This window comes from Janthinobacterium sp. Bl 1, from assembly GCF_058215535.1.
Window position 1 is genome coordinate 3,475,905 of record NZ_CM177086.1, and the last position, 55,086, is coordinate 3,530,990.

The 55,086-nt window shown below is 62.8% G+C and carries 57 protein-coding genes (2 of these 57 running past the window's edge); 24 read left to right on the forward strand and 33 right to left on the reverse strand.

Annotation, left to right across the window (positions count from 1 at the left end; genetic code table 11):
• From AC4BCN_RS15425 to AC4BCN_RS15435, 3 genes are all read right to left on the reverse strand, one after another.
• Positions 1-920, reverse strand: partial view of a sensor histidine kinase gene (locus AC4BCN_RS15425; RefSeq protein WP_490491135.1) — the 5' portion only. The gene continues 208 nt to the left of window position 1, outside the view; 920 of the gene's 1,128 nt are visible here — the first part of the coding sequence; it begins with the start codon at positions 918-920; its stop codon lies off the left edge, out of view.
• Positions 921-1,004: 84 nt separating this feature from the next.
• The gene (locus AC4BCN_RS15430; RefSeq protein WP_490491136.1) at positions 1,005-1,880 is read right to left on the reverse strand and encodes a hypothetical protein; all 876 of its coding nucleotides are present in this window, start codon (positions 1,878-1,880) and stop codon (positions 1,005-1,007) included.
• A gap of 99 nt (positions 1,881-1,979) precedes the next feature.
• Complete coding sequence (locus AC4BCN_RS15435) at positions 1,980-4,190, reverse strand: TonB-dependent receptor (protein ID WP_490491137.1); 2,211 nt, start codon at positions 4,188-4,190, stop codon at positions 1,980-1,982.
• 233 nt (positions 4,191-4,423) lie between these two features.
• Here AC4BCN_RS15435 and AC4BCN_RS15440 point away from each other — a divergent pair, with 233 nt between their 5' ends.
• From AC4BCN_RS15440 to AC4BCN_RS15450, 3 genes are all read left to right on the forward strand, one after another.
• Positions 4,424-5,110 (forward strand): hypothetical protein, encoded by a 687-nt coding sequence (locus tag AC4BCN_RS15440; RefSeq protein WP_490491138.1) that lies wholly within the window; start codon positions 4,424-4,426, stop codon positions 5,108-5,110.
• Between the two features lie 258 nt (positions 5,111-5,368).
• A complete protein-coding gene (locus AC4BCN_RS15445; protein ID WP_338678678.1) occupies positions 5,369-6,322 on the forward strand; it encodes a 2-hydroxyacid dehydrogenase in 954 nt (317 codons plus the stop codon).
• A 52-nt stretch (positions 6,323-6,374) separates the two neighbouring features.
• On the forward strand, positions 6,375-7,559 hold the full coding sequence (locus tag AC4BCN_RS15450; protein WP_490493606.1) for a low temperature requirement protein A: 1,185 nt from the start codon (positions 6,375-6,377) through the stop codon (positions 7,557-7,559).
• A gap of 7 nt (positions 7,560-7,566) precedes the next feature.
• On the opposite strand, the gene AC4BCN_RS15455 is transcribed toward AC4BCN_RS15450, so the two are convergent.
• On the reverse strand, positions 7,567-8,097 hold the full coding sequence (locus tag AC4BCN_RS15455) for a GNAT family N-acetyltransferase (protein ID WP_490491139.1): 531 nt from the start codon (positions 8,095-8,097) through the stop codon (positions 7,567-7,569).
• Between the two features lie 91 nt (positions 8,098-8,188).
• On the opposite strand from AC4BCN_RS15455, the gene AC4BCN_RS15460 reads away from it, so the two are divergent.
• Entirely contained in the window at positions 8,189-8,761 is a 573-nt protein-coding gene (locus tag AC4BCN_RS15460; RefSeq protein WP_490491140.1) for a helix-turn-helix domain-containing protein, read from the forward strand.
• Here the strand turns inward: AC4BCN_RS15460 and AC4BCN_RS15465 are convergent.
• Positions 8,758-9,654 (reverse strand): LysR family transcriptional regulator, encoded by an 897-nt coding sequence (locus AC4BCN_RS15465; protein ID WP_490491141.1) that lies wholly within the window; start codon positions 9,652-9,654, stop codon positions 8,758-8,760. The genes AC4BCN_RS15460 and AC4BCN_RS15465 overlap by 4 nt on opposite strands.
• Positions 9,655-9,717: 63 nt before the next feature.
• Here AC4BCN_RS15465 and AC4BCN_RS15470 point away from each other — a divergent pair, with 63 nt between their 5' ends.
• The 3 genes from AC4BCN_RS15470 (at position 9,718) to AC4BCN_RS15480 (ending at position 13,240) form a co-directional block, all read left to right on the forward strand.
• Entirely contained in the window at positions 9,718-11,214 is a 1,497-nt protein-coding gene (locus AC4BCN_RS15470) for an MFS transporter (RefSeq protein ID WP_490491142.1), read from the forward strand.
• 92 nt (positions 11,215-11,306) lie between these two features.
• Positions 11,307-12,890, forward strand: coding sequence for an EAL domain-containing protein (locus AC4BCN_RS15475; RefSeq protein ID WP_490491143.1), 1,584 nt, complete (start codon positions 11,307-11,309; stop codon positions 12,888-12,890).
• The gene (locus AC4BCN_RS15480; RefSeq protein WP_490491144.1) at positions 12,887-13,240 is read left to right on the forward strand and encodes a hypothetical protein; all 354 of its coding nucleotides are present in this window, start codon (positions 12,887-12,889) and stop codon (positions 13,238-13,240) included. The genes AC4BCN_RS15475 and AC4BCN_RS15480 overlap by 4 nt, the downstream gene beginning before the upstream one ends.
• Before the next feature lie 3 nt (positions 13,241-13,243).
• Here AC4BCN_RS15480 and AC4BCN_RS15485 read toward each other — a convergent pair whose 3' ends face one another.
• Positions 13,244-14,596: a serine hydrolase gene (locus AC4BCN_RS15485; RefSeq protein WP_490491145.1), complete on the reverse strand. Its 1,353-nt coding sequence runs from the start codon at positions 14,594-14,596 to the stop codon at positions 13,244-13,246.
• Between the two features lie 141 nt (positions 14,597-14,737).
• The gene (locus AC4BCN_RS15490; protein WP_490491146.1) at positions 14,738-15,646 is read right to left on the reverse strand and encodes a VirK/YbjX family protein; all 909 of its coding nucleotides are present in this window, start codon (positions 15,644-15,646) and stop codon (positions 14,738-14,740) included.
• Positions 15,647-15,834: 188 nt separating this feature from the next.
• Here AC4BCN_RS15490 and AC4BCN_RS15495 point away from each other — a divergent pair, with 188 nt between their 5' ends.
• Genes AC4BCN_RS15495 through AC4BCN_RS15510 form a run of 4 tightly spaced genes read left to right on the forward strand, consistent with a single transcriptional unit; the run spans position 15,835 to position 17,915 of the window.
• The gene (locus tag AC4BCN_RS15495; protein WP_490491147.1) at positions 15,835-16,443 is read left to right on the forward strand and encodes a hypothetical protein; all 609 of its coding nucleotides are present in this window, start codon (positions 15,835-15,837) and stop codon (positions 16,441-16,443) included.
• Between the two features lie 30 nt (positions 16,444-16,473).
• Positions 16,474-16,908 (forward strand): DUF1801 domain-containing protein, encoded by a 435-nt coding sequence (locus tag AC4BCN_RS15500; protein ID WP_490491148.1) that lies wholly within the window; start codon positions 16,474-16,476, stop codon positions 16,906-16,908.
• The gene (locus AC4BCN_RS15505) at positions 16,905-17,456 is read left to right on the forward strand and encodes a hypothetical protein (protein ID WP_490491149.1); all 552 of its coding nucleotides are present in this window, start codon (positions 16,905-16,907) and stop codon (positions 17,454-17,456) included. Before AC4BCN_RS15500 ends, AC4BCN_RS15505 begins: the two co-directional genes overlap by 4 nt.
• A gap of 3 nt (positions 17,457-17,459) precedes the next feature.
• Complete coding sequence (locus AC4BCN_RS15510) at positions 17,460-17,915, forward strand: GNAT family N-acetyltransferase (RefSeq protein ID WP_490491150.1); 456 nt, start codon at positions 17,460-17,462, stop codon at positions 17,913-17,915.
• A gap of 36 nt (positions 17,916-17,951) precedes the next feature.
• Here the strand turns inward: AC4BCN_RS15510 and AC4BCN_RS15515 are convergent, their stop codons facing one another.
• Positions 17,952-18,974, reverse strand: coding sequence for a DNA-binding protein (locus AC4BCN_RS15515; RefSeq protein ID WP_490491151.1), 1,023 nt, complete (start codon positions 18,972-18,974; stop codon positions 17,952-17,954).
• Between the two features lie 221 nt (positions 18,975-19,195).
• On the opposite strand from AC4BCN_RS15515, the gene AC4BCN_RS15520 reads away from it, so the two are divergent.
• Positions 19,196-20,215, forward strand: a complete 1,020-nt coding sequence (locus AC4BCN_RS15520; RefSeq protein ID WP_490491152.1) for a tyrosine-type recombinase/integrase — start codon at positions 19,196-19,198, stop codon at positions 20,213-20,215.
• 39 nt (positions 20,216-20,254) lie between these two features.
• On the opposite strand, the gene AC4BCN_RS15525 is transcribed toward AC4BCN_RS15520, so the two are convergent.
• From AC4BCN_RS15525 to AC4BCN_RS15545, 5 genes are all read right to left on the reverse strand, one after another.
• Positions 20,255-20,794, reverse strand: coding sequence for a hypothetical protein (locus AC4BCN_RS15525; RefSeq protein ID WP_490491153.1), 540 nt, complete (start codon positions 20,792-20,794; stop codon positions 20,255-20,257).
• A gap of 163 nt (positions 20,795-20,957) precedes the next feature.
• Positions 20,958-21,383: a GNAT family N-acetyltransferase gene (locus AC4BCN_RS15530; protein WP_490491154.1), complete on the reverse strand. Its 426-nt coding sequence runs from the start codon at positions 21,381-21,383 to the stop codon at positions 20,958-20,960.
• The gene (locus AC4BCN_RS15535; RefSeq protein ID WP_034748275.1) at positions 21,380-21,832 is read right to left on the reverse strand and encodes a PaaI family thioesterase; all 453 of its coding nucleotides are present in this window, start codon (positions 21,830-21,832) and stop codon (positions 21,380-21,382) included. The genes AC4BCN_RS15530 and AC4BCN_RS15535 overlap by 4 nt, the downstream gene beginning before the upstream one ends.
• Before the next feature lie 33 nt (positions 21,833-21,865).
• The gene (locus tag AC4BCN_RS15540) at positions 21,866-22,357 is read right to left on the reverse strand and encodes a MarR family winged helix-turn-helix transcriptional regulator (protein WP_490491155.1); all 492 of its coding nucleotides are present in this window, start codon (positions 22,355-22,357) and stop codon (positions 21,866-21,868) included.
• Between the two features lie 45 nt (positions 22,358-22,402).
• A complete protein-coding gene (locus tag AC4BCN_RS15545) occupies positions 22,403-23,578 on the reverse strand; it encodes a citrate synthase family protein (protein ID WP_490491156.1) in 1,176 nt (391 codons plus the stop codon).
• 91 nt (positions 23,579-23,669) lie between these two features.
• Between AC4BCN_RS15545 and AC4BCN_RS15550 the strand changes: the two genes are divergently transcribed.
• A complete protein-coding gene (locus AC4BCN_RS15550) occupies positions 23,670-24,212 on the forward strand; it encodes a GNAT family N-acetyltransferase (RefSeq protein WP_490491157.1) in 543 nt (180 codons plus the stop codon).
• A 22-nt stretch (positions 24,213-24,234) separates the two neighbouring features.
• On the forward strand, positions 24,235-25,290 hold the full coding sequence (locus AC4BCN_RS15555; RefSeq protein WP_490491158.1) for an NAD(P)/FAD-dependent oxidoreductase: 1,056 nt from the start codon (positions 24,235-24,237) through the stop codon (positions 25,288-25,290).
• On the opposite strand, the gene AC4BCN_RS15560 is transcribed toward AC4BCN_RS15555, so the two are convergent.
• From AC4BCN_RS15560 to AC4BCN_RS15570, 3 genes are all read right to left on the reverse strand, one after another.
• Entirely contained in the window at positions 25,246-25,764 is a 519-nt protein-coding gene (locus AC4BCN_RS15560; protein WP_490491159.1) for a hypothetical protein, read from the reverse strand. The two genes, AC4BCN_RS15555 and AC4BCN_RS15560, sit on opposite strands and share 45 nt — an antisense overlap.
• A complete protein-coding gene (locus AC4BCN_RS15565; protein WP_490491160.1) occupies positions 25,757-26,374 on the reverse strand; it encodes a hypothetical protein in 618 nt (205 codons plus the stop codon). The genes AC4BCN_RS15560 and AC4BCN_RS15565 overlap by 8 nt, the downstream gene beginning before the upstream one ends.
• A gap of 166 nt (positions 26,375-26,540) precedes the next feature.
• Positions 26,541-27,422: a LysR family transcriptional regulator gene (locus tag AC4BCN_RS15570; RefSeq protein ID WP_034748268.1), complete on the reverse strand. Its 882-nt coding sequence runs from the start codon at positions 27,420-27,422 to the stop codon at positions 26,541-26,543.
• A 97-nt stretch (positions 27,423-27,519) separates the two neighbouring features.
• Between AC4BCN_RS15570 and AC4BCN_RS15575 the strand changes: the two genes are divergently transcribed.
• The gene (locus tag AC4BCN_RS15575) at positions 27,520-28,104 is read left to right on the forward strand and encodes a GNAT family N-acetyltransferase (RefSeq protein ID WP_181877989.1); all 585 of its coding nucleotides are present in this window, start codon (positions 27,520-27,522) and stop codon (positions 28,102-28,104) included.
• Between the two features lie 127 nt (positions 28,105-28,231).
• Positions 28,232-29,710, forward strand: a complete 1,479-nt coding sequence (locus AC4BCN_RS15580) for an MFS transporter (RefSeq protein ID WP_490493607.1) — start codon at positions 28,232-28,234, stop codon at positions 29,708-29,710.
• Positions 29,711-29,878: 168 nt separating this feature from the next.
• Here AC4BCN_RS15580 and AC4BCN_RS15585 read toward each other — a convergent pair whose 3' ends face one another.
• Both AC4BCN_RS15585 and AC4BCN_RS15590 read right to left on the reverse strand, forming a co-directional pair.
• Positions 29,879-30,631 (reverse strand): LytR/AlgR family response regulator transcription factor, encoded by a 753-nt coding sequence (locus tag AC4BCN_RS15585; protein ID WP_219329075.1) that lies wholly within the window; start codon positions 30,629-30,631, stop codon positions 29,879-29,881.
• Positions 30,628-31,716: a sensor histidine kinase gene (locus AC4BCN_RS15590; protein ID WP_219329074.1), complete on the reverse strand. Its 1,089-nt coding sequence runs from the start codon at positions 31,714-31,716 to the stop codon at positions 30,628-30,630. Before AC4BCN_RS15590 ends, AC4BCN_RS15585 begins: the two co-directional genes overlap by 4 nt.
• A 210-nt stretch (positions 31,717-31,926) precedes the next feature.
• Between AC4BCN_RS15590 and AC4BCN_RS15595 the strand changes: the two genes are divergently transcribed.
• Positions 31,927-32,928 carry a formylglycine-generating enzyme family protein gene (locus AC4BCN_RS15595; RefSeq protein WP_219329073.1) on the forward strand — a complete coding sequence of 334 codons (1,002 nt, stop codon included), beginning with the start codon at positions 31,927-31,929 and terminating at the stop codon, positions 32,926-32,928.
• 8 nt (positions 32,929-32,936) lie between these two features.
• On the opposite strand, the gene AC4BCN_RS15600 is transcribed toward AC4BCN_RS15595, so the two are convergent.
• The 3 genes from AC4BCN_RS15600 to AC4BCN_RS15610 form a co-directional block, all read right to left on the reverse strand.
• A complete protein-coding gene (locus AC4BCN_RS15600) occupies positions 32,937-33,986 on the reverse strand; it encodes an alpha/beta fold hydrolase (protein WP_490491161.1) in 1,050 nt (349 codons plus the stop codon).
• 28 nt (positions 33,987-34,014) lie between these two features.
• Positions 34,015-35,454, reverse strand: a complete 1,440-nt coding sequence (locus AC4BCN_RS15605) for an alpha/beta fold hydrolase (RefSeq protein ID WP_490491162.1) — start codon at positions 35,452-35,454, stop codon at positions 34,015-34,017.
• 85 nt (positions 35,455-35,539) lie between these two features.
• Positions 35,540-37,855: a heavy metal translocating P-type ATPase gene (locus AC4BCN_RS15610; protein ID WP_490491163.1), complete on the reverse strand. Its 2,316-nt coding sequence runs from the start codon at positions 37,853-37,855 to the stop codon at positions 35,540-35,542.
• A 97-nt stretch (positions 37,856-37,952) separates the two neighbouring features.
• On the opposite strand from AC4BCN_RS15610, the gene cadR reads away from it, so the two are divergent.
• Positions 37,953-38,384: a Cd(II)/Pb(II)-responsive transcriptional regulator gene (cadR, locus tag AC4BCN_RS15615; protein WP_034748257.1), complete on the forward strand. Its 432-nt coding sequence runs from the start codon at positions 37,953-37,955 to the stop codon at positions 38,382-38,384.
• Between the two features lie 10 nt (positions 38,385-38,394).
• Entirely contained in the window at positions 38,395-39,477 is a 1,083-nt protein-coding gene (locus AC4BCN_RS15620; protein WP_490491164.1) for a hypothetical protein, read from the forward strand.
• Here the strand turns inward: AC4BCN_RS15620 and AC4BCN_RS15625 are convergent.
• From AC4BCN_RS15625 to AC4BCN_RS15655, 7 genes are all read right to left on the reverse strand, one after another.
• Positions 39,471-41,024: a methyl-accepting chemotaxis protein gene (locus tag AC4BCN_RS15625; RefSeq protein ID WP_252867218.1), complete on the reverse strand. Its 1,554-nt coding sequence runs from the start codon at positions 41,022-41,024 to the stop codon at positions 39,471-39,473. The genes AC4BCN_RS15620 and AC4BCN_RS15625 overlap by 7 nt on opposite strands.
• A 72-nt stretch (positions 41,025-41,096) precedes the next feature.
• Positions 41,097-41,564, reverse strand: coding sequence for a cache domain-containing protein (locus AC4BCN_RS15630; RefSeq protein WP_128141489.1), 468 nt, complete (start codon positions 41,562-41,564; stop codon positions 41,097-41,099).
• A gap of 350 nt (positions 41,565-41,914) precedes the next feature.
• On the reverse strand, positions 41,915-42,244 hold the full coding sequence (locus tag AC4BCN_RS15635) for a hypothetical protein (protein WP_490491165.1): 330 nt from the start codon (positions 42,242-42,244) through the stop codon (positions 41,915-41,917).
• 10 nt (positions 42,245-42,254) lie between these two features.
• Entirely contained in the window at positions 42,255-42,641 is a 387-nt protein-coding gene (locus tag AC4BCN_RS15640; RefSeq protein WP_128141487.1) for a hypothetical protein, read from the reverse strand.
• 111 nt (positions 42,642-42,752) lie between these two features.
• Positions 42,753-43,304, reverse strand: coding sequence for a DUF4142 domain-containing protein (locus tag AC4BCN_RS15645; protein ID WP_070301693.1), 552 nt, complete (start codon positions 43,302-43,304; stop codon positions 42,753-42,755).
• A 100-nt stretch (positions 43,305-43,404) separates the two neighbouring features.
• The gene (locus AC4BCN_RS15650; protein ID WP_139088995.1) at positions 43,405-44,058 is read right to left on the reverse strand and encodes an SMI1/KNR4 family protein; all 654 of its coding nucleotides are present in this window, start codon (positions 44,056-44,058) and stop codon (positions 43,405-43,407) included.
• On the reverse strand, positions 44,055-44,459 hold the full coding sequence (locus tag AC4BCN_RS15655) for a MerR family transcriptional regulator (RefSeq protein ID WP_490491166.1): 405 nt from the start codon (positions 44,457-44,459) through the stop codon (positions 44,055-44,057). Before AC4BCN_RS15655 ends, AC4BCN_RS15650 begins: the two co-directional genes overlap by 4 nt.
• A 154-nt stretch (positions 44,460-44,613) precedes the next feature.
• Here AC4BCN_RS15655 and AC4BCN_RS15660 point away from each other — a divergent pair, with 154 nt between their 5' ends.
• Positions 44,614-45,408 (forward strand): SDR family NAD(P)-dependent oxidoreductase, encoded by a 795-nt coding sequence (locus AC4BCN_RS15660; protein WP_490491167.1) that lies wholly within the window; start codon positions 44,614-44,616, stop codon positions 45,406-45,408.
• 3 nt (positions 45,409-45,411) lie between these two features.
• Here AC4BCN_RS15660 and AC4BCN_RS15665 read toward each other — a convergent pair whose 3' ends face one another.
• Entirely contained in the window at positions 45,412-46,320 is a 909-nt protein-coding gene (locus AC4BCN_RS15665) for a LysR family transcriptional regulator (RefSeq protein ID WP_490491168.1), read from the reverse strand.
• A gap of 101 nt (positions 46,321-46,421) precedes the next feature.
• Here AC4BCN_RS15665 and AC4BCN_RS15670 point away from each other — a divergent pair, with 101 nt between their 5' ends.
• Positions 46,422-47,861, forward strand: a complete 1,440-nt coding sequence (locus AC4BCN_RS15670) for an amidase (RefSeq protein ID WP_490491169.1) — start codon at positions 46,422-46,424, stop codon at positions 47,859-47,861.
• A 113-nt stretch (positions 47,862-47,974) separates the two neighbouring features.
• On the opposite strand, the gene AC4BCN_RS15675 is transcribed toward AC4BCN_RS15670, so the two are convergent.
• Complete coding sequence (locus AC4BCN_RS15675; RefSeq protein ID WP_338678708.1) at positions 47,975-48,403, reverse strand: DUF2061 domain-containing protein; 429 nt, start codon at positions 48,401-48,403, stop codon at positions 47,975-47,977.
• A gap of 208 nt (positions 48,404-48,611) precedes the next feature.
• Here AC4BCN_RS15675 and AC4BCN_RS15680 point away from each other — a divergent pair, with 208 nt between their 5' ends.
• Positions 48,612-49,391: a hypothetical protein gene (locus AC4BCN_RS15680; RefSeq protein ID WP_490491170.1), complete on the forward strand. Its 780-nt coding sequence runs from the start codon at positions 48,612-48,614 to the stop codon at positions 49,389-49,391.
• A 64-nt stretch (positions 49,392-49,455) separates the two neighbouring features.
• Here AC4BCN_RS15680 and AC4BCN_RS15685 read toward each other — a convergent pair whose 3' ends face one another.
• Positions 49,456-50,823: a chitinase gene (locus AC4BCN_RS15685; RefSeq protein ID WP_338678710.1), complete on the reverse strand. Its 1,368-nt coding sequence runs from the start codon at positions 50,821-50,823 to the stop codon at positions 49,456-49,458.
• A 390-nt stretch (positions 50,824-51,213) separates the two neighbouring features.
• On the opposite strand from AC4BCN_RS15685, the gene AC4BCN_RS15690 reads away from it, so the two are divergent.
• Both AC4BCN_RS15690 and AC4BCN_RS15695 read left to right on the forward strand, forming a co-directional pair.
• A complete protein-coding gene (locus AC4BCN_RS15690) occupies positions 51,214-52,080 on the forward strand; it encodes a hypothetical protein (protein ID WP_338678711.1) in 867 nt (288 codons plus the stop codon).
• Positions 52,080-53,063, forward strand: a complete 984-nt coding sequence (locus AC4BCN_RS15695; RefSeq protein ID WP_338678712.1) for an OmpA family protein — start codon at positions 52,080-52,082, stop codon at positions 53,061-53,063. The genes AC4BCN_RS15690 and AC4BCN_RS15695 overlap by 1 nt, the downstream gene beginning before the upstream one ends.
• Positions 53,064-53,448: 385 nt before the next feature.
• Here AC4BCN_RS15695 and AC4BCN_RS15700 read toward each other — a convergent pair whose 3' ends face one another.
• Together AC4BCN_RS15700 and AC4BCN_RS15705 are read right to left on the reverse strand one after the other, a co-directional pair.
• Positions 53,449-54,405, reverse strand: a complete 957-nt coding sequence (locus AC4BCN_RS15700; RefSeq protein ID WP_338678713.1) for a toll/interleukin-1 receptor domain-containing protein — start codon at positions 54,403-54,405, stop codon at positions 53,449-53,451.
• Positions 54,406-54,482: 77 nt separating this feature from the next.
• On the reverse strand, positions 54,483-55,086 hold the 3' portion of the coding sequence (locus tag AC4BCN_RS15705; protein ID WP_219329057.1) for a toll/interleukin-1 receptor domain-containing protein. Its footprint extends 170 nt past the window's final position; 604 of the gene's 774 nt are visible here — the last part of the coding sequence; its start codon lies beyond the right edge, outside the window; the stop codon is at positions 54,483-54,485.

Consider the following 55,086-nt stretch of genomic DNA (forward strand, 5'->3'; position numbering starts at 1 on the left):
GCGATGGTGCTGCCCGTGTTGTGCACGGTAAGTATCATGCGTTCGCGCAGGGTGTTGATGTGGATATGGATGGGGCCGTCGTCGCCATACTTGAGGGCATTGCCGACCAGGTTTTCCAGGGCGCGGCGCAGCGAATTTTCGCACCACCAACCGGTGACGGACGCGCCCGTGACCTCGCACTTGCCCGGATGGCCCGTATTCACGCTGTCGGCCACCTGCTGCGCCAGCGGCAGGATATCGAAGCGATGCAAGACCAGCGGCAGTTTCTGCCCCCGGTGGTAGCTGAGCGTATCGAGCAATTCCTGGATCATGTCGTCGAGGCGCTTGCCGTGTTCGATGATTTTCGACGCCAGGGCCGGCACGTCGAGCTGCTGCGCGCGCCGCTGCAGCAGCTGGGCGCTGTTTGTCATGACGGAGAGGGGATTGCGCATGTCGTGCGACAGGCCGGCCGCGATGCGCCGCTGGAAGCTTTCATGCATGGCCGTAAATTCCAGGATGGCTTCGCGGATGCCCGTATCGATCGACGCATTGATCACCTTCCAGTCGCGGCGCCGCAGCGGCACGCCCGCGTCGAGGGCCGCATCGGCGAAACAGTCGCGGAAGATCTGGTATTCCTGGATCACTTGCTCCGGGCCATAGCTGGTCATGCGCGCCCGTTCGTTGCCGTGCACGGCAGGGGCATTGGTATTGCTGGTGGCATTGTCGCGCGGATATCCTGGCGTCAGCGCTTCGGCCAGGTTGTCGAAGAAGGCGGGCAAGGTATTGATCAAGATGGGTGTCAGCAAGGCATCGGCGCCGCGCACCTTGGCGCGCACCTCGTGTTCCCATTGCGTCAGCACGGCATCGCGCATGCTGAAGATGCGCCGCGTGCGCGCGGGCATGTCCAGTACATGCATTTTCTGGTCAGAGGCATAGGTCATCGCAGCTCCCCTTGGACAGCTCGGCATCCGCGCCGTGCAACGGCGGGAGCTAAAGTATCCTCCAAATCGGCGTGCAGGTGGTGTTCAATTTGGCGCGTCGGCGCCTGTCATGACGGCGCTCAAATGACCGAGGGCTGTGTCCCATTGCTCCAGCGAAAAGTTCTGCGGATCGTCATGACCATTCGCAAAGCCCGTATCGAGCACGGCGTGAAAGGCAGGGATCAGCCACGTGCCCTTGCGCACGCTGGCGGCGATGTACAGCAGGGCCAGGCGCTCGTATTGCGCAGGTGTAAAACCGGGATCGGGCGCCAGCCCGTCGTTGCCCTTGCCGCCGCCGGGTACGGAGTTGCGCGGCTGCACCAGTTCCACGTGCAGGAACAGGCCCGTCAGCGACGGCTTGTCTTTTTCCAGCTTGCTGGCGTAGCTGGCCGTGCCGAAGTCGCGCACCTGCAGCGAGCCGCCCAGGCGGTTCACGTACACATGGCCTTTCGGACCGCCGCCCAGCGCCGGATTGCGCAGAGGTAAATCGTTGAAATCCCAGCTGGCGTCGTTGATGTGGCCGGGAATGGGCTCCAGCAGGAAATTCGGGTAGCTGGTGTCGTGGATGACGAAATAGCGGGCCATGGGCGCGGCCAGCCGGCCCACTGCGCGCGACAGCGGTGCATCGACGGCGCCGCCCACGTCCGCTTCGGCGATGCCTTGCTCGGCAAGCCAGGTGCGCAGCCTGGCCGGCGCGATGCCCGTGCGCTGGCCGATGCGGGCGGCAAGAAACTCGGGCAGCGGCGCGCTGTCGCCCAGGCGCGCATATAACTTGACGGGGCGCAGCAAACACGTGGCTTGCGCCCGCGCATCGCCCTTGAAGCCGCTTTTCCAGGCGGCATACGGGCAGGCCGCTTGCTTTTGGGCAGCGGCAGGCAGGGACAGGCAGAGCAAGAGCAGCAGGGCAGGGAGTCGTTTCATGTGGGCATTGTCGCCGAAGCACGGCTTGCGGCACAGGCGTACACGTGAAAAAAAAGCTGCCAGAAGGCAGCTTTCTTGTCGGCAGGGACTGCCAAGTCTTTAGAACGCCACGCTGCCCGACACGACGAAGGTGCGCGGCGCGGCCAGCACCAGGCTGCCGGCGTCGAACGAGGAGACGGCCGACGCCCAGTAGCTGCGGTCGGCCACGTTATCGATGCGCGCGCGCAAGGTCACGTCATGCCCGGCCACCTGCGTCAGGTAGCGTGCACCGATGTCGACGCGGGTCCACGATGGCAGTTGCTTGCTGTTGGCCAGGTCAGCATACTGCGTCGACGTGTAGACGGTACGGGCATTCAGGCTCAAGCCGGGCGCACCGGGTACGTCCCATTCGCCGCCCACGCTGAGCTGTGTCTTTGGCGCGCCGATGGCATGCTTTCCATTGTTGTCCGTCTTGTCCGTCTTGCGCTGTTCCGTATCAAGCCAGGTCAGGCCTCCCAGCAGGCGCACGCCCGCCATCGGCGTGCCGAAGACGGACAGTTCCAGGCCCTGGTTGCGCTGTTCGCCCGACAGGGTGGCGCGCGAACCGACCACGGCAGGCAAAGGCTTGGCCGTGGAAAACAGGGCGGCGCTCATGCCCAGTTTGCCGCCGTCGTACTTGACGCCGATTTCCTTCTGCTTCGACTTGTAGGGCGAGAAGACTTCGCCCTTGTTGCTCAGCGGCACGTCGTTCTGGCCATCAAAATAGGTGCCGCTGGCAACGGGACCCTTGACCAGCGCCTCGATGTAGTTGGCGTACAGCGACACGTTCTTGCTGGCCTTGTAGACGATGCCGGCCACGGGCGTCGTGGCGCTCTTGTCATAGCTGGAATATTGCACGGCCGTGCCGTAGGCATATGCCGCGTCGCGGATCTGCTGGCGGCGCAGGCCCACGGTCAGCAGCAGCCGGTCGTCGAGAAAGGCCATGGTGTCGGCCACGGCGTAGCTGCTGAGGATGGTTTTTTGCGTCAGGCGCGGGTCGCTCATCACGCCGCCCGAGTTGTCGGGCAGGGTGGGCGGCATGGCCACGTCCAGCGGACGGTAGATATTCGTCGGCAAGCCCGCATAGTCGCTGATCGCATACGCATTCTTCGCCTCGTTCCAGTGCCCGGACCAGCTGGCCACCAGGGTGTGCTTGACGGCGCCCGTCGTGAGCTTGCCGCGGATGCCCAGTTCGCCCGTGCGGATTTCCTGCTTGCGGGCATTGTCGAAACGGTACACGCTGGCATCGCCATTGAGCGAGGTCAACCTAGGTTGGGCCAGGCTGTTCGATTCCTTCGTCGAACGGCTGCCGAACGCGGCCCAGGCCACGACATCCTTGGCCAGGTCCACTTCGGCGCGCGCCGTGCCGAACACATCGTGCTCCTTCGAATAGCTCCACGGCTGGGCAAAGTTCTTCGATGCATCGGGCGCGCCAGGCAAGGCCGTCAGGCTGCCCGTGTTGACGGAGGGACGCGGCGCCGTCAAATCGAAATTCTGGTAGCCGGCATCGGCCGACAGGCGGTAGCCGCGGCCGCGGTAGTCGAGACCGACGGAAAACATGCCCACGTCGTGGTCTTCGCGCTTGATGCTGGTCTCGCCCTGGCGCTTGGCGGCGTTCACGCGCACGCCAAATTCCTTGTTCTCGCCAAAGCGGCGCGCCACGTCGATGGCCGCGTAGGCATGGCCGCCCGATTCCACGCCCACCGTCAGTTCTGTCAATGGCGTGTTGCCGGCGCGCTTGGGCATCAGGTTGATGGCGCCGCCGATGCCGCTGCCGCCCGGCGCCGCGCCGTTGAGGAAGGCGCTGGCGCCACGGAACACTTCTACGCGCTCGAGCAATTCCGGCGATACATATTGACGCGGTAGCACGCCATACAGGCCGTTGTACGCCACGTCGTCCGAATCGAGGGCGAAACCGCGGATCACATACACTTCCTGGAAATTGCCATAGCCGCGCGACATGCGCACGGCCGCATCGCTCTGCAGCAAGTCGCCCACGCTGCGCGCCTGCTGGTCGGCAATGAATTGCTGCGTATAACTGGTGCTGCCGAATGGCGAGTCCATCATGTCCACGGACCCCAGGATGCCCATGCGCCCGCCGCGCGCCACCTGGCCGCCCGCATACGCCTTCGACAAGCCTTCCGCCGACGCATCGGCCGAGGCATTGACGACAACGGTCGGCATGGTTTGCGCGTCGCTGTCAGCCGGCGTGGTCTGGGCATGGGCGGCGGCGCTGGCCAGCAGGAAGGCGGCCAGGGCGAACGGAGTAGGGACGAGGTGGAAGGAGCGCATGGTGTTGTCTGGATATTAATGAGAATGATTATCATTATATTCCAGCGTGGCGCACAGCGTGGAAAAGTGTGAGAAAGCGATCAAAAAGTCGTCATTTGTACAACACCCGGCAAGCCAGGCAGCTGGAATCTGGCGAAAAAAGGCGCGCCAGGCGATACCTTGTGGATATATTAATGCCTATGGTCAAGTTTCGCTAGAATGGACCATCGCGCCCGGCGCCCACAGGAAACCGCATGCCATTGCTCCGCCATCTACCGTCCGCTTCCATGCGCCTGCGCATACGGCGGGGCTTGAGCCTGAAAGGCGCGGCCGTCGCGCTGATCCTGGCCATGCATGCGCTGGGCCTGTATTTCCTGCTGTTGCCGGCGCGGCAACTCAAGCAATACACGGAAGTGGCGTTCATGACCCTGCTGCCGCCCCGCCCAGCGCCGCAGGCGCCGCCAATGGCCTTGCCGCTGCCGGCGCCGGTTCCCATGCCGCGCGCGCGTGCCACTGTACCGCCCCTGTCTTCCGCGCCGCCCGCCGTGGCGGCGGAAGTCATCACCGTACCCGCCGAAGAATTGCCTGCCGCATCCGCCGCACCCGCCACGGTGCCGTCCGCCGGAGACTTGCGCACGCGCGCCCGGCTGGCCGCGGGCGCCGCCGACAAGGCCTTGCGCGGCGAAACCAGGCAAGACAAGCCCTGGCTGGCCACGGCCGATCTCAAAAGCGACAGCACCTTCCAGAAGCTGGTCGCTTCCGCCTGGCGCGGCGGCCCCGTCATCCGCGTGGAGGAATACCTGACGGCCGACGGCCGCCCCGCCACGCGCGTCGTCAGCGCCGGCGGCGCCACGTGCTTTGGGCTCGATGCGAACCCGGGCGCGGGCGCCGACCCGTTCAAGACGGGCGGCAAGGTGAAAAGAGTGCCTTGCCCGGGTTGAGTCGGATGGAAGGCTGTGCAGGTCAGATTAGCTGTAGGTCAGATTAGCGCAGCGTAATCTGACATGCTGCGTGGCGGCGCACGTCGGCTTACGCCCGTTGGGCTAAGCCGACCTACGATTCGATGGGGTAGCCCCACGCGGGAAAAGACCGTGCGCCGGGCAGGGTTTTAGGGGTGGTAATAGGGCAGTCACCCCCGGCGTGGCATCAAATATGCTAAGTTGCGTCTGCAAATCCTGCCGATACCGACCCGGACGCCCATGCCACCCGACCTCCTCATCCTCGCTCCCAGCCCTTCGGCTGCCGTCAACGCGCAGCTGGAACAGCAATACACCTGTCATCACGCCTGGCAAGTGCCGGCGGACGAGCGCCACGCCTGGCTGGCCAAGCGCGCGCCGTCTGTCCGCGCCGTCGTCACGACGGGCGCGCTGGGCTTGAACGCCACCGACATGGGCTTGCTGCCGAATCTGGAAATTGTCGCCGTCAATGGCGTGGGTCTCGATGGCGTGGCGCTCGACGTGGCGCGCGAACGGGGCATCGCCGTCACCACCACGCCGAACGTGCTGACGGACGACGTGGCCGACGTGGCGTTGGCCCTGCTGCTGGCCAGCGCGCGGCACATCGTGGCGCTCGACCGCTTCGTGCGCGACGGCGGCTGGGAGCGCCGCGAGGCCATCGCCCCGGCATCGAGCCTGCGCGGCAAGACGGCCGGCATCTTCGGTTTCGGCCAGATCGGCCAGGCCATCGCGCTGCGCCTGGCCGCTTTCGGCGTCCATGTCCGCTACTTCCAGCCGCGCGCCATTGCCGATACTACTGTGCCGCGCGCGGAATCGCTGCTGGCCCTGGCGCAGGAAAGCGATTACCTGATCGTCTGCGCGCCGGGCACGCCCGCCACGCGCAAGATCGTCGACCGCACCATACTCGACGCGCTCGGCCCGCAAGGCACCCTGATCAACATCGCCCGTGGCGCGCTGATCGATGAAGACGCCATGACCGCCGCCTTGCAGGATGGCCACCTGGGCGCGGCCGGTCTCGACGTGTTTGCGGACGAACCGCGCGTACCAAATGCCTTGCGCGTCTTACCCAACGTCGTGCTCACGCCGCACGTGGGCAGCCTGACCGTGGAAACGCGGCACGCCATGGGCCAGCTGGTCGTCGATAACCTGGCCGCGCACTTCGCCGGCTTGCCCTTGCCGACACCCGTAAAGCCATAAAGTCCAGAATCAACCGTTTTAATCAAGCATGAATGAAAGAGTAGCTATGGAATTGACAAAATCCCTGCTGCGCCAGCGCGGCGTGCAGGACAGCGGCAAGGTGGGCATGATCGAGCTGTTCTTCGATCTCGTGTTCGTGTTTGCCGTCACACAACTGTCGCACGGCTTGCTGGCCCACCTGAGCGCCATGGGCTGGCTGCAGACGGGCTTGCTGCTGATGGCCGTCTGGTGGGTGTGGATCTTCACGTCGTGGATCACCAACTGGCTCGACCCCGAGCGCATTCCCGTGCGCATCAGCCTGTTCGCGCTGATGCTGGGCGGCCTGATCATGTCGGCCTCGATCCCCGAAGCGTTCGGCACGCGGGGCCTGGCTTTTGCCGGTGCCTACGTCGCCATGCAGGTGGGCCGGCCCCTGTTTGCCTGGTGGGCCGTGCGCCATGAAGCGCTGTCGCGCCGCCGCAATTTCCAGCGCATCGCCCTGTGGGCCGTGTTGTCCGGCATCTTCTGGATCGCGGGCGGCATCGCGTCGCCCGAACAGCGCATCTTCTGGTGGGTGCTGGCATTGGCGATCGACCTGGCCGGTCCCTGGATGCAGTTCGGCTTGCCCGGCCTGGGCCGCTCGACGACGGCCGACTGGGACGTCGATGGCAGCCACATGGCCGAACGCTGCGGCCTGTTCGTCATCATTGCCCTGGGCGAATCCCTGCTGGTGACGGGCGCCACGTTCGCGGGCCTGGAATGGACGGCCGCCAACTGGCTGGGCTTCCTGTCGGCCCTGATCGGCAGCATCGCCATGTGGTGGATTTATTTCGACACGGGCGCCGAGGCGGGCCACCACCGCATCGCCCACTCGAAAGACCCGGGCCGCATCGCCCGCAAGGCCTACACGTATATCCACGTGCTGATCGTGGGCGGCGTGATCGTCAGCGCCGTGGCCGATGAACTGGCCCTCGTGCATCCGGACGAAGCGAGCTTCGCCGGCATCAGCGCCTTGCTGGGCGGCCCGATCCTGTATTTGCTGGGCAATGCGCTGTTCAAATGGGTTAGCAGCGAGCGCGCCGCGCCGCCGCTGTCGCATCTGCTGGGCATTTTGATCATCCTGGCGTTGATCCCGATGGCCTATGGCCGCCTGTATTCGCCCCTGACCCTGGCCTGCATCACCAGCTGCGTGCTGGTACTGGTGGCCGTGTGGGAACATATGGCGCTGCGCCGCCCGCCGCCGGAGATCGATCCCTGATGCTAACTTAACCGGGCGGCGCGATGCCGTCCGGATCGCTGCGCGTATCGAGTTGCAGCTGCAGGAACGCCAGGTCCAGCCAGGCGCCAAACTTGGTGCCCACCTGGCGCATCAATCCCACTTCCTCGAAGCCCAGCTGCTTGTGCAGGGCGATCGAGCCGGCATTGCCCGCCTCGATGCCTGCCACCATCACGTGCTTGCGCAAGCCGCGCGCCCGCGCTATCAATTCCACCATCAAGGCCTTGCCGACGCCGGCACCCCGGCGATCAGCGCGCACGTATACGGAATGCTCGACCGTATGCCGGAAACCCTCGAACGGGCGCCAGTCGCCGAACGAGGCGTAGCCGGCCACATTCTGCTCGGCATCGATGGCGACGAGCACCGGATAGCCGGCCCGCTGGCGGTCGGCCAGCCAGGCGGCGCGGTTGGCCGCATCGACCGTGCGTTCATTCCAGATGGCCAGGGTGTTGCTGACGGCATCGTTGTAGATGGCCAGTATGGCCTCGATATCGCCCGCATGGGCATCGCGTATCTGCATGTTGCTCTCCTCGTCAATCGTCTACTATAATGGATAAATCATAGATTGCCGCTCACCGCTTGTCCAATAAAATCCGAATGGAAGCCGATACATGTCCACTAAACCAGACGAATTGAATCAGCGCATCGGCGCCAGGGTGCGCCTCGAGCGGGAAAACCTGGGCTGGTCGCTGACGGACCTGGCGGCCCGCTCGGGCGTGTCGCGCGCGATGGTGCACAAGGTGGAGCGGGGCGACTGCAGCCCCACGGCCACCTTGCTGGCGCGGCTGTCGGGCGCCTTCGACCTGAGCATGTCCGAGCTGATCGCCCGCGCCGAGATGCGCGCGGGGCGTTTGCTGCGCAAGGCGGAACAACCGGTGTGGACCGACCCGCAGAGCGGCTATCTGCGGCGGCACGTGTCGCCCGCGTCCGACATGCCGCTCGACCTCGTGCATATTACCTTGCCGCCGGGCGCCGTGGTGGCCATGCCGGCCGCCGCCTATGTGTCGCGGCGACAACTGATATGGTCGCTCAGCGGCAGCCTCGTCTTCATCGAAGGAGACACGCGTCACGTGCTGGACGAGGGCGATTGCCTGGAACTGGGTCCGCCCGCCGACTGCGTGTTCAAGAATGAAACGGCCACAGCGTGCACCTACGCCGTGGCCGTATTGAAGAATAGAAGTTAAACCAGCGTCGCCACGCGCAGCTGGGCAATGAAGGCGCGCGCGGCGGGCGCCTGTTCGTGGCGGCGGAAGGCCACGGCGATTTCCGAGCTGATCTGCGGCCCTGCCAGCTCGCGGAACACCACGCCCGGCAATTGCACGCTGGCCATTACCGAGTGGGGCACGATGGCGCAGCCGACCCCCAGCGACACTTCCGTCAGCACGGCCACCAGGCTGCCCGGGCGCGACACCACCTGCGCCGCAAAGCCGCCGCGCCGGCTCACTTCCAATGTCCCCAATTCCTGTTCCGGCACGATGAAGGACTGCTGCGCCAGCGCGGCCGGCGCCGCCACGTCAGCCAAAGCCAGCGGGCTGTCCGCCTGCACGGCCAGCACGAAGCGGTCGCGCAGCAAGACCACGCTGTCCAGTCCGTCGGGCAAGTGCAGGGGCGGGCGCACGAACGCCAGGTCGACCCGGCCCTGGTCCAGCAAGCCGGGCAGGGTATCCATTGCATACTCGCGCGCGCCGATGTGGATGCCGGGGTGGCTGGCGCGAAAGCGGGCAAACTGGTCCTGCAGCACGCCGGAATACGCGGCCGAAGCCACGTAGCCGATTTCCAGCCGACCCAGTTCGCCCCGCCCGGCACGCCGCGCCACTTCCTGCGCCTGCGCCAGTTGCCCCAGCGCCCGCGACGCCTCCAGCACGAACAGTTCGCCTGCCGCCGTCAGGGACACGGCGCGCTTGCTGCGCTGGAACAGCCGCGTGCCCAGCAGCTGCTCCGTTTCCTGCACCTGCTTGGTCAGCGCGGGCGGAGAAATACCGAGTTCCGCGGCCGCCCGCGCGAAGTGCAGGCTGTGCGCGACGGCCAGCACGCAGCGGAAATGCCGCAGTTCCATGTCTTTGTCTGTATTCACCATGGGTAAATTATAAGGCGCTTGTCTTATAACAGGAAATAATACAAGCGTGCTTACAATCGGGACATGAAAAATACCAACTGGACTTTATATACGTGCTCGGGCGTCTGCGCGCTGATCATGCTCGACACCAACGTCGTGGCCGTCTCCTTGCCGTCGATCGCCCGTTCGCTCAACGCCAGCTTCGTCGACGTGGAATGGGTGGTCAGCGCCTACATGCTGGCGTTCGCCTCGTTCCTGCTGCCGGCCGGAAGCATCGCCGACCGCCTGGGCCGGCGCAGGGTGATGCTGTTTGGCCTGGCCGTGTTCGCGCTGGCGTCGCTGCTGTGCGGCCTGGCGTGGACGCCGTTCGTGCTCAACGTGGCGCGCGCCATCAAGGGACTCGGTGCCGCGCTGCTGCTGACGGCCGCGCTGGCCGTCATCGGCCACACCTTTCATGCGGAAAAGGAGCGGGCGCGCGCCTGGTCCGTGTGGGGCGCGGCCATGGGTGTGGCCATGACGGTGGCGCCCCTCTTGGGCGGCCTGATCACGAGCGCCATCAACTGGCGCTGGATTTTCTATCTGAACCTGCCCGTCGTGGCTATCCTGATGTGGCTGGTAGGCAAGCACGTGGACGAATCGAAGGATGCGTCCAACGCCAGTTTCGACCCGCTCGGCGCGGCATTATTCTCCGCCGGCCTGTTCGCCATCATCTGGGGCTTGATCGACGCCAGCGTGGCGGGCTGGGCCAGCCGCGCCACCGTGCTGCGCTTCGTGGCCGGTGCGGCCCTGCTGGCCGTGTTCGTGCTGGTGGAACGGCGCCAGCGCGCGCCCATGGTCGATCTGTCGCTGTTTGGACGCCGCGTGTTCGTCGGCGCCGTGCTGGGCATGTTCGGCTATGCGATCGCCGCGCAGGTGATGATGACCTTCCTGCCCCTGTACCTGCAGAACGCTTTCGGCTTTTCCGCCGTGCTGGCCGGCTGCGCCATGCTGCCGTTTGCCGTCGCCATGGTGGTGCTGTCCCGTCTGGCGCCGCGCGCCATGCGCCATCTGGACGACCGCGGCATCCTCGTGACGGGGCTGTTGATCGTCGCTATCGGCAACGTGGCCACGGCGCTGGCCGCCGACAGCCTGCAGTATGGCTGGGTGGCGGCGGGCATGATCGTCACGGGCGCGGGAGCGGGATTGCTCAACGGCACCACGCAAAAAGCCATCCTTGCCTGCATCCCGCGCGAGCGCACGGGCATGGGCTCGGGCATCAGCACGACGACGCGCTTTGTCGGCATCGTGCTGGCCGTCGGTGCGCTGGGCGCCGTGCTGGCCATGCGCACGGCGGCTTCGTTCGACAAACTGGCGTGGCTGCACGGCTTGAAGGCCTCACCTGAAATGATAGGGCGCATCGTCGCCGGCAACGCGGCCGACGCTTTCGGCCAGCTACCGCCCGCGATGCAGGCCGTGGCGCAGGAAGCGGCGCGCCACGCCTTCATCGACGGTTTTGCCAGCGTGCTGTACCTGGCTGGCGGACTGGCGGCCGTGGTGGCGGCGCTTGTATTCGTGCTGGCGCGGCCGCTGGAAAAAGTGTAACTGTTCAGCAATATCCGCGTGTGCAGCCTGCACTTGTAATATGATGCCAGCGAGCAATACATAGCAATCATATAACTACCGCAGGTAATCACATGCGCAGAAAACGCATTATTCTAACGAGCGTGCTGGTGGCAGTCATCGGCGTGGCCGCCCCCCTGAGCCTGGCCTTCTATCTGTCGTCCGTGCGCGCCGAGCAGGGCGAGCAGGAACGCCTGCGCCTGCTGGCCGGCTACGCGCTCGAGCGCGCCCACCGTTCGATCGCCTCGGCCAGCATGGCCTTGCGCAGCGCCGATGCGCTGGACCTGGCGCCGTGTTCGGAAGCGCATGTCCAGCAACTGCGCCGCATCACCATCACCACGCGCAGCATCGACGATATCGGTTATGTGGAAAACGGTTTGCTCAAATGCACGTCGAACGGCATGGAGGAAGCGCGCATCGCCGTCACGCCCGCCGACTTTACCCTCGACAATGGCATGGGCCTCGATTTCAACCTGCGTCCCGTCGTCAGCGGCGGCAAGCGCATGGTGGGGCTGTCCTACCGCGCCTATAAGGTGCTGATCGATCCCGTGCGCTTTTCCGACGTCATCGTCGACAACGACATCCAGATGGCCGTGGCCATCGGCAAGGGCGGCGTGCTCGACACCTTGCACCATCCGGACCCGGCCCTGGTCAAGACCCTGCTCGCGGGCAAAGGAGAGACGGGCAAGGGGACGGCGGACACGCTGGCGCGCGAGGACAGCATCCATGCGATGCTGTACCGCGATGGCTTGACGGCCGTCATGATCGAGCCGCGCAGCAAGCTCAGCGAGAGGCTGCGCCGCGAACAGCTGCTGCTCTTGCCGCTGGGCCTGCTGATGGCCGCCTTCATCGTCGGCATCGTCGTGTGGCTGTCGCGCCGCCGGCTGTCGCTGCGCGGCGAACTGGAAACGGCCGTCGAGCGGCGTGAATTCTTTGTCCACTATCAGCCGATCATCGCGCTCGATACGGGCGTGTGCGTGGGCGCCGAGGCGCTGATACGCTGGCGCCGTCCCGACGGCAGCATGATACGGCCCGACCTGTTCATCCCCGTGGCCGAAGAAGCCGAACTGATCCTGCCCATCACGGACCAGGTCATCGCTTGCGTGATCGCCGACATGCGCGCCGCGCTGCTGGCTGACCGCGAGCTGCATATCGCCATCAACCTGTGCGCCAGCGACATCGAAACGGGGCGGGTGCTCGACGTGCTGGAACGCGCGCTGGCCGGCACGGGCATCGAGGCGCAGCAGATCTGGCTGGAAGCAACCGAGCGGGGCTTCATCAACGTGGAAGCGGCCCGCGCCACCATCGAAAAGGCCAGGGCACGGGGCCATGCCGTGGCCATCGACGACTTCGGCACCGGTTATTCCAGCCTGTCGAGCCTGCAAAACCTGCCGCTCGACGCCTTGAAAATCGATAAATCCTTCGTCGACACCATCGGCACGGACGCGGCCACCAGCAGCGTCACGCCGCACATCATCGCCATGGCCCGCACCTTGAACATGCTGATCGTGGCCGAAGGCATCGAAACGCAGCAGCAAGCCGATTATCTGCTGGAACGCAAGGTAGAATTCGGCCAGGGCTGGCTGTTTGCGAAGGCGCTGCCGGCCGCGGAATTCCTCACCTTTTACCGGGCGCGCCGCGCGCCATCGTCCACATGAAACAGTCACGCTTTCCCTATCCCTTGCAGCCGCTGCGCGTCCCCGGCGGCTGGCACATCACCGTCAACACCCTGTTCGAAGTGGAGCCTGGCCCGGATACCATGCAATGGTTCAGCAGCGCATTGCTGCTGTGGGGCAGCTGCCGCGACACCGGTTACTGCTTCAATTCGCATTTTGAACCGGAGGACGATCCGCAGGGCGAATTCGTGCTGGAGATGGGCAAGGTGGCATACGACCGCCATGGCAAGATCGTCCAGGGCAGCGATGCCTTCCTCGGCGAGTTTCGCACGCGCAGCAAGGCGGCGTTTGTCGCCCGGGTCGAGCAATTCATGCAGGACCCGACCGCTTGATTTTTACGGCTTGCGCGGCAAGACGACATCCTGTCCGCCTTGCTTGAGCACGGCGCGGGCGATCTTGCCCGCGGCATCGCGTGTAAATGCCAGTTCCGCCTCGATGGCGCGGAAGAAAAACTGATCCTTGGCGCTGGCAAACAAGGGGGCTGATCCGAGACCCGTACCGGCCGCCTCCAGGCCGTGCTTGCCCAAGGTCACCGTCAACGTGAATTCCTCGCCCAGCGGATACTCGCCCACATACTCGGCCAATGCTGCGCGCGGCAGCTCGATGGCGGCCAGCGGCTTTTTCAGCGGCGGCAACGGTGTGCCGGGCAGCAGGGCGGCCAAGCCCAGCGCATCGACCTCGCGCACCGTGTTGGTCAGCACTATCACACCCCGCTTGCCGTCCGTCGTGAACGCCGCATAGCTGGCGTAGCCGCCGGTCTGGCCGTTGTGCCAGGCGTAGGTCTGACCCTGTTGCTGTTCCAGCAGCCAGGCCAGGCCGATTTTCGAGCCGCTGTCGGGCGCCAGCGGACGCTGCGGCTGGGTCGCCAGCGCGTACGGGCGCAGCGGCTTGAACATATACGCCTGCAGGTAGGCGATCATGTCGCGCGCGCTCGAATACACGCCGCCGGCCGGCGCCACCACGTTCATATTCCATGCCGGCGTGGGTTCGCCCGACAGCAAATGGCCGGGCGCCAGGCGCGCCAGCATGCCGTGCGTGGGATTGTTCGAGGTGGAACGCATGCCCAGCGGCACGGCGATGCGCTTTTGCAGCAGCGCCTCAAAGCTGGTACCGGCCTGTGCCGCCAGGGCCGTACCCAGCACGGCGTAGCCGATATTGGAGTATTCAAGTTTCGTGCCCGGCGCGTACGGCAGATGATAGGCGGCGAGAAACTGCCGCTGTTTGGCTTCCGTGTAGTCCGCATATGGATTGGCCGGGTCCTTCGGCGCGAAGTTGTCGGGCAGGCGCGGCAGCGAGGAGTAGTGCGTGGCCAGGTCGAGCAGGCTGATCGTCCTGCCCTCGAACGCAGGCACCGTATAGCCGGGCAATAATGCCGCCACCGGCTCGTCGAGTTTGACCTTGTTTTGGACGACGGCGTCGGCCAGCAGCAAGCCCGTCATGGTCTTGGTGACGGAACCGATCTGGTAGACGGTATCGGCGCCCGGCTTGATGTTCTTGCCGGCATGTACGCTGCCAAAGCCGTACACGGCGCTGTCCTTGCCATCGATGATGGCGATGACGATGCTCGCGTGCATGCCCGTGCGCGTCAGCTCTTCCGCGCGCTGGCGCACGGCGTCGTCCAGTACGGGAGCGGCCAGTGCGGCGCTGCCGAGCAGGCAAAGGGGGAGAAAAGTGAAAGCGGGTGTCATGGGAACCTTGTCCTGGGTGGGCCGGATGCACGCCAGTGCCTCGATAAGATGTCTGGCATGTCAAGTGAAGGATACGGCGCCAACATGAAGGTCGCCTGAGTTTTATGGCATGCTTATCGGCTTGGCAATGCTTGCGCCTGCTCAATTTTCAGCCGTCGGCGCTTCCAGAAAATCCGCCAGCTGCGCGCGCATGCCGTCGGCCATGTCTTGCAGCAATTCGCCGCGCCGCCGCGCATCGGCGCGCTTTCTCGATGGCACGCCGGCCAGATCGGGCGCACGGTAAGGCGCGCAGGGCAAGTGATAATTGCCGTCGCGCATACGCAAGGCGTGCAACTCCTGCCACGCCAGGTCGTAGTCGGCGGCGATATGGCGCCGGCGCCGCGCATTCAGGGCGATGCGGTTGTCATTGCTGATCAAGAACAGGTTATTGCAAGCAAAAAAATCGCCGAAATCGCGCAAGGCCGCGACCATCAGGTTTTTCGGGCGGCAACCGTGCAGCGCCCGCGTGGCTTCCTTGACGGCCAGCTTGCCCGCCTCCGAGCGCAAGCCTTGCAGCGCGCCCAGCTGCAGCGAGACGCCATCGGCGCGCGGCACGAACAAAAAACTGGCCAGGTACAGGGGCTGGCCGTCGCGCGTCAGGCGCAGGCACAGTTCGCCTTCGCGGTAGCTGTCGTGGATGGCCGTCAGTTGCAAGCGGTACGGCGCCCCGTCCTTGCCTTCAAACGCGGCCAGCACGACGGACCCGCGAGCGGCTCGTTCGACCAGCGCGCGGGCGCCTGCTTGCCACAGGAAGCGGTAATGTCCTTCCAGCAAGGCCAGGCGATCCGCGCAACCGAGCTGGCGCGAGGCGTAAGGGCGGTAGATCTTGAAGCGCAGGCAAGGATGCAGCTGCGCCAGCGAGTGCAAGCCCGGCATGCTGCCCAGGAAAGCTTGCCAGCGCGAGCGCTGGCGGGGAAAGAAGAGGGCGCCCAGCGCCGCTTTCAGGCGGTGTCCGCTGGCGGGAAGCGTCACGGCGGCACCGTGGCGCAGGGTTAAAGCGATGTCATTCATGGTTCTGCCGGTAAAGGGCAGGCGCTGCACAATGAGAGCCTTGCCAACATGAATGCTACGTGGGCCGGGTGAAGTTCATATTAAGAAGCTATCCCATGGGTATTTAGAGGATGGCAACTAAACATTTGCCTTCTGGCAATATAGACGGTTATGCTCGCCGCACCTTGACTCGATGACTGACACCTTTCATGAACCACCGCCATTTGCTTGCCATCCCCGTATTGCTCGCGACACTGGGCGTCCACGCGCAAGACCGCACGGCCGATCCTTTGGCGCCCTTGGCGCAATGCATCAACCGCAGCCAGTTCCAGTTCAGGACGCAGGACCGGTTGCCAGCCGGTGCGACCACGCGCATCGTCAAGATGGCGGCGGGGGATAGGCAGATATCGACGGCCGATGGCTATCGGCTGATGCTGTTCCGCAAGAGCAGCTTGCCTTTCGTGAATCTGAAGATCGAACGCAGCGCAGAAGGCCAGTTCGCGGCCGACCGCGACACCATCGTGGCGCAGATGCGAGAAATGGCCGCCAGGGGCAAGCTGCCGCAACAACTGCCGCTGGAAACGGACGCGCGCGATGGCGTGGAAGTGCTAGGATTGAATAACGCCAGTATCGCGCAAGCGCAAGGCATCATCAGTTTGTATACACTGCTGCACGCCTCCAGCGGCACGGTCGCCACCGCCTACCTGCTGAACCAGCCGGCCGATCCGCGCGACTTTGCGACGGATGCGCAATACCAGGCGCTGCGCACCCAATTGATTGCCTCGCTTGTCAGCTGCATGGCCGACCCTGCGCAGTAAGGCAAGCGGGCAGGGAAGGAAATGTCAGCCATGAAAAAAACAGTACCGGGCACGGCGCCCGATAATGACGCCGAAAACGCCGAGCCCGCCGCCAGCCAGATCGACGCGAAGATCGCCTCGCTGGCGGACTGGCGCGGCAAAATCCTGGCCAATGTGCGGACGCTGATCCGCCAGGCGGACCCGGAGGTGGTCGAGGAAGTCAAATGGCGCGGCGTGCCCGTCTGGTCGCACGCGGGCATGATCTGCACGGGCGAAACCTACAAATCGGCCGTGAAACTCACCTTCGCCAAGGGCGCCGCCTTGCCCGATCCGGCCGGCCTGTTCAATGCCAGCCTGGACGGCAACACGCGCCGGGCCATCGATATCCACGAAGGCGAGCATCTCGATGCCACGGCGTTCAAGGCGCTGATACGCGCCGCCGTGGCCGCAAATACGGCGCCAAAAGCAAAACGGACTTCTACTTGAGACATTATCTGTATATCTGGCACGACCCCGCGGAGCGCATGCTCGTCGCTTCCGGCATCGAATTCAAGGATTGTATCCCCGCGCTCGGCGAGGCTGGCGGCATCGTGCTGCGCAGGGGCAGCGCCGGGACGGCCAGAAAGCCTGCGGCTTTCCAGGCCTTGGCCCAGCAGCAACTGCCGGCCCTGGCGCTCGAAGACATGCACGCCTGGGGCAGTCATGCCTGGGCCGACTGGCAGGGCAAGCCGCCCGCCTTCCCGGATGCGGACGTGACCGCGATGCTCGACCATCGCGGCGCGCTCGCGCCGCTGCCTGTCTTGCGCAGCCGCTTTCTTGCCTTTGCCCATGACGACGGCTGGTATTTGAAGCTGATGTATCGGAAATGGGATGACGTGGCGGCTATGCTCGCGAGCATCATTCCACCAGCGCTGGGCAAACTCGACATGGATGCGCTGAAACACGGAGGTGACGGCTACTGGCTGCAAAACGGCACAGTCCAGGCGGAAGTGAAAACCCACGATATCGACAGCGTGCTGAATCGCCGCCTGTAAAGAATGGATAGCGCGCCAGCCATGTGCCTGATTCGTTCTTTCTCCAGCGCGGACACGCAGCCCTGCACCGCCATCCTGGCCCTGGCCGGGCGCGACGCCTTCGGCCCCGTCGCTGGCAGCGCTACTTTTACGGCGGCGACGCAGGGCGAAGCCATCCTCGTTGCCGAACGCGGCGGCATCGTCACCGGCTTTGCCGCCGTGTACACGGGCGATGCCCCCGATTACTTCCTGCACCACCTGTATGTGCACCCGGCACACGGCGGCTCGGGCATCGGCAGGCAACTGCTGGCGGCCGTCGTGGCGCGCTTCGGTCCCCGCCTGAGCTTGAAAACGCAGCTGAGCAATACGGGCGCGCGGCGCTTTTATGCGCGCGCGGGCTGGGTCGAAGATGCGGCGGACAGCGGCGTGGACGCCATCGGCGCGTGGATACGGGTGCGCTACCGGCCGGGGCACGTGTGATGAAGCGATCCTGGCATCCCAGCCATGTAGACTGGTTCAAGCATCGCGCTGCTCCTTGCTATCCGTAAGCAGCGCCAGGCGCGCCGCCATGCCGGCATTATCGCGCAGCAAGCCGTCGCGCTCCTGCGCCAAGCCTTCCATTTTCTGCTGCGATAGTTGCCCGTTCTCCGCCAGCATGTCGAGCTGCCGGTCTTGCGCCGCCAGGGCTACTTTGGCGTCGTTCAGCGCCAGCAAGGCCGTATCGAGCTTGGCCAGCAAGGCGTCGGCCGACGCGGCCGCCTGCAAGTACTGGAATTCGAACTGGTCGCGTTCGGGACGTACGGTAGCCAGCGCTGCGCGGTCGGCGGCCGCTTCATCAGCCAGGCGCGTGTGCTCCGCCTGCAGCTGTGCCAGCCGCATGTCCTGCTGCACCAAGGTCGCTTGCTGGCCTTGCAGACGCTGCTGCAGCTGGGCGTTCTCCTGCTCCAGGCGGCTCTCCCGTTGCTGCGCCTGGGCCCGTTCCTCGTTGCGTTGGGCGGCGGCCGCTTCCTGGTAATGGTCGAACTGCGAGCGCACTTGCGCCAGCTGGCGGTTCAGGGCCGCGATTTCCTCGCCCCGGTCGGCCAGGCGCTGCGTCAGGCCAGCATTGTCGCTGTGCAGGGTGGCCAGGGTGACGGCGCGAAAATGGTGCTCTTCCTTCAGTTGTGCCAGCGCGTGCTGGGTGGCGCGCAATTCCTGGGTGAGGGCGGCGCGCGCTTCCGTCAGTTTCAACCGCTCCGTTTCCGTCTTCTTCAATTTTTCCAGCGCCGCGTCGAGTTCGGCGCGGTTCTGTTGCATGCCCGTTTCCAGCTGCTGCGCCACGTCGCGCTGCTGCTTCTCATAGACGCCGCGCATCGCTTCCATCAGCTCGGCCGGCAAGCCCGCTTCCGTTTTCACGGCGCCCGCACCCTGGAACTCTTCCTTCCAGCGCTTGAGCAGGGGCGCGATGGTGCTCTTGCTACCCGTGCTGCCCAGCGCTTCGCGCACGCTGTCGACCGTGGGATTGCGCCCATCGGCAGCGACGATTTGGGCTGCTTTCATAACATCAGAGTACAGAATGCCGGTGCGGGCCATAAAACCACCTATGAGCGAAATTTAGTAACGTATTACATGATACGTAATATTGAATAATATTGCGATATAAATATTCGTGATTTCCGAAAAATATAAGTCACGATAAGATTGCTTATCGCGTGTTATGGGGGTGCTTTGCATGCTATTCTGCGTATCTCTCAGTACAAAACCGCGATTTCGCCGCCGCCATGCCCGATTTGCCCCTCTCGAAACGACGTATTGCCGCGTCCAAAAGCACAGCCATCGCCACTGCGCCATTACACGGCACCCTGATCGACGCGGAGCTGGCCGCGCGCCACCAGGCATTTCTCGCCGCCGCCACGTCCGATAACACGCGCCGCACCTACCGCTCTGCCATCCGCCACTTCCAGGCCTGGGGCGGGGGGCTGCCCGCCGACGAGTCCACCGTCATCCGCTACCTGATGGCCTATGCGGACAGCCTGAACGTGCGCACCCTGGCCCTGCGTTTGACAGCCGTGTCGCAATGGCATGTGTACCAGGGCTTTGCCGACCCTGCGTCCACGCCCACCGTGCGCAAGACCCTGGCCGGCATCGCCCGCCTGCACGGCAAGCCGAAGAAGAAGGCCAAGGCCCTGCCGCTGGAGGATCTGGAAGCGATCGTCGCCAAGCTGGCCGCGCTGGGCACCAGCAAGGCCTTGCGCGACAGCGCCTTGCTGCAGCTGGGATTTTTTGGCGGTTTCCGACGCAGCGAACTGGTGGGATTGACCGTGGAAGACGTGAGCTGGGAGCCGCAGGGCATGGTGATCACCTTGCCCCGCTCGAAAACGGACCAACTGGGGGAGGGCATCGTCAAGGCGATTCCGTTCGGCGACGGCGTCTGCTGCCCGGCCACGGCCTTGCGCGCGTGGCTGGCCGCGGCGCACATCCGTACGGGGCCGCTCTTGCGCACGGTGAACCAGTGGGGACATGTGGGCGCGAAGGGACTGCACGCGAGCAGCATCAACACGATCTTGGAAGCTTGCGCCAGGCTGGCGACGCTCGATTACGTGCCGGAACTATCGAGCCACAGCCTGCGCCGCGGCATGGCCACCAGCGCGCACCGGGCCGGCGCCGATTTCCAGGCCATCAAGCGCCAGGGCGGCTGGCGCCACGACGGCACCGTGCATGGCTATATAGAAGAGGCGGGGCGCTTCGAGGAGAATGCGGCGGGAAGTTTGTTGAAGGGGAAGAGGAAGGCGGCGGGCTGAGGGCACGCGCCAGCGCGTCGGCTGAATGAGTGGCTGCGATTACTCCGGCAATTCCGCGATCAGCAGAAGATCGAAATATTGCTCGCGGAGCTTGGCGAGCCGCGCCATCTGCGGCGGAACAGGACGCATCTGCAAAGCCTCCCGCATGTATTCGAGACGAGACTCTGCATCGTCCCGGTGTTCCTCATCGGGTTTTATAAAATAATCGATTGCCTCCTCCTCTTGATATACTAACTGCTCCAGGGAGTACCAGCCGACGTAGTAGCCCAAATTAAAGAATTCCTCAAAGGACTCGGCGATCACTACGTTGTTTTCGTCCGCGCTTGGCAGAGTCATTACGATCGGTAAAGTTCCGTTAGCGGATACAAAGTCTTTGAGATAACTGTAATGGACACCGTCCCCGCCTGTGCTTGCAAAGGTAACGACGTTAGCAGGGGTGCACCAGTATTGCTGTTCCATTTGAGGCGTTTCCAGGATAAGGCCACAAGGCTCGAAGACCATATCGGCGGAAGTTTCAAACTGAATTGCAGCGGCATCAGCGACTTGATGCAGTTTTTCAAGCTGAACGGGTAGTTTCATTTTTTTAGACCCAACGTGTTCTACATTGCAAAACGACGAGTTAACATGGGCGCCTGCGATATAGCATCTCATGCTGTCGATTCAAGGACACAACATGGTTTAGTGTATGGCATTGTTGCTTATCTAGCAAGCAAGAGATATGGATGTTGCTTTGTGATGCATTTCAAGGCAGCGGCTTGATGAAATGAATGCGCTCCCTGGCCGTGTCGCCAAAATGCTCCACCAGCCGGATCTGGTATCCATTGCGGATCAGCAAGCGCAGCATGGCGGGATAGCGGTTCATCGATTTCACCGTGATGGCCGAAAAGCCGCCCTCCGCAGCCCGGCGCTCCTGAAATTCCAGCAGGCGTTGCGCCAACCCAGCCTTGCGGTGCGCGGGCAGCACGCCGCCGAGCCAACTGTAGAAAGAATCGTCCTCGGCCGCATATCCCAGCTTGCATCCGACGGGCTGGCCGTCCGCTTCCGAGATCAGGATCAGGGGGCCGGCGGGCAGCCGCTCCTGCAGCTGCGCCAGGCTGCGCCGCTGGTCGAACTCGGGTATCGCCTGCAGCACCTGCCAGGCTTCCTCGATTGTGCCGGGCCGTATCATGCGGCCGCTTGTTCCCGGGGGCGGATGATCATGCAGGTGGCCGTCGCGTGCGCGTACACTTTACCGGCTTCGTCGCGGATCGTGCCTTCGGAAATGACCAGATTGCGTCCCGCATTGATGACTTTGCCTTCCGCGTAGACCGTCACGTTGAAGGGCAGGGGGCGGCACATCTTGATGTTCAGGTCCGTCGTGCCGTAGCTTTCGCCGGCCGGCAAGACCGTGTGCGTGGCGCAACCCGTGACGGTGTCGAGCACGGTGGCCGCGAAACCGCCATGCACGCCCCCCATGGGATTGGTGTGCGTTTCATTTGCCGTCGCCGTGAAAATGACACGGCCGTGCTCGACCGTGTGCGCATCCATGGGCATGGTCTTGGAAATGCCGGGCCGGGGAAACAGGCCTTGCGCGAAAGCTTGCATTAGTTGCAAGCCGGTCATGTCGTTCGGGTGCATGGATAACTCCTGTGGTGGTGATGTGGGGATGGGTCAGACGTCCTGCGCAAAACGCAGGCGCGAGGCGTGCAGCAGGAAGCGGGCGACGACGGCCAGTTCTTCCTCGCTGAAACCTTGCTTCAGTTGTTCATTCAGGCTGTCGAGCAGGGGCAGGGCGGCGGCCAGCACCTCGCCGCCCCTGGGCGACATGTGCAGGGTGCCGGCGCGCGCGTCGAGCGCCGACTGGCCGCGCACGATCAGGCCGTTTTCTTCCATGCGCGCCACCAGCCCTGTGACGGCCGAATTTTTCAATTGCAGCGCCCGCCCCAGATCCTTCAATTGGCAGCCTTCCTCGCCCTTCAGGGCAAACAGGGCGACGATTTGCGTGCCGGAAAATCCCAGTTCACTGGTGAAGACGGCGTCGGCCGAGCGGAACAGGTTCTGGCGCGCCAGGTTGAGCAGATTGAACAGGCGCGGCGAACGCTCGCCCAGCGGGCAGGCGGCGGTATCGGGAACGTCTGGAGTAGGGGAGGTATTGGTACGCATGCGAAGTATACTACTACGTATGCGTAATAAATCAAGCGGATATTGTCAATCGCGCTGGTGGCGTCCGATGTAACGGGCGCGGGGGCGTATCAGGGCCGCGCTGGCGGCTTGCTCGTTGGCATGCGCGATCCAGCCAGCCGAGCGGGCCAGCGCAAACACGCTCATGCCTGCGCCCTCGGGCCAGCCGAAGGCCAGCTCCATGGCGGCCAGCGCCAGGTCGGCATTCGGACGCGCATCGAGCAGCTCACCTGCCGTGGCACAGACGGACAGGATGGCGCCCAGTTGCGGGGACTTGTGCGACAGCGCCGACAGGCGATCCAGCAGATACGCGGCGCGCGGGTCGCCTTGCGGATACAGCGGATGGCCAAAGCCGGCGAATTCCGGCGCGATGGTCTTGTAAAAGGCGCCGATGGCGTCCCTGGCGTCCGGCGCGGCCAGCGCATCCCTCAACATGCACCTGGCCGCCGCGCTGCCGCCGCCGTGCCTGTCTCCGGACAAGGCCGCCAGCCCGGCGCCCAGCGCGGCGGGCAAACTGGCACCCGTCGAGGCGACGCAGCGCACGGCAAAGGTGGACGCATTCAATTCATGGTCGGCCAGCAGCACGAGGGCGGCGCGCAGCAATTCAGTCTGGTCCGTGTCGGCCTGCCACGCCTGGGCCAGCTGCTGGTGCAGCGGCAAGGCGGACGGCGCCGTCTGGAGCAAGGCGGCGGCCAGGATGCGCATCAAGGCGGGGCCGGACTGCAGCATGTCCGCAGGCGCAGGCAGGGACGACAGCATGGCCATGGCCAGCATGGCGCGTGCCAGCGGCGTCGCACCCGTTACGCTGGCCAGCCCCTGCGGCAGGACAGGCGCATCTTGCTGGAAATAGTCGCCCGCACCGTCGTCCCACAGCAGGCTGGCGGCCGCTTCCAGCGTCGCGGACTCGGCCAATGTCGTCGCATCGCAGCCACGGTACAACAGCCGGCCATCGAGAATGTGGGAAATCTTTGTTTCCAGCACGGGCAAGCCCCAGTGCATGGCGGCCACGGCCGTCTGGCCGCCGCGCTTGGCGTCATTCTTGCGGGCCGCCAGGCGCAGCACGTCTTCCTGAGGATAGCGCTTGCGGCGCGATTCTCCATTGCTGACGGAGGCCAGCAGACCCCGGCTCACATAGGAATACAGGGTGGGCAGGCTGACGCCCAGCAGGCGCGCTGCCTCAAGGGCGGATAAGTCGTTTTTCATGGCGGCGATTGTATCTGTATATTGATTCATGGAATCAAGATTGACGGGCCGCGTGGCGCTTCACTAGACTCATGCCTTTCCAGGAGTCTCCATGAGTACACACACGATACGCACCCTGCGCCCCGACGATGCCGCGCCCTTGCTGGCCTTCGAACTCGCCAACCGGGCCTGGTTCGAGCGCCATATCGACCGGCGTCCCGACGCTTTTTACAGCATCGAAGGCGTCCAGGCGCACGTCGCGCAATTCCTGGACGAACACGCGCAGGGACGCATGCACCCCTGCGTCATCGTGGACGAGCGCGACGAGCTGATCGGGCGCGCCAACCTCAAGGATATCGACGGGCAGGCCGGAACGGCCGAAGTCGGCTACCGCATCGGCGAACAGCAAGCTGGCAAGGGCCTGGCCACGGCCGCACTGCGTTATCTGATCACTCTGGCGCAAGACGAATGGCGGCTGGCCAGCCTGTGCGCCTACGCCATCGATGGCAATGCGGCCTCGATCCGCGTGCTGGAGCGCTGCGGTTTCGTGCAAGGTATGGCCGTGCCAGATATTGCCATCGTGGCAGGCAAGGTCGTCGATGGCCATGCCTATGCGCTGGATTTGCGGGCGGCTGGGGTAGACTCTGCCCTGTGATAAATAAACAAAGTTGGCAGATATGAATCATGAGAAGCCCGAACGCATCGTCGTCATCGGCGCTGGCATCGTGGGCGCGTCGCTCGCGTACCACCTGGCCAGCAAGGGGGCGCAAGTCACCGTGGTGGAGGCGGGCGACATTGCTTCCGGCGTGACGGGCACCTCGTTTGCGTGGATTAACACGTCCTGCGCCGGGACTGATCCCATTGCGGCCCTGCGCAGTGGCGCCATCGCGGCCTGGCGCCAGTTGGAAATGCAGGTGCCCGGCTTGACGGTGCGCTGGCATGGCGCCTTGTCGTATGGCACGCAGGATGGGCGGGTGTCGCCCGTATCCATCTTGGTGGGCCGCTCGCGCATTGCCCAGCTTGAACCGCATCTCAGGCAGCCGCCGGAACAGGCGGTCCACGAGTCGGAGCAGGGCGCGCTCGACGCCGTTGCCGCCACACACGCCTTGCTGGCAGCGGCCCAGGCGCTGGGTGCGACGGTCCGCACGCACACGCCCGTGCTGGGCTTTACCGTCCAGGGTGCGAAGGTGACTGGCGTGGAAACGGCCGCTGGCCTCATCGAAGCGGACGTGGTCGTGCTGGCGGCAGGCACGGGAACTGCTGCGCTGGCGCAGATGCTGGGCGCCAGCCTGCCCATCCACGCCTCGCCCGCCATTTTCATGCGCTACCAGGCGCCGCCCGGCTTGGTGCGCGGCATTATTTCCAGCCATGCAATGGAGGTGCGGCAAGAAGAAGATGGCACCATGCTGGCCGCGGAAGACTATGTGGACGAGGCGCCGGAAAACCAGCCCGCCGCCATGGCGCAGCGCACGGCCAGCGCGATCAGCGATGAACTGGAAGGCGCCGAGTCCATCACGCCGGCATTCGCCTGCGTCGGCCTGCGCCCCATGCCCTTTGATGGCGTGCCCGTCATCGGCTACTTGCCGCAGGTCGAAGGCGCGTACGTGTGCGCCATGCATCCAGGCGTCGTGCTGGCGGCCATCGTGGGACAGCTTGCCAGCGAGGAAATCGTCACTGGCCAGCCAAGGTCAGCCCTCCAGGCTTGCCGGCCAGCGCGCTTCCTGGCGCGCTGATTCCTGGGGCACAGGCGCCACAAACACCGGCAGGACGAACGGCACTTGCTCCTGCTCATCGCCATCCTCCGACGGGGCTTGCATATAATGTTCGTTGCGCCAGTCCCCGTTCACCACGCGGTCGGCGATCAGCGCCAGATCCTGCGTTTCGTGCAACTCGCAGCGAAACGGCAACCGCCCATGCGAGCGCGACACCAGGCTGAAGCGCAACTGCCGGCATTGCGCATCGTGCCAGCAATAGAACAGTATCTCCTCGCCAACGAGCGCGCTGCTGCGGGCCGCGATTAACTCTCCGACGAATTCAACGATATCGGCCGCATGGATCTGCGGCGTTTCGTCTTCCGTGGGCGAAAAGCTCCACATATTGTTTATCGCTTCGTGATTGATATCGTCGGGATCAATGAGCACGTCATCATCTTGCGCCATTTCCAGCCATGCATAGACTGGCTTGCATTTCATCATGTCATTATGCATGCCATGTTTCAAAAGCCGTCCATACCGACCTCCATGCGCCATGCGGAAGTTTGGCCTGCATGGAAAGTGACAGTGCGCCTATGCCCAAACAATCACCTGGTTGCCATTGTGCATTTTCCAAACTAAGCGCCCGCGCTCTTCCCACGTCGACATTTTTCATTTCAGCTGTGTCATAGCCGATTTCCAGTACTGGATGCAGCACTTTTCCATTGGCTGTCAAATATAAAGTATTGACATGGACCTTGGGTTTGTCAAAACGTTCGTAGAGCCTTGTTGCAGCGGATTTGAAACCCTGGCCAACGGCGATGCTGACGGTCGTTGGGCCATTGCAGCCCAGAAGCGAGGCAAGCGCCCAATAGTCATGATCAGCAGTGACAAGTCTGCTTAAACAGCGTTCTATCCATGCCGATTCACCAGCTCTGAATTCTTTCCAGTATGGAGAAAACGAATTTTGCAGATAGCCAACTTCGTGCATCGCCCCAACCAGATTAATCTGCTTGTCCAAGCAGACTATATCTTGTAAAAGATGGGCTGCGGCTGCGGCGACCGCATACTCGCCTTTGGCCATGGCTTTATCTTCGAGTTTTTTCAGTTTGGCGTTAATACTCATTTTTTCCTGGTCATTTAATGCGGCCGTTTTCAATCATTCAAGTTCAAATCATTGTGTCATACCTCGGCCTTTAACTCAGGTTCCTTGTCGTACCGAATCAGCTCCCAGGAGCTGGCTTCTAATTAGCATTAAAAACCCAAGCATTTCCACATTGACTTGCATACATTTACCCCCGCGGCCCATCCGCCAACAACTCCGCCAGCCTGTCGGTCAACCACAAACTCGTCTCGCTCAGTTTCTTGCCATGTATCGATAGCCGCCGCACAGGCAGGCGCGACAAGGCCAGCGCAGGGCAGGGCACTTCCTGCAGATAGCCCTTGTAATTGTCGTAATTGGCGATGTTCAGCGGCAGAATCGCCCAGCCCAGCCCGTCCGCGACCATCTCGGCAATACTGTAGAAGCTGTCGGAGAACCAGACGGCCGGGCTGAACGCGTGTTCGCGGTTGAGCTCGGAATCCATGATCAGCTGGCGGTAGCGGGTCAGCTCGTTGCGGCTCACTTCCTGGCCGTGGGCCATGGCGTGGCCTTTCGCCACGAACACGCCTTGCGCCACGCTGCCGATGTGCTGCTGTTCCAGGACGGGCGAGATCGGGCCGCGGTCGAAGTGAAAAGCCACGTCGGCTTGCTGCTGTTCCACGTATTGCGCCACCTCGGAGGCCGTGGCGTTGAGCATCACGAGTTCCAGGGCCGGGTAGCGCGCCGCCAGTTCTTTCACCAAGGTGCCGATGGCCAGGTAGGGCAGGGCTTCGTCCAGGGCCAGGGTCAGCTGGGCTTCGGGAGCGGCGCTCAGCAGTTGCGCGCGCAGCTGCAAGCGCTCGGCCTGGCGCAGCAGTTCGCATGCTTCCAGGTGCATGACCTTGCCCGCTTCCGTCAGCACGGCGCTGCGGCGCGAGCGGTCGAACAGTTCCACGCCGAATTCCGCTTCCAGCAGCCCGATCGAGGTGCTGACCACCGATTGCGCGCGGCCCAGCCGGCGCGCCGCGCCCGAGAAAGAGCCAGCCGCGACGGCCGCTTCAAAGTAGCGCATTTGTTCCAAAGTCCATTGCATGGCATCCACCTATCTGTTTTACAGATGGATTTTAACTTGAATGCCATTCAGGGGCGACATAAAATGTCTTTACATTTTCAACAATACGAGATCCGCCATGAAAAACGCTCAAGCCAATTCACCCGCCATCAGCTTCAGCTGGTGCCACGACGCCACCGCCGAAGACACCTTGTGCAAGCTCTACCTCGACAACGTCAGCGCCGACTATATCTCCCATTCGGAGCTGCAGGGCGAGCGCGCCGATGCGCCCGGCAATTGGCGCGCGGACTTGCCCGAGGTCATCCGTGGCGAAATCCGCGCCGCCCTGTCGCATGACTGGGTGCATGGCGATTCGACCCTGCTGGCCGTCGCCACGTCAGGCGAGGCCATCGTCGGCATGGCCTTGGTTTCCATCGACACGCGCCAGCGCGCCTCGAAATCGTTCGCCGCGCTCGATGACCTGGTCTTGCTGCCCTCCGTGCGCGGCAGCGGTATCGGCAGCCAATTGGTGGAGTGGGTCGCCGACGAGCTGCACAGCCACGGCATCGCCCGGCTGTTCCTCGAATGCGGCGCGCACAACTTGACGGCGCAAAAATTCTTCCAGGGCCGTGGCTTCAAGCAAGTGTCCGTCGTCATGCTGCGCGAACTCGACGTGCCGGCAGTAACGGCCGCCGTGGATGACAAGGATGGCGACCGTGGCTGACGCCCGCCGCCCCCGACCAGCCCAGGCCCGTGGCAGCCTGGAACGTAAATATTTGCGCAGCACCCGCTTTATCCATACCGATAGTTGTTAAAAGTTACACCAAATCCATGAGTTGTTTATGCATCCAATGAAAAAATGGCTGACGCTGGCCATCGTCTCCAGCGCCTTGTTCCTCATCGTGGTCGACATGACCGTGCTCTACACAGCCTTGCCCGCGCTGACGCGCGACTTGCAGGCCTCTTCCTCGCAAAAACTGTGGATCATCAACGTCTACGCGCTGGTCGTCTCCGGTCTGTTGCCCGGCTTCGGCACCCTCGGTGACCGTCTGAGCCACAAACCCGTTTTCCTTGCCGGCCTGGCCGTGTTCGGTATCGCCTCGCTGTGCGCCGCGTTTTCACCCGCGCCGGAATGGCTGATCTTTGCCCGCGTGCTGCTGGCCATCGGTGCCGCCTTGATGATGCCGGCCACCTTGTCCATCATCCGCCTGACCTTTACGGATAACCGCGAGCGCTCGTTCGCCATCGGCGTGTGGGCAGCGATTGCTTCCGGTGGTGCCGCGTTCGGTCCCGTGCTCGGCGGTTTCCTGATGGAACATTACTGGTGGGGTTCCGTGTTCCTGATCAACGTGCCCATCGTGCTGCTGACCCTGGTGCTGGCCGCCGTCGTCCTGCCAAAACGGGCCGGTAACCGCGACAAGCCGTGGGATCTGGTGGGCTCGCTGCAAATCATGATGGGCCTGCTTGGTGGCGTGTATGCGATCAAGGAGCTGGGCAAGTCGCAGCCGTCGTATGCGCTGGCTGCCTGTGCTTTCGCCGTGGGCGCGTTCTTCATGCTGAAATTCGTGCGCCGCCAGAAGCGGCAAGCCAAGCCGCTGATCGACTTCGCCCTGTTCCGCAAACTGCCGTTTTCCAGCGCCGTGGCCGCCGCCATGGTGGCGTCCGCCGCCCTGATCGGCATGGAACTGGCGCTGAGCCAGCACATGCAGCTGGTGCGGGAATTGTCGCCGCTGGAAGCGGGTCTGCTGCTGTTGCCGCTGCCGCTGGCGTCCGTGTTTGCGGGCCCATTGACGGGTTTCATGCTGCCGCGCGCCGACAAGGCCAAGGTATTGTGGGGTTCGCTGCTGCTGTCCGGTATCGGCATGGCATCGTATCTGGTGCTGCATGACGCCGCCGTCTCGGCGCAAGTGGCCAGCCTGGTGATCCTGGGCCTGGGCCTGGGCGCCGTCATGACGGCCGCGTCCAGCGCCGTGATGTTGAACGTGGCGCCGCAGCAAGCGGGCATGGCCGCCTCGATCGAGGAAGTGTCGTATGAGCTTGGCGCCGTCATCGGCGTGACGGTGCTGGGCACGATTATGTCGGCCGTCTACAGCGCCACCCTGGTGATCCCGGAAAGCGCGGGCCTGTTGCCCAACGCCCATGACACGCTCGATGCCGCGCTGCTGGCCGCCGAACAATTGCCGGCCGAACTGGGCCTGCAAGTGTCGGAACTGGCCCGCTCGGCCTTCGACAAGGCATTTATTGTTGTGCTGGCCACGGCTTCCGCCATCCTGATGGCGGCCGCAGCCACCATCCGCCACCTGCATCTGCGGGCGCGCCGGGCGGTTTGATGGACGGGGCCTTCGCCCCGACAATATTGAACTGGATACTGGCTCGCCGCGCAAACGGTGGGCCAATTGCATTTTCGCTCCTCGGCCCCGTAGTTGCCTGATGGCAAGACTTGCCGGATCGACGCCAGGACGACCTCCGGCGACGTCAGCGCTACTTGGTGGCCGAAGCTACATGGCCCGGAACAGGTGGACGAAGGCGCGGCTCACGGGCAGCTCGCCAGCGTGGTCGCGCATGCGCAGGAACAGACGGCTGGCGTCGTCGCGGCGCGTGCCTTCCAGCCAGGCCAGGTTGACCAGGGTGGAGCGGTGGACTTGCCAGAATAGCTCAGGATCAAGCTGGGCCGCCAGTTCCGTGATGGGCGTGCGGATCAGGAATTCACCATCCACGCTGGCGACAACCGTGTACTTGTCGTCGGCATGGAAAAAGCGCACCTTTGCCACGTCGAGGTGGTGCGTGCGCTCGCCACGGGACGCAAGTATGTAGCGCAGCCGGGGGCGGGCCTGGCCGGGTGCGGCCGTCAGTTGCCGCAGCGTCTGCGCCATGGCCGCACCGGCGTGGGGCAAGACCGGCGTCGCACGCAGGCGCGCCACGGTGCGAGCCAGCCGTTCGGTGGTGACGGGTTTCAATACGTAATCGAGCGCCGCGTGGTCGAAGGCTTGCAGGGCAAATTCGTCGTAGGCGGTGACGAATACCACGCGGGTTGGGCCTTCGATACCTTGTGCTACCTCCAGCCCGGTCAGTCCCGGCATCTGGATATCGAGAAAGGCGATATCGGGTTCCAGCTCGGCGATGCAGGTAGCGGCCTCGACGCCGTTGCGCGCCATGTGGATGATCTGCAAGTCCGGCCACAGGGCCAGCAGCTGGTCGCGCAGGTAGAGCGCCAGGTGCGGTTCATCGTCCGCGATCAGGGCGCGCGTCATGCGACCGCCGGCACTGTGGAGCCGGCACCCAGGTACGGCAGCTCCAGCACGGCTTCGACGCCAGGCCCGCTCTCGCGCTCACGCAGGCTCAGCCTGGCGGCGGCGCCGAACTGAGCCTGCAGGCGCGAGCGCAGATTGGCCAGCGCCATGCCGCTGCCCGGACGCGGTGGCTTGCCTGGGGCCGTCAAGCCCACGCCATCGTCAAGCACGCGGATTTCCAGGCGGCCCGCGCGTACCTCGGCATGCACGACGACGCTGCCGCCGTCCAGCTTGGGCGCCAGTCCGTGCTGGACGGCGTTCTCGACCAGCGGCTGCAGCATCAGCGTGGGCAGGCTGGCCAGGCGCGCTTGCGCGCTGGCGTCGATGCGGAAACGCAGGCGCTCCTCCATGCGGATCTGCATCAAGCACAGATACTGGCTCGCCATGTCGAGTTCCGCTTCCAGCGTGCTGTCGCCCTGGCGCAGCTGCGACAGGCTGGCGCGCAGGTAGCCGGAAAACGTTTCCAGCATGCGTTTCGCGCGCGGCGGGTCGTAGTCCATCAGGCTCTGGATGTTGGCCAAGGTATTGAACAACAGGTGCGACTCGATCTGTCCCTGCAGCAAGCGCAGGCGCGCATCCGTCACCTCGCTTTGCAGCTGCTGCTGGCGCAGGCGCGAATGCCACCAGGCCCAGTTAGCCGCCATCACAAACAGGATGAACACGGCAAACTTGGTCAGCGCGGCGGGCAGCGAGACGAACATGCCCCACAGCTTGAAACCGACCAGTATTGGCACGATGGTAAAGCCGATGCTCATGCCCAGGATGATGGCCGCCAGGGACAGCGCGCCCAGCACCATGCCGGCGCGCAGGTCGCGCACGTTCGACATGCGCTCGACCAGCGGCGCCGGCAGGCAGCGCCCGGCCAGGCGCAGCACGCCAAACAGGGTATGCACGATGCACAGGCAGATGCCGATGTTCGGCAGCAGTGATGCCCACCACCAGAGCGGCCGGTCGACCCGGCCGAAGATGGCGACGATGGTCATCAGGACCAATGCCAGGGCGACACCGATCAGGGAAACGACCAGCAGGCGGGTCAGGGTGGACACATCGTGCCGGGGGCGCAGTTCCCAAAGTGAACGCCAGCCCTGTAGCAAAGTCGTTTTTCTGATCATGGGCATAGTGTAGCGGCCCGTTGCCTGATTGACCAGAACATGGCTTGCCATTCATCGGCCCCATTGTCGATTCGTCGCATGCGTGCGGCCATCCGCTGGCCCGGCTGTCAATCTGTGTTCTCACCCACCGATTACAGGAGCCACATGAAGCACAGCATACTTATCGTTGCCTGCGCCATCTTTTGCAGCGCCCAGGCAGCTGCCGCCCCCTTCCTCCCGCCCATGGCCAGTATTCCCGCCGGCGTGTTTACCATGGGCAGCACGGAGCCGCGTATCGGTGACGGCAGCCATAATCCGGCCGAGGGGCCGCCCCACGAGGTGCGCGTGGCCGCATTCCGACTTGCAAAATACGAGACGACGGTGGCGCAGTTCCGGCAATTCGTTGCCGCCAGCGGCTATCGGGCGGCTGGCGAATGCTGGGAATTCGACCGCACTGACGGCATCGCGCTCAAGGCGTCGGGCTGGGACGCCCCTGCGCATGCGCCAACGGACTATCACCCCGTCATGTGCGTGAGCTGGGACGATGCCGCGGCCTATGTGCAATGGCTGGCGCGGGAAACGGGGCGCCCATTCCGCCTGCCCAGCGAGGCGGAATGGGAATACGCGGCGCGCGCCGGCACCCGCACGAAATACTCGTCCGGAGATGCGCCTGAACAATTATGCAAGTACGCCAACATGAAGGACCGGCGTTTCAAGGCGGCTGCGCAGCGCGATCACGGCCTCGATATGCTGGTCACCGATTGCGATGACGGCACCGAGTACACGGCCGTCGTGGGCATGTATGCGCCCAACGGCTACGGCTTGCACGACATGATGGGCAACGTGGCGGAATGGGTGGCCGATTGCCAGCATCCCGACTACCGGGGTGCGCCCGTCGACGGGGCGGCCTGGCGCAGCGGTTGCGAGGCGGAAGGTGACTATTTCATCACGCGGGGCGGCAGCTATTCGTCCTCGCGCCAGGTACTGCGCAGCGCAGCGCGCGGGCATGGCGGCCGCGGCAATGCCAGCAGCCTGGGCGAAGGTTTTCGCATTGCCGAGGACCTGGGCGGCTGCACGGCCAGCACCTGTGCCGGGGGGGATGCCGCATTCATCCAGGCGCTGCACGCCGCGCAGCAGGCGGAACTGCATCGCCGCGCACGCCACTGAAGGCTTGCTTACTGCAGCAGCGGCGCCACCTTGTCGCGCAAGACCGTCCATTGGGCGTCGAGCACGGCCTTGTTGGGGTCGTGTCCGGCCCGTTTCACCACGGTAAAATCCTTGGCCGGCGCCGGGATGCTGTCGAAGGAGGTACGCGCGATGACGGGCGAGGTCAGCAAGTCCGCTTCGCCCATGATGAAAAACACGGGCAAGTCAAAGCGCGTGCCCAGTGCGGGCAGGTCGACCTTGGCGAACATGCCGTCGCCGCGCAGGCCGATGAACTGGATGTACGAATAGTCATCGGCTGCCTCGGCATCGGCCAGGGCTTGCGGCGTGGCGTAGAACGGCGCCGGCTGCCACCAGTGTTTCGGTGGCGGATCCGTTGCCAATCCTTCATATTTGCGGTCGAAGCGGCGCAAGATGCCGAAGTTGCGCGGATCGCGCCATGGCGGCGCACCGAGCGCCGTCAGCTTGTCCACGGTGGCGGTATCGCCGGCCGCTTGCGCCAGCGCCATCACTTCCCGGTACATGCCGGTTTCATTGTCCCGCGCATTGACTACCTGCGCCGTGCCGATATACGCGTGGAACAGGTCGGGGCGCGCCTTGGCCATGTGTACGCCCAGTATCGATCCCCAGGAACTGCCCATCAAAATGACCTTCTGCTGGCCCAGATGCTGTTCAATATAGCGGGCCACGGCGATGCCGTCGTCACGCATCTGTTCCACAGTCAAGGGCACGTCTTCCGTCGGTTGCTGTTTCGCATACGTCATGCCGGCGCCGCGCTGGTCCCACTGCACCAGGGTGTAGTGGCGCTCCCAGCCGGCGTAGATGGCGTCCGCGTACGGACTGAGCGCGTTGCCGGGACCGCCATGGATGAACAGGATCACGGGATTGCCGCAGGCGGCGCCCGTGACCGTGATCCATTGCTCGATGCCATTGATGGGCACATAGCCTTGTTCTCGGATCGGCTGTGCGGGCGAGGCGCAGATGGACGGGGCGGCGGGCGCCGCCGCTTGCGCCACGCCGTAACAAGATAACAGCAGCAATGCCAGGCCGGTGATGCGCATATCGTCCTCTTTTAACTAGTTGGTGGAACTACAGCGTGCAATCGTGCGCCGGCTTGCCGGCAATAAAGCGGGTGCTGGCCTGTTCAAAGCAGGCGGGCGCCGTCCATAAAATGAAATGCGGGGCGTTCTGCACGCTGGACAGGGCCACCTTGCCGGCCTTGCTTTGCGTCAAAGCCCGCACTTGCGCCTGCGCGCCCGCGTATGGCGTCTTCGGGTCCAGGGTTCCCTGCAGTACCAAAGTTGGCGGCATTTTCTCCGGCAAGACGCCGAAATAGGCGTCGCGCGGGTACGTGGGCAAGCCGCCGCCCAGCAGGATGCGGGGCAGGGGACTGGTAAACAGCAATTCCGCCTCGTCGCGGGCGATGTCGGCGGCCGTCCAGCCGGGACGCAACGACGGCTGCAGATTGTTTTCCGAATTGCTGATGATGCTGACCAGCGGAATCGACAGCGGCGACTGGGGATAGCTACCCAGGCTGGCTGCCGCGTCCGTCAATGTGGCGCGCACGGACGTCAGCTCCGTCTCGCCGCCCCGGTCCAGGTCTTGCAGCAGATACGGAATGCGGGCGCGGGCGTTTGGCACGTCAAGCATGCCACCCAGGAAGTTTTTCAGGTTCTTGCCGGGAATGGTCGCCAGCAGGGCGGGGTCCGCTTGCGCCTTGTCCAGCACGCGGCGGTACAGCGTTGCGGCCGGCTCGCCCAGTGCCGAATGGCAAGCCGCATCCGCATCGCAGCGGGCCAGTACCTGCATGCCGACCGTGTTGACCACGTGCGAGCGCTGGCTCAAGTCCCAGCGCGCATCCGTTTGCGGAGGCACCAAGGAGTCGAAGATGATGCCCTGGACGGGCAGCGGCCCCAGCTGCAAGGTGCGCAAGACCAGCTGCGTACCATACGACACACTGTATACATACACGGGCGGCTTCTTCTTGCCCTGTTCGCCTTCGATCAGGGCTTTCAAGTCGCGCGCCGCCATCGTGATGGAAAACTGGCTCGCGTATTCCGGCACCAGGTTGATGCCGGCAAAGCAGCTGCCCCATTCGGCCCCGGCCAGGGCGCGGCCGCCGGGACTTTGTTCCGACTCTTCCACCTTGCACAGGCGCGAAGAATGGCCCGTGCCGCGGTGGTCGGGAATCAGGAATTCAAAGCCGGGAAAGCTGCGGCGCAAGGTGGGCAGCAAGCTGTAGAACGCGGCGCCCGATTCGCCGGGACCGCCCGCCACCAGCCACAGAATGCCTTTGGCCGGCTTGCCGGCAGGCACATCGGCGGCAAATTTGCGCACGAAGACGTGCATGGCATCCGCGCTGCCGATGGCACGGCCCCGGGCATCGTAGCTGCCGGGCACGTTCAAGCCCGAGCACAGACTGCCGGGGGCGGCCGTATCGGAGCAGGGTGTGAAAACCAGGGGTTCGGCATGCAGGCAGGTGCTGGCAAGCAAGGTAGACAGCAGGGTCAGGCGGGGCAGGAAGGTCATCGGCTACTTTGGCGGCGGTGGAGGTCAGTCGCCAAAGTAGCGTTTTTTACAGCAATTGTCCAGATGGAAATATTTCTGCTAGGGACTATGCTTGCTGGCTCTTGCGCAGCAAGCGCAGGCCGTTCGCCACTACGAGCAGACTGGCGCCCACGTCGGCGAACACGGCCATCCACAAGGTCGCCATGCTGGCCAGGGCCAGGCCGAAGAAGACGGCCTTGATGCCGATGGCAAAGCTGATGTTTTGCACGAGGATGCTGCGTGTGCGCTGGCTCAGGCTGATGAATTCAGGCAATTTGCCCAGTTCATCATCCATCAGGGCCACGTCCGCCGTTTCGATGGCCGTGTCGCTGCCGGCCGCGCCCATGGCAAAGCCGATGTCGGCTTGCGCCAGGGCCGGGGCGTCGTTGACGCCGTCACCGAGCATGGCGACTACGCCGAACTGCTGCTGCAAGGCCTTGATCTCATCAAGTTTGTTTTCCGGCAGCAACTCCGCCTTGACCAGGCTGACACCGACTTCGGCGCCGATACGCTGCGCCGTCAACGCATTGTCTCCCGTCAGCATCACGGTGGTGACACCCAGCGCATTCAATTTGGCGATGGCGGACGCCGCAGTCGGGCGCAGCACGTCGGCCACGGCGATCACGCCCAGCGCACCGGTGGAGGTGGCCAGCACCATGGCCGTGTACGCCTGCTGTTCCAGCCCGACCAAAATGGCTTGCAGTGCCGGCGTCAGTATCTTCAATTCCGTCATCAGGCGCGCATTGCCCAGGTAATACGTCTGGCCAGCGATCGTGCCTTGCACGCCGCGGCCATGCAGGGCGGCAAACTGGGTCACGGGCAAGTGACTGCTGGCCGGCGGACCTGCCTTGACGATGGCGGCGGCCAGGGGGTGGGCCGAGTTCGCATCGAGGCTGGCGGCCAGCAGCAGGATAGTGTCGCGGCTGCCGCCATCGAGCGCCACCACGTCCGTGACCGCTGGTTTGCCCATGGTCAAGGTACCTGTCTTGTCGACGGCGATGGCCTTGATGCGATAACCGGTTTCCAGGAATTGCCCGCCTTTGACCAGGATGCCGCGCCGCGCAGCCGCCGTCAGGCCGCTGACGACGGTCACCGGCGTGGATATAACGAGTGCGCACGGGCAGGCGATCACCAGCATCACCAGCGCCTTGTAGACCCAGGCCATGAACGGCTGGCCCAGCAGCAGTGGCGGCAGCACGGCCACGAGGATGGCGAAGACGACGACGGCCGGCGTGTAGTAACGGGCGAAATTGTCGACGAAGCGCTGCGTGGGCGCCTGTTTGCCCTGGGTTTCCTCGATCACCTTGACGATTTTCGCCAGCGTGCTGTTGCCGCTGTTGGCTGTCACCGTGACGTCGAGCAAGCCCCGTTCATTGATGGTGCCCGCATACACGACGTCGCCCACGGCCTTGTCCACGGGCATGCTTTCACCGGTGATCGGCGCCTGGTTGACGGACGATTCGCCGCTGGCCACCACGCCATCGAGCGCGATGCGCTCGCCCGGCTTGACGCGCATCAAGGCGCCGATGGCCACCGTGCCAACGGATACCTGCTGCCAGGCGCCGCTGGCGTCGGCGACCGTGGCCGTGTCGGGTGCCAGCTGCATCAGGCTGTGCACGGCGTTGCGCGCGCGGTTCAGGGACAAGCCTTCGATCAGTTCGGCGATGGCGAACAGGAAAATGACCATGGCCGCTTCCGGCCACTGGCCAATGGCGACGGCGCCGAAAACTGCAAGGCTCATCAGGAAATTGATGTTCAGGGTGAAGGTTTTCAGGGCAATCCAGCCCTTTTTCAGGGTCGGCCAGCCGCCCGTGGCAATCGACAGCAGGGCCAGGGCGATGACGAGGGGCGAACTGTCTTCATGCGTGGTCCACGCCAGCGCTTCGGCGGCCGCGGCAGCCAGGCCGGAGACGACCAGCAAGCCTTTTTGCAGGCCGCTCAGGCTGCCTTCGTTCGGGTCCCGCGCGACGGCAGCATTCGCTTCCATGGGAATGGCCTGCATGCCGATGCCGTGCAGGGCCGCTTCCACCGTGGCCAGCGAGGGCAGGGTGTGATGCACGTCGAGCACGCGGTTCATCAGGTTGAAATCGAGGCCCACGACGCCGGCCATATTGCTCAGCTTGTTGCGGATCAGCCGTTCTTCCGTGGGGCAATCCATGTTGGCGATGCGGTATTTGGCCGTGTTCGCGCCGGCAATGGCGGTGCTGGGGAGGGCCGGGCCAGACGGGGCGGCAGGCGTGGACGAGCACGCATGCTGGCTGGAACAGCAGCTGACCGCCTTGGGCGCGTGGTCMTCCTTGGGCGCGTGGTCATGCTTGTGGTCGTGCTTGTGCTCATGGTCGTGCGCATGGGTGTGGTCGTGATCGTGGCTATCGTGTGGCATCGCATCGTCCTTCCGGTTTCGTGTATGCTTCCATTAGAAACCCTGTAGCCGCTACAGGGTCAAGCGCAATTTGCGCGAAAGAATGAAAGGGGATGCCATGCGTATCGGAGAACTGGCCAAACGGACAGATTGTGACGTGGAAACCGTGCGTTATTATGAAAAGGCGGGCTTGCTGCAGGAACCTGGCCGCAACAGCGCCGGCTACCGCGAATACCGCGAAGAACACCAGGAACGGCTGCAATTCATCCGCCATTGCCGCTCCCTGCAGATCGGCTTGACCGATATCCGCGCCTTGCTGGAGTTCAAGAATAATCCGGCAGAAGGCTGCCAGAGCGTCAATGAATTGCTCGACCACCATATCTTGCGCATTGCCGAGCAAATGGCGAATTTGCAAATATTGCAGCAGCAACTGGTGACCCTGCGCCACCAGTGCGACCAGCCGCAGCCGTCGCAAGACTGCGCAATCCTGCAAAACCTGTCCGAAGCAGCCAGCGGCCACGACTGCGCCTGCCACACTGAACTTCATTGACGATTGCTGCATGCTGAAACTGACACCTGGAAGAACTTTACTGGCTTTATCCCTGCTATCGCCGCTGAGCCATGCCGCCGATGCGCCTGCGGCAGCCGGCCACTACCTGACCCTGTACGCCGCGCCCGGCGTGCCGCAGGACGATGACCCGTATACGTGGAGCACGGCTGGCGGCAAGCAGCTGGCGAAAGGCGTGACGAAAGCCGACGGCCGCGCCTATGTCAAAGGGGAGGAGGGCGAAGACACGTATACTCTGAAAACCGTCAGCATGCGCTGGCAGCTGAAGGTGCCAGCCCAGTGCTGGCAGGGCGCACCGGACGCCTTCCAGCAATGCATGCAACTGGCCAAGACCACGAGCCGCCATGATGAAGAGCAAGAGGCGCGCAAGCTGGCGCAGCAGGAGAAAGAAGTCAAGATGCAGGCCAGGATCGCCGCTTATGCCGTGCAGGCCCGCGCCAACGACGATGATCTGGCATGGCTGGGACGCTTGCCTTCGAGCTGGACTCTGGAAAGCTATGGCAAGCGCCTGTTGGGTAGCGGCGACAAGGTCGCCAAACAGCTTGGCGAGGCGCTGGGGGATGGCGGACCCGATGCGCGCCAGTTCGTCTGCCGCGCGCCCGCTGATTATGGCCCCGTGCCGGAACAGGCCTCAGTCGAGGCGTGGATGGCATTGCCGGGCGATGTGCGCAAGGTGCGCGCCGGCCCCGCCTGGGATGCGCTGGTGGCGGCCGGCGAAAAAGGCAACTGGATGGCCCGATTGGAACTGTATTACGCCTTGTCCAGCGTCAATGTTCACGCACTGAGCTTGCTGGAACAGTACCGCATCGTGCAATTGATGGAATGGTTGCACAAGAAACAGGTGGGCGGCCTGTATGGCTACTTCAGCATCGGCATACCTGTCACCCCCGGCAATCTCCCCAGCGCCACCTGGCGCAAGCAGGACCAGGCCTCGCTGTATGCGGCCATGCTGGGCAGTTACGAGGATCAGAACAGCCGGGGCAGCGCCTTGCAGACGGACCCGGACCCCGCGCTGGCCGAGGCGGGCAGGAAAATGCTGGCCTGCGCCAAGGCTGCCATGCCGCAACGTTACTGACGCGGCAGCAACGGCGGGCCGCCATCGCCCAGGCGGAAGGCGTCAACCACGCGCAGCAAATCATGCGCCTGGTCTTGCATGCTTTGCGCGGCGGCGGCCGATTGCTCGACGAGGGCGGCATTGCGCTGGGTCAATTCGTCCATTTCCGTGATGGCATTGTTGACTTCCTCGATGCCCTTGCTCTGGCGCTGGCTGGCCGCCGTGATGTCGTTCATGATTTCCGTCACCTGCTGGACGGAAGCAACGATATCTCCCATGGTGCGCCCGGCGCTGTCGGCCAGCTCGCTGCCCGTTTCTATCCTGGCTACGGAATCCTCGATCAGTTGCTTGATTTCACGCGCCGCCGTGGCCGAACGCTGCGCCAGGCCCCGCACCTCGGTGGCGACGACGGCAAAGCCGCGCCCCTGTTCGCCCGCGCGCGCCGCTTCCACTGCCGCGTTCAGGGCGAGGATATTCGTCTGGAACGCAATGCCGTCGATGACAGCGATGATGTCGACGATGCGTCCGGAACTGGCCTTGATCGAACCCATCGTCTCGACCACCTGGCCCACGACGCGCCCGCCTTCGAGCGCCACATTCGACGTCGACAGCACCATCTGGTTGGCCTGGTGCGCATGGCTGGCATTCTCGCGCACGGTATCCGTCAAGGCATGCATGGACGACGCCGTTTCTTGCAAGGAATGGGCTTGCGACTCGGTACGGGCCGACAAGTCCGCATTGCCCAGCGCGATTTCACTCGCTTCCACCGTGATGGTGGAGCCCGCCTGACGTATGTCGCCCAATAAAGTGTTCCAGTTCTTCAGCACGGTGGCCAGGGCCCGGGTCAGCTTGCCCACCTCATCGTCGCCTTGGGCTTCGATGCGCGTGGTCAGGTCGCCGGCGGCCAGGCTTTCGGCGGCGCGGCAGGCATCATCGATGGGCCCTACCACGGAGCGCGCCACCCATGTGGCGATCAGGGCCAGCAAGGCAAAGCCGACAGCCATGGTGCCCAGCGACAGCCAGCCGGCGCGCTGGCCCGCATTTTTTGTTTCCTGCAAGGCTACAACCGTGCGCTGGTCGAGGTTGAGCAGTACCTGGCGCAGCTGCCCGCGCACTTGCTGATAGTGTCCGGCGGCATTTTGCATCGCGGCCACGCCCGTGTTCGGGTCCATGGACGCCAGGTCCAGCGCCTGCGCCACGCTGGCACGGTAGCGCTCGACACCGGGCAAGGCCTGGCCCGCTTCCGTGGCGGCGCCCGAGAATTTCTGCAGCTCCTTCAATCCTTGCGCGATGGCGTTCAACTGGCCATCCGTTTGCACGCCGAATTGCTTGAACTGCTCTTCGGACAGGCTGGCCGCGATCGCGATCTTCGCGTACACGTCGGCATGTACCTGGCCCAGGGCAATAGCTTGCTGGTTCGCAAGCCGTTCGGCCGTCAGGGTGACGTCTTTCAACTCGCGCATGCGCTGCTCATTCTGCTGCATGGCGAAGTAGGACAAGGCACCCATGGCCAGCAGGCAAGCCAGCGCGACCACCGGGACGATCAACATCTTCTGTGCGATTTTCATTGAGGCCCGTAGCGTTGAAAAATTCGTTGAGAGATCGGTGTGCCATCCCGGCGCTGGCCGCGCGGCGGCCGGCTACAGGTAGATGCCGCCGCAGACGACGGAATCGGCCAGTTTCTCGCAGTACATCACCTTTGGCTCGATCTTCTTGGTTTCCGGGTTCGTGAATTTGTATTCCTGCCAGAACGTCCCCTTGCTCTTGGCCAAGTCGACTCGTTCCTTGACGAAGGCCTTGCCGTCGATATCCTTCAGCTCGATCAAGTTCTTGCCGACCATTTTCGGGTTGGCGCCATGCGCGGCGACCGTGCCGTCGAGTTTATAGACGACCAGGTACAGGTCGTGCAGGATGAATTGGGGCGACTTGGCCGTGATCTCGCCATACGCCTTGGCGTCGCCGGCGCTCTTGATGTAGGCCACGCCTTTCTTGACCATGGCTTCTGCGTCGGCGCGCGTGGCGCCGCCTTCGGCAGCGCTGGCGATACCAGGCAGCGTCGCGGCGGCAAGCATGGCCGACAGGCAAATGGCAGGGGTGAACTTGGGCATGAGAATCTCCTTCACATTGCGGCAGGGGAAAGCCGGCGGGGAACCGGTGCGGTGAGGCGGCGCCTATCGAAGTGCCGACGTTTCATAGTAGCGCGATGCCAGCAAACATGCGCTGGTGCAACAGTATTTTTTTGAGTGGGGCGTTTTTGCAACGTCGCGTGCAGGTGGCCGTAATCGCGTTGACAGAGGGAAAAAGCGGCTGGAAGCTATCGTATCGATAGTGTGGCGGCCGCGCCGCGCTACCAGCTGGCCGGGTCTTCCGCCGCAGCGCGCGCCAGGTCGTCGCGCCAGTCCTGCTGCACCAGCCGGTAAATGTCGGCGAAAAAGGCGCGCGGATCGTCCATCTCATCCTACAAGGCGGGCAGGGCGTATGTGCTCTCGGGGTCGTGCTCGAGGATGGCCTGGAAATCGAAAGCGGGGTCTTGCAGCGCCTGCGCCAGCACGGTCACCAGTACATGACGGTGCCGGTAGCTGAGTTCCTTGTATTGCGACGTGATGTCGCGCCGTATCAGCGCCGCGCGCTGGACCGGGTCGTTCATGTCCCAGGTGTCGAGCTCCACGCCCAGGGTGTGTTCGCGGTCGTACACGTCGAAGGGACCAAGGAAATGGTAAAGCGTGGGCTCATATGGCACGTCGACCCAGGGGCTGCGCAGGCCCTTTGGTTTTGCGTCTTGCATCATTACGTAGCGTTCACGCGCATACAGGCAAGGTCCAGCCTTCGTCACCGAGGTCGGTCGGGTAGATGGCGCGGGTCTGGTTCTCGCCCCAGCGTGCATGGTCCAGAATGCCGTCTTCATGCATGTCCAGCACCCATTCCGTGCTTTCCAGCAAGGTGCCATCCTTGTGGTAGACGCGGAAGAAGGTGGATGTGCTCAGCGCGCGCACGATGTTCTGCGGCACGCCGTTGCCGTAGTGCGGCACATAGGTCTTGATCACGCACGTGCCCTGGTTGTTCCACTGCTGTGCATACACGGTGGCATTGCGCGCCGCGCTGACTTTGATGAAGAGCCAGCCTGCCAGCAGGAAGATGAGCAGGAAGGCGGCGGCGATCAGGCCGGTTTTCTTGAGTAGCTGCATGAGGTCATGGCATGGCCGAAAACGAAGTTGCCGCATTGTATGTCAAGAGCAGACATGCTTGCCGTACGGCACGTACAGCAAGCATGTCCCCGCTAATTGCCGTCAACTTGGCTATTTGCCCACCGCCGCATGCAAGGTATTGGCCATTTCCAGGTGATGTTGCAACGCTGGCAAGGTCTTCGCGGCAAAGGCCTTGATCTCGGGATCGCTGGCCTTTTGGCTGGCATCCGTAAACAGTTTCACGGCGTCCTTGTGCGCCGCCACGCCGATGGTGGCCGCATATTCCTTGTCGAACTGCGCACCTTCCAGGCGGCTCAGCTTGTCAATCTGCGCCTGGTGTTTCTTGCCGGGCTGGTCGCTGACCTCGATCTGCTTGCTGCTGGCCAGCTGTTTCAGCTCGTCAGCGACTTTCGTGTGGTCCGTGACCATGGCATCGGCGAATTTCTTCACTTCCGCATTGGTGCTCTTGCTTTGCGCTACTTTGCTTGCGGCAATTTCCGTGCTGCCCGCGTCTGCGGCCTTGCTGAGGAATTGCTTGTCGTACGCGCCCGGTGCGGCAGCGGCGATGCTGTTGATGGCGATGCCGCTCAATAAGGCCACGGCGGCGCCGATGGCCACGCTTTTCAGGGAGGGGGTACGGGAACTGGTGGTAGGGATAGGCATGGCAAATCCTTTCGGGTGTGGTTTTTTCTACAAGCTGATGACAATGTTAAGCCAGCAGCCCGCGCACACCCATAGGACAGTCGCGATTATGCCCGTAGGACTAGTCCTGTTCGTTAGCGCACAATTCGACTTGTTTCAGAGCAAACAAAGCGGTGATGCCGGCATCACGGCGCCAGGCGGGCATGCCGATATCGAGCCATTCCGCCATCGCGTCCAGGTGTGATGGTTCCGAAACGCTGTGTTCGAGCTCATCGAGCACCGTGTCGCGGTCGATGTACAGGCTGTCCAGCCAGGCGTCGAACGAGGGCGCCAGTTCCATCAGGCCGTGGGCGCGCTTGCCCGTCCAGTCCGGCAATTCCTGCACATAGGCCAGTACCCGGCCGCCGCCTTCCTCCGTCAGGTCCAGGTAGACCATGGAATTGCCGCCATCGCGGGCGAACGGCAGGATGCGCACGGGCATATCCGTGTGCTTGCGCGCGGCGCGGATTTCACCGACCAGTGTTTCATCGCAGAAATCGCCCTCATCCGCGCTGAAGAAGGTATTGAAGCCCATTTTTTCCACGCCACCATTGCCGTCCGGCACATCAGTGGTGTAGTCAAAACAGGCGCCGTTGGCCACTTTCAAGAACGCCAGGAAGGCGGGCGGCAAGGGCGCTTCCAGCAAGGCCTCGATGGCGGCGATCTGCCGCGCTGTGGGAGCGGGCTTGGCGTCCTCGATCGCCAGGTGGCGGTAGCGCGTGTAATAGTTGCTCATTGATTTTCCTTGTATTTATTCTTGTATTCCACTGGCGCTACATCGTCGCAACCCGTCTCCACCTTGGCCAGCGCATCGACGAGGCCCGCGCGCAGCACGGCCATCGAGCGGGCCTTGTCATCGATCTGGGCAATTTTCGTTTCCAGCATAGCTCGTTTGGTCTGTGCATCGAGCGCGTTTTCCTGCCAGACGGCAATCACGTCGGCGATTTCCTTCAAGGTAAAACCCAGCGCCTTGGCGTGGCCGATCAGCTCGATGCGCCGCAAGGCTTGCGCCGAATATTCCTTGTAGTTATTTGTCAGGCCCGGCTGCGGCGCTTCATCCAGCAGCCCCTGGCGCTCGTAAAAGCGCACCGTGTCCTTGCTGACGCCCGTCAGGCGGGTGATTTCTCCGATACGCATGGTTTTTTGACTTTCTACTAATTTGTGGGACGCGAAAAATGTGCAGGGCAAGCCCATGCAACGCAGCCATATGCATTTTTTTGCATTCCACGCTTGACCGTGGACTAAAGTCTACAGTTTACATTGAAAACTTCATCTACTCCACACCACTGCCATGACCGCTTTCAACTATACCAACCAGACCGTGCTGATCACGGGCGCCTCGTCCGGCATCGGCCGCGTCTTTGCGGAAACCCTGGCCGCGCGCGGCGCCCATTTGCTGTTGCTGGCCCGTTCCGGCGCCGTGCTCGACAGCCTGGCCAGGGAACTTTCCCAGCGTCACGGCATCCGCGCCCATGCGCTGGTGGCCGACCTGAGCCAGCCCGGCGCCGCAGCACAAGCTTATGCGCAAGCCTGGTCGCTGGGCATGGCGCCCGACGTACTGATCAATAACGCGGGATTCGCCACGCATGGCCGCTTCGAAAGCATCGACCTGGCGCGCCAGGCGGCTGAAGTGACCGTCAATTGCACGGCGCTCATGGAAATGACGCACTGCGCCTTGCCGCATATGCTGACAAAAGGCCGCGGCGCCATCATCAACGTGGCCTCCACGGCGGCGCTGCAGCCCGATCCCTACATGGCCGTGTATGGCGCCAGCAAGGCTTTCGTGCTGTCGTTCTCGGAAGCGCTGTGGGCGGAAAACCGCAGCCGCGGCGTGCGCGTGCTGGCCCTGTGCCCGGGCGCCACGGAGACGGCCTTCTTCGACGTCGTGGCCGCGCCCGAAGCGGCCGTGGGCAAGCGCATGGATCCGCAAGCCGTCGTCGATGAAGCGCTGCGCGCGCTGGACCAGGGCCGCTGCAGCCATGTGGCGGGCAGGCCAAACCGGCTGCTGGCGTGGCTGCCGCGCTTGTTGCCGCGCCAGACCGTGCTGGGTATCGTGGAAGGCATGCTCAAACCGAAGGCAGCCTAGGGTTCAGAAGGCCATGATGCGTTCGCGCAACCAGCGGTGCGCCGGGTCCAGGTGCATGCGCTCGTGCCAGACCATGGCCATCTCGTAATCGGGCAGGCTGACGGGCGGCTCCCACGTGCGCAGGCCGCCCAGCGCGTTTTTCAGCAGGCGCGACGGCAGCAGGGCCACCATGTCGGACGCTGCCAGCAAGGGCGGGACGATGAGGAAATGCGGCACGGACAGCACCACCTTGCGCGTCCGGTCCAGCAATTCCAGCGCCGTATCGACATTGCTGCGGAAACCGCCGCCGTTGGGCGAGACGACGATGAATTCCAGCGCGCAAAATTGATCGACGTCGGGAGCCGTTTGCAGCAGCGGATGGTCGCGGCGGCCCGCCAGCACGTAGTGCTCGGTAAACAAGGTGCGGTGGCGCAAGCCGGGCGGCGCTTCTTCCTGCGCCAGAAAGCCCAGGTCGACCTGGCCATTTTCCAGGTCTTGCGCCATGCGCGCCGGCACGGCCTCGAACACGGCCATGCGCGACAAGGGCGCCTGTGCGCGCAGGGCGGGCAGCATGGGCAGCAGGATCGCATATTCGGTGGCGTCTGCCGCCGCCAGGTTCCAGCGCACCTCGGCCGTGGCCGGATCGAACGCCTGTTCCGGCTGCAAGACTTGCTCCAGCTGGGCCAGCACGGCTTGCAATGGTGCAAACAGGGCCAGCGCCCGCGCTGTGGGCAGCATGCCGCGCGGACCGGGCAAGAGCAGCGGATCGTCGAAGGCGGCGCGCAACTTGCCCAGCTGTACGCTGACGGAAGGCTGACTCAGGTGCAGCCGCGCGGCCGCCCGCGTCACGTTGCGCTCGATCAACAAGGCGTTGAGGGTCAGCAGCAGGTTCAAGTCCAGCTTGTGCAAATCCAATTTATGCAGATTGTTCACGACTATACCTTGTATATCAACTATTCATTTCCACTATGATAGCGCAAGCCCTACAGTAGTTCCTGTGATTCTCACTCTTCATCTTTTACAGGAGCTAACTGATGCAACTACATGAATATACGAGCTTTGATGGACTGGGGCTGTCCCAACTAGTGCGCGATGGCGCCGTCTCTGCGGCGGAATTGCACGATGCGGCCGTGCGCGCCTGTGCTGCCGTCAACCCGCACATCAACGCCGTGGTCGAGCTGTGGCCGGCGGATGTGGCGCACATCGACAGCGCGGCGCCATTCGCCGGCGTGCCATTCCTGATCAAGGATGTGGCCGTCACCATGGCGGGCAAGCGCAGCGAAGCGGGCAGCCGCCTGGGCGCCGGCCATGTCGCCGCGTTGGATTCCCACCTGATGACGCAGTTCCGCCAGGCGGGACTAATCACCTTTGGCCGCACGAGCACGCCGGAAATGGCCTTTGCCACCACCACGGAACCCGTGCTCTACGGCGTCACGCGCAATCCGTGGAACGTGGCATTGAGTGCGGGCGGTTCCAGCGGTGGCGCGGCGGCGGCCGTCGCGGCCGGCATCGTGCCCTTGGCCCATGCGACGGACGCGGCCGGTTCCATCCGCGTGCCGGCCGCCTCGACGGGCCTGTTCGGCTTGAAACCAAGCCGTGGCCGGGTTTCGAACGGTCCCGCCATGGACGAAATCTTCAGCGGCCTGGGCGTGCAACTGGGCGTGAGCCGCACGGTGCGCGACAGCGCCGCCTTGCTTGATTGCGTGCAGGGTGTGCTGCCGGGCGAGCCATATGTGACGGCTACGCCCGGCCACAGCTGGCTGTTGCAAGTGAGCGTGGCGCCGGGCAAGCTGCGCATCGCCGTCCAGCGCGCCGCCTGCAATGGCGCCCATCCCGTGCCGGCCATCGATGTCGCGCTGGACACGACCGTGCGCCTGCTGGAAAGCCTGGGCCACCACGTGGAAGAAGTATCGCCCGCGTTGGGCGTGTCGTGGGAAGCGTTCGTGCAGGCGAACGCCAGCATCTGGTGCGCCAACCTGGTGCCGTGGATAGACGCCTTGGCGCAAGAGAGCGGACGGAGCGTGTCGCTCGACACCCTGGAAGCGGCGACCCTGGCCTGCTACCGCCATGGCAAGACGGTGTCGGCAGTCGATTTCGTGGCCGCCCTCGACGTGCGCAACATGGTCACGCGCCAGGCCGGCGCCTTGTTTGGCCAGTACGACGTGCTGCTGACGCCCACCATGCCGGACTTGCCATGGCAGCTGGGCCGCTATGGCGAAAAGGAGGCAAAACTTGACGGCCTTGGCTGGACGGCGCGCCTGTTCGAGCATTCGCCGTACACGCCGCTGGCGAACGTGGCGGGCTTGCCGGCCATGTCCGTGCCGCTCGCGCAGTCCGCAGACGGTTTGCCGATCGGCATGCAGTTCATGGCCGGTTACGCGAACGATGGAATCTTGCTGCGCCTGGCGGGACAGCTGGAGCGGGCGGCGCCGTGGGGGCAGCGTCGCCCATCCGTGTGGGCGGGCAAGGTGTAAGCATGCCATGAAGGCGGCTGAAACCGGCCGCCATATCGGCTTTGGCCTGCGGCAAGAAGCCGGGGTCGGACCCGCCGGGTTCGAGCCCAGTCCTTGTTCTTGGGTGAAAAATATCAGGTGGGCAGCGTCGCCAGCGGCGCCGCGCTGCGGCTTTCCAGGCGAAAGCGGGCTTTTTCCCACAGCCGGTCGTGGAAGGGCAGGACGATCACGTTGCAGATCGGCTCGACCACGGCCAGCAAGCCGCCGAAGGCCATGGAACCGGTGGCCCAGTACATGACGCCGAAAGCCACGCTCATGTGCAAGGCCGTCTGGCTGAGCTTTTCACCGGCCAGTGCGGCAAAGCCAAGGCGGCTGGCGGCGTAGCGGCGGCGGATCGCATGCCAGGCTTTTTCATGCCACGGCAGCAGGGCTACGTTGATGACCGGTTCGATGATGGCTGCCAAGCCACCGAGCGCCAGGGAGCCCGTGAGCAAGTAGGCGAGGCCGAAGGCGATCGACATGTGCGTGCAGACCTGGCTGAATGTTTTGATCGCTGTGAACAAGGGAGGCTCCTTTCTGTTGAATTCGCTTATCCTTGATTTAGATAGTAACGATTCTCATTTACAAAAGGAAGCAAAATATTTCAACCGAATCAATAGAAATAAACTATCAACATCTGGAATTGCATTTTATTTGCCTGATCCCGTCCAAAAACGCGCATTTGCTACCTACACAGTAAACCAGCATGTGCTGGGGTTTCTGGAGAACAGCATGCCCACCCTTTTTGACGATGTACTGACCACGCCACAGCCCTGGTCGCAGCAAGTGATTGCCGAGTGGCGCGACGTTTTTCCTGCGCAACACGGCGCCAATCTCGATGATTTCGTCGTGCGCGAGTGCCTGCGGCGCAACGCTCTCATGGACATGCGCAGCGTCGTCGGCCAGTCGGACCACTATGCGGGCCAGTCGTGGCGCGACGCGGCGCTGGCACCGCAATACAAACCGGGCAAGATGCGCGCCGTCTTTGCTCAATATGAACGCAATCCGGACTACTATTTCAACGGCGAACTGGACAATGGCATCGTGCTCAGTTCCATCGATGGCCACGATTGGTACACGGATGGCGGCGGCAATCACCGCACGGTGCTGGCGAAGTTCGCCTGCGACCGCATTGCGCGCCGCACCGGGCGCTATCCGCTGGTGCGCGGCGTGTCGACCTGCCGCTATGAGCCGGACATGCAGGCCTGGCTGTTGTTTTGCCAGCTGCGGGAACGCCATGCGCAGCTCATTTCCGTGGCCGTCACACGTGAAGACAGGCAAAGAACCGATGTGGCCGGCGCGACGGACATCACCTGGCGCCTGCGGTTCTTCGTGCTGGACCGGCGTTTTGGCGGTATCGGTATTCCTCGCGCCGGGCATCTCGACGCCGCCTGCTTTTGCGCCTATGCCCGGCATGTGCTTGCCCATGACGGCAAGCCAAGCTGGCGCGACCGCGTGCTGGATTGCCTGATTGGCGACCCGGACCGTCTCGTGTACCGGCCCGTAGCGTAAGCACGCCTACCTATATAGTATGCAGGCCGGAGGAGGGAAGTACCCGTCCGGCCTGCCTGATCCGTTACGGCAAGGTCTTCAGCACGGTCTTCGTCGGCACGGAGAAATTATAGTTGTCGTGGCGGTCCCAGTTGATCGACCACGTCATCACGCCGCGAAAGTCCGGATACGCCTGCAGCGGCTTGATGGTGCCGCAGTTGAGCAGGCGCGTCAGGCAATTGAGGGCGTTGCTGACGTCGGCATTCGTCGTGAAACCCGAGCCGGCCGAGCTGCGCCCCGACGGCACGCCAAAGCCCACCTGGTCCGGACGCAGGCCGGCAAAGGTATTGCTGCCGTAATTGAAACCTTCGATCAGCATGCGCGCCGTGGCCACCAGCTGGTCGGCCGAGCCGGCCTTGATGGGACCTGTGGCGTACGGCGTATAGATATCGCCATTGTTGTAGTACTGCGGGTGCAGCACCGTCAGCTCCGAGCGCAGGGCGTTGATGATGGGAATGTAGGCGCCCCAGATGCTGCCGTAACTGGTGTAACCACCTTCCACATACACCCATTCCGGCGCCATCGACAGGTAAAAACTGCTGCCGACCTTGGCTTTCAGGTTTTTCACGGCGATCGGCAGATAGGTCTGGATGGCCGCGCCTTGCGCCACGCCGTTTTCCAGGTCCAGGTCGATGCCGTCGAAGCCATATTTGGTGATGATGGCGTACAGGCTGTTGGTGAAATTCGTCGCTTCGGCCGTGTTGCCGACGGAAACGGAGCCATTTTGGCCGCCCAGCGACAGGATGACTTTCTTGCCCTTGGCACGTTTGGCGGCCACGTCGGCGATGAATTGCGCTTCCGTGCCGGCGCCCGGATCGATGGTCAGGCTGACATTGCCGCCGCCCGCGTTGTCGCCGAACGACACGACGATCACGTCCCAGTCGTCGCTGACCTGGCTGATCGGATAGGTGGCGCCGCTGGGGTTGGTGAAGTTGTGCCAATAGCCGATCAGCGCGTGTTTCGCCAGGCCCGTGGGAGTAGGCGTCGGTGTTGGAGTTGGAGTCGGAGTTGGAGTAGGTGTCGGAGTAGGCGTCGGTGTCGGAGTGGGAGTCGGCGTAGGTGTTGGGGTAGGCGTGGGTGTCGGAGTTGGCGTAGGAGTTGGCGTCGGCGTGCCGCAGTCTCCCACTGCCGTCCAGGGCTGGCCGCTGCCGGCGCCGCCGCTGCTGGTCGACGGGTTATTGCCTTGCGTCCACCAGTTGGCCGTGTAATTGACGTTGTTGTAGCTGGCCTGGCCGCCACCGTTGTACGCCGTGCCGCTGTTCCACGGCGCGTAGCAGGCGACCGCTTGCGTGGCGCCGGCCAGCAGCTGGCTGGCGCCTGCGCTGGATCCTTCGCTGCCTCCGCCGCAGGCTGCCAACGTTCCCCCGAAGAGGGTAATGATGAGGGTATTCATGACTGTCCGGTTCATTGCGTCTCCTTGTGTATTTTTTTGCCGGCCGGCTGGACACCGTCCGATTTTTCAGAGTGCAAGCATTGCAGGTGGTAGTCAACTGGTTTTATTATTTGCGCAAGATCACAATACCAGTTTCCATCTTTCCCCAGTAGACCGGCGATGCGGGCCATACCAGTGGCTGTTTTCCGGCGCGCTGGTATGGTGCCAGGATTGGCACCGGGAGCAGGGCGGGGAAGGGAGGTGGACGCCATGCAAAGCGGCTGGGTCAGCGTCTGCCCGGGGCACGGTGACAATTGTCGTAGATTTTCATTGTGACAATAAACGTATTTCCACGCTCATCTTCGGCGTATCGTAGCGCATATTGTTATTGCCTCAACACAGGGGATAAGAATGAAAACACTGCGCCCGCTGATCTTGTGGCTTTGTGCCATCGCCGCAAGCGCCATGCTTGCCGGTTGTGCAAGTTTGACTCCCGAGTTGACTCCCCAGCAAAAAAAGCTGGTCGGCGACGCGCAAGGCAGTTGTCCTGGCCTCACGGGAAAGGACGGCCGGCTGGCGTTCCAGCTCAAGGCTGTCATCGAGGGCAAGGAAATGAACCCCATCACGTCCAAGTGGAGTTCAACGGGCGTCGGTGACGAAGCCCTCGTCAAAACCCTGTTCGCGCAGCGTCTGTGCATCCTGGAAGAAGTTGTCGCGCGGCCTGACCAGGCGGCCATGACGCAGGTACATGAGCGATATATGGAGGAGATTTCCAAAGGCATCAATGCCTGGCCCGCCTACGATGCGGCGCAGTACGAGCAGCAGCTGGCGCGCTTGTCCGAGCAAAAAAAGGCGCACAAAGCGGCCGTCAACGCCAGCTTTTCAAACAAGCGCCATGAGATTGATTCCGTCGTGCTTGTTGCTGCGATTCCTTACTATGATTTCCTGCACATCAAGGAAGTGGATGTGGAGTGGAAAAAAGGAAGCTCGGCAAGCGGAACGAAAACAGTGAGTTCGGCTGCCAAGGTGTGTTTGACCAGGGACGATTTTTCCGTCGCCATCCGGCCAGCGCTCGACCAGACGCGCGCGATTGTCATCGGTCTGGGCATGGGAAAGTATGACGAAGCCCAGGCGCTGCGCCTGATGCTCGAGCAGATTTACGAGGCGGGCGGCCAGCGCCTGGTCAACGCGCGCGACGCCAGCAAGAATGCGCCGGCCGTCACATGCACGGTGTCCGGCGGCGACAGCGCCGTGGCCGCCGGCCCGGTCGCCAAATAATGAGTCCCTATCTGGAGGTAATCATCCCGGCGGCCCTCGCGCTGTATGCGGGTTTCCAGCACGAGGGCCGCTGCGGCATCGAACCGGCCGTGCATCCGTTGGCAGAAAACATGTGCCAAGGCTTGCGCGCCGCGTTTGAAGATGGCTGCAAGACACTGCTCGAGGTACCGCTAGGCAAGACCGGCATCTATCTGGCCGGTTCCTATTCCATCAAACCCGTTGCGTTTGCGCCACTGGTCAGGGAGAAGGTCCAGGAAGGCTATTCGGCTTGCGTCGGCTTCTGGAGCGGTTCGATCGACTATGACACCTATCAAACGGCGCTGGAACAAAAAGCCAGCGTCTTGAACGCGATGTTCAAGGCCGTGGGCAAACCGGGCAGCGCCGCACCGGTTCTCGACGCCGCCGTCGCCAACGGCGCCCGGCGCGACGACGTGTTGGACGCCAAGGTGGCGGCAGGGGACTTGCGGCAAGATTGCATGGGCCCGTCGGCCATCAAATGCGGGCACATCACGACGCCGCCGACAGACCAGGTGTTCATCCCGCCAGACCCGCAGACCGTCGATCGCCTGTCCGCCGCCGTGGCCGACCTTGCCCAGGAGATCAAACGCCAGAACGAGCGCGGCGCGCGCATCGTCGCCGGCGGCTCCGGAAAATGGACGTTGGCAGCCGAAATCAGCTTCGCGACGGGCAGTTCGACACCCAGGCAGGAAGAATGCGCACGGCTCGCCGCGAACGTGACAAAAGCGTCCCCAAGCGCCCAGCGCGTGCAGATTGCCGGCGCCGCCGACGAGCGCGGCACGCCGGCCGCCAACAACGCGCTCAGCCTGCAACGCGCGGCATCGGCAGCGCTATGCCTGGCCACGCACGCGCCGGCGAAACGCTGGAGCATTGAAATTACCGGCGCAGGCAGCCTGGCCACATCGCCAGCCGAATACGCCAGAGCACGCCGCGCAACCGTGTTTGTTTGGGAGCCGCAGCCGTAGTGGCACGCGTGGACAGGCCGACGGGCGTGCTGGACGATCTGCGAAGCGCGACGCAAAGCAGCAGCCGGAAGCGAACTGGAACAGCCAATACCAAAGATCGGGGAACGTACGGCTGTGTTCGAGCTGGGCGGTGCAGTGAGGCGCGAAGGAACCGTGCAAAAAGCCATAGCGCCACAGCGGTGCGTAGAAGGCTGAAATCGCATTTGCGATTGTACAAGTTGCAAAATGAGGGATTTGACGAATCCACCCATAACTTCGCATAATTTATATTATGTCAAATTATGGACGGAAGTGGACGATACTAATAGTTGCTGTGTTCTACCCTAAGTTAGTACTTGAGAAACCGGAAAAATCAATGGTCTGCTTCTCAAGTGTTCTGCTAACTTCAGCTCTTCTCAGGCCCACGAATACTCACTGCCTTCGCCACCTCCACTACAGCCTCAAGGAATTTTGGATCGAAATCAGCCACAGAGGGACTATTGAGGTTTGTCCCTCTATCAATGTTCCAGTGTTGAAAAACTTCTTTTACCTCAGGCCAGCTTGCATTCTCTCCGTAAACTCTAAGGAAAAATCGTCCAAAGGAAATCGCATGTATCCGATCCGCACTTTTAAGAGACTCGCTGACATACGATCGTCCAAGACTGAAGGCGTATTTTGAACAAGCACAAAGCAGACCAACGATCACTAACCCCTTTAATCCAAGGAACAAAAGGTCGGGCCACGCCCTATCATTAGTAGAGTTGGCACCAATCACACTTATTATTCCAAAAAAAATACCAGCAATAAGAGATAAGAAACCTGCTACGTACCAAACAAAACCTATATATCTATTCCTCTTTTCTAATCGTTCTAGCAAAATCATAGCTTCGTTAATATACTCAGCAGCATTTTTCTCCATGCGCTGTGATAAAGCTACTTTCTTCTCCTCCTCAGCCGCCTTCCTACCCACAAACCTAGCAATTGCCTCTTCTACTTTCCCCACTACCTCTGCAATATTAAATTCTAATGCGCCAATATAAAGCAAACTTTGAATAGCGGGCGGAACTTGAACCTCATCAATTACAATTGGAATAACTAACATTCTATCTGATTCGCTCGCATAAGCTCTTGCTGCACCTATTTCAATTAATACGTTCTGCGATGTAACTGAATTTGATGAAATGAAAGCAATAAACACATCTGAAATTTTCAGCCCTTCTGCCAGCGTCTGTTGCCAATTTTGACCGGCAGAAATAGAATCAACATCAACAACAATTTCGTGACCATTGAGTTTTAACTGGTCAACAATCTGCTCAACGTACGACCTATCTTTTCGACTGTATGAAACAAAAATTTTTGCCATAATTAATTTCCTGATGTTCCGTTTAATTGTTGCTGCGTGCACAGATTTAATTTATAAAAATATTGCAACCAAAGATACTAATTCCAAGTAAGTGGAATAGGCGCCCAACTCCCCTTTGTTCTCTCATGCAAAATAGAACGTAAGTCCATTACTACATCAATAGGAATTTTTATTGTTATATTTAATGAATGCCCAGGAACAATGGCACGATCAAGCCCAAGTGCTTTAGCCTGACCAGACGTCTGTTCGTCAATCTTTATGGAGTACGACTCACTGGAATTATAGGCGCACTCATCTGGAATATCGAATTCAAATTCATCAATATTATTATTGAAAACAAGAAGAAAACTGGATATTGGCTCCATAAAACTTTTTGCCTCAATATTCAATATGCACAAACCATTAGATTGAGTTGCATGTGAATGCAAATTCGAAAATAATTCAATTGGAGAGTAGGTGCTCTTCCCCGATATCACATCAACTGCTTGACGAATTGAGGCGTCAATTCCAGCACTATACAAATCAATATATAAACTCTGCATAAGCAGAATAGGCATTTCACTATTGTCAACTCTGATAGGTATGAATTTAATTCCGTTCTTTGCCTTAGCCATAAGGGCATTCTGCCATTCTAATTGAACCATCTTGCTGTTTAGGCTATGTTTAGTAACGAAGAAAAGG

Bases quoted from the DNA above. Each gene is read 5' to 3' on its own strand.
- AC4BCN_RS15530 (WP_490491154.1), bottom strand. From the start codon at position 21,383: ATGATACGGCCCGGCACAATCGAGGAAGCCTGGCAGGTGCTGCAGGCG.
- AC4BCN_RS15470 (WP_490491142.1), top strand. From the start codon at position 9,718: ATGAAAAATACCAACTGGACTTTATATACGTGCTCGGGCGTCTGCGCG.
- AC4BCN_RS15650 (WP_139088995.1), bottom strand. From the start codon at position 44,058: ATGAGCAACTATTACACGCGCTACCGCCACCTGGCGATCGAGGACGCC.
- AC4BCN_RS15510 (WP_490491150.1), top strand. From the start codon at position 17,460: ATGGATAGCGCGCCAGCCATGTGCCTGATTCGTTCTTTCTCCAGCGCG.
- AC4BCN_RS15575 (WP_181877989.1), top strand. From the start codon at position 27,520: ATGAAAAACGCTCAAGCCAATTCACCCGCCATCAGCTTCAGCTGGTGC.
- AC4BCN_RS15525 (WP_490491153.1), bottom strand. From the start codon at position 20,794: ATGAAACTACCCGTTCAGCTTGAAAAACTGCATCAAGTCGCTGATGCC.
- AC4BCN_RS15620 (WP_490491164.1), top strand. From the start codon at position 38,395: ATGCTGAAACTGACACCTGGAAGAACTTTACTGGCTTTATCCCTGCTA.
- AC4BCN_RS15690 (WP_338678711.1), top strand. From the start codon at position 51,214: ATGAAAACACTGCGCCCGCTGATCTTGTGGCTTTGTGCCATCGCCGCA.
- cadR (WP_034748257.1), top strand. From the start codon at position 37,953: ATGCGTATCGGAGAACTGGCCAAACGGACAGATTGTGACGTGGAAACC.
- AC4BCN_RS15680 (WP_490491170.1), top strand. From the start codon at position 48,612: ATGCCCACCCTTTTTGACGATGTACTGACCACGCCACAGCCCTGGTCG.
- AC4BCN_RS15645 (WP_070301693.1), bottom strand. From the start codon at position 43,304: ATGCCTATCCCTACCACCAGTTCCCGTACCCCCTCCCTGAAAAGCGTG.
- AC4BCN_RS15440 (WP_490491138.1), top strand. From the start codon at position 4,424: ATGCCATTGCTCCGCCATCTACCGTCCGCTTCCATGCGCCTGCGCATA.
- AC4BCN_RS15655 (WP_490491166.1), bottom strand. From the start codon at position 44,459: ATGCGTATCGGAGAAATCACCCGCCTGACGGGCGTCAGCAAGGACACG.
- AC4BCN_RS15630 (WP_128141489.1), bottom strand. From the start codon at position 41,564: ATGCCCAAGTTCACCCCTGCCATTTGCCTGTCGGCCATGCTTGCCGCC.
- AC4BCN_RS15550 (WP_490491157.1), top strand. From the start codon at position 23,670: ATGAGTACACACACGATACGCACCCTGCGCCCCGACGATGCCGCGCCC.
- AC4BCN_RS15695 (WP_338678712.1), top strand. From the start codon at position 52,080: ATGAGTCCCTATCTGGAGGTAATCATCCCGGCGGCCCTCGCGCTGTAT.
- AC4BCN_RS15685 (WP_338678710.1), bottom strand. From the start codon at position 50,823: ATGAATACCCTCATCATTACCCTCTTCGGGGGAACGTTGGCAGCCTGC.
- AC4BCN_RS15700 (WP_338678713.1), bottom strand. From the start codon at position 54,405: ATGGCAAAAATTTTTGTTTCATACAGTCGAAAAGATAGGTCGTACGTT.
- AC4BCN_RS15535 (WP_034748275.1), bottom strand. From the start codon at position 21,832: ATGCACCCGAACGACATGACCGGCTTGCAACTAATGCAAGCTTTCGCG.
- AC4BCN_RS15430 (WP_490491136.1), bottom strand. From the start codon at position 1,880: ATGAAACGACTCCCTGCCCTGCTGCTCTTGCTCTGCCTGTCCCTGCCT.
- AC4BCN_RS15480 (WP_490491144.1), top strand. From the start codon at position 12,887: ATGAAACAGTCACGCTTTCCCTATCCCTTGCAGCCGCTGCGCGTCCCC.
- AC4BCN_RS15600 (WP_490491161.1), bottom strand. From the start codon at position 33,986: ATGCGCATCACCGGCCTGGCATTGCTGCTGTTATCTTGTTACGGCGTG.
- AC4BCN_RS15475 (WP_490491143.1), top strand. From the start codon at position 11,307: ATGCGCAGAAAACGCATTATTCTAACGAGCGTGCTGGTGGCAGTCATC.
- AC4BCN_RS15465 (WP_490491141.1), bottom strand. From the start codon at position 9,654: ATGGTGAATACAGACAAAGACATGGAACTGCGGCATTTCCGCTGCGTG.
- AC4BCN_RS15445 (WP_338678678.1), top strand. From the start codon at position 5,369: ATGCCACCCGACCTCCTCATCCTCGCTCCCAGCCCTTCGGCTGCCGTC.
- AC4BCN_RS15555 (WP_490491158.1), top strand. From the start codon at position 24,235: ATGAATCATGAGAAGCCCGAACGCATCGTCGTCATCGGCGCTGGCATC.
- AC4BCN_RS15595 (WP_219329073.1), top strand. From the start codon at position 31,927: ATGAAGCACAGCATACTTATCGTTGCCTGCGCCATCTTTTGCAGCGCC.
- AC4BCN_RS15660 (WP_490491167.1), top strand. From the start codon at position 44,614: ATGACCGCTTTCAACTATACCAACCAGACCGTGCTGATCACGGGCGCC.
- AC4BCN_RS15565 (WP_490491160.1), bottom strand. From the start codon at position 26,374: ATGAGTATTAACGCCAAACTGAAAAAACTCGAAGATAAAGCCATGGCC.
- AC4BCN_RS15460 (WP_490491140.1), top strand. From the start codon at position 8,189: ATGTCCACTAAACCAGACGAATTGAATCAGCGCATCGGCGCCAGGGTG.
- AC4BCN_RS15635 (WP_490491165.1), bottom strand. From the start codon at position 42,244: ATGATGCAAGACGCAAAACCAAAGGGCCTGCGCAGCCCCTGGGTCGAC.
- AC4BCN_RS15515 (WP_490491151.1), bottom strand. From the start codon at position 18,974: ATGAAAGCAGCCCAAATCGTCGCTGCCGATGGGCGCAATCCCACGGTC.
- AC4BCN_RS15435 (WP_490491137.1), bottom strand. From the start codon at position 4,190: ATGCGCTCCTTCCACCTCGTCCCTACTCCGTTCGCCCTGGCCGCCTTC.
- AC4BCN_RS15540 (WP_490491155.1), bottom strand. From the start codon at position 22,357: ATGCGTACCAATACCTCCCCTACTCCAGACGTTCCCGATACCGCCGCC.
- AC4BCN_RS15500 (WP_490491148.1), top strand. From the start codon at position 16,474: ATGAAAAAAACAGTACCGGGCACGGCGCCCGATAATGACGCCGAAAAC.
- AC4BCN_RS15670 (WP_490491169.1), top strand. From the start codon at position 46,422: ATGCAACTACATGAATATACGAGCTTTGATGGACTGGGGCTGTCCCAA.
- AC4BCN_RS15455 (WP_490491139.1), bottom strand. From the start codon at position 8,097: ATGCAGATACGCGATGCCCATGCGGGCGATATCGAGGCCATACTGGCC.
- AC4BCN_RS15485 (WP_490491145.1), bottom strand. From the start codon at position 14,596: ATGACACCCGCTTTCACTTTTCTCCCCCTTTGCCTGCTCGGCAGCGCC.
- AC4BCN_RS15570 (WP_034748268.1), bottom strand. From the start codon at position 27,422: ATGCAATGGACTTTGGAACAAATGCGCTACTTTGAAGCGGCCGTCGCG.
- AC4BCN_RS15495 (WP_490491147.1), top strand. From the start codon at position 15,835: ATGAACCACCGCCATTTGCTTGCCATCCCCGTATTGCTCGCGACACTG.
- AC4BCN_RS15560 (WP_490491159.1), bottom strand. From the start codon at position 25,764: ATGCATAATGACATGATGAAATGCAAGCCAGTCTATGCATGGCTGGAA.
- AC4BCN_RS15545 (WP_490491156.1), bottom strand. From the start codon at position 23,578: ATGAAAAACGACTTATCCGCCCTTGAGGCAGCGCGCCTGCTGGGCGTC.
- AC4BCN_RS15585 (WP_219329075.1), bottom strand. From the start codon at position 30,631: ATGACGCGCGCCCTGATCGCGGACGATGAACCGCACCTGGCGCTCTAC.
- AC4BCN_RS15625 (WP_252867218.1), bottom strand. From the start codon at position 41,024: ATGAAAATCGCACAGAAGATGTTGATCGTCCCGGTGGTCGCGCTGGCT.
- AC4BCN_RS15640 (WP_128141487.1), bottom strand. From the start codon at position 42,641: ATGCAGCTACTCAAGAAAACCGGCCTGATCGCCGCCGCCTTCCTGCTC.
- AC4BCN_RS15605 (WP_490491162.1), bottom strand. From the start codon at position 35,454: ATGACCTTCCTGCCCCGCCTGACCCTGCTGTCTACCTTGCTTGCCAGC.
- AC4BCN_RS15580 (WP_490493607.1), top strand. From the start codon at position 28,232: ATGAAAAAATGGCTGACGCTGGCCATCGTCTCCAGCGCCTTGTTCCTC.
- AC4BCN_RS15520 (WP_490491152.1), top strand. From the start codon at position 19,196: ATGCCCGATTTGCCCCTCTCGAAACGACGTATTGCCGCGTCCAAAAGC.
- AC4BCN_RS15490 (WP_490491146.1), bottom strand. From the start codon at position 15,646: ATGAATGACATCGCTTTAACCCTGCGCCACGGTGCCGCCGTGACGCTT.